Origin of the sequence: Citrobacter sp. Cpo090, assembly GCF_030332665.1 — a bacterium.
GTDB classification, from domain to species: domain Bacteria; phylum Pseudomonadota; class Gammaproteobacteria; order Enterobacterales; family Enterobacteriaceae; genus Citrobacter; species Citrobacter portucalensis.
The window spans coordinates 345,286-402,956 of record NZ_JAOWHK010000025.1; the positions used below are offsets into that span (position 1 = coordinate 345,286).

52 protein-coding genes and 1 pseudogene (2 of these 53 only partly in view) are annotated in these 57,671 nt (G+C 49.5%); 28 read left to right on the top strand and 25 right to left on the bottom strand.

The genetic code is table 11. The features are described from left to right. Window positions 1-21, top strand: partial view of a DUF2534 family protein gene (locus tag OGY83_RS04235; RefSeq protein WP_003020403.1) — the final stretch only. The gene continues 240 nt to the left of window position 1, outside the view; 21 of the gene's 261 nt are visible here — the last part of the coding sequence; its start codon lies off the left edge, out of view; its stop codon occupies window positions 19-21. 48 nt (window positions 22-69) lie between these two features. On the opposite strand, the gene uspE is transcribed toward OGY83_RS04235, so the two are convergent. From uspE to ogt, 4 genes are all read right to left on the bottom strand, one after another. Continuing rightward, a complete protein-coding gene (gene uspE, locus OGY83_RS04240; protein WP_008784897.1) occupies window positions 70-1,020 on the bottom strand; it encodes a universal stress protein UspE in 951 nt (316 codons plus the stop codon). A gap of 217 nt (window positions 1,021-1,237) precedes the next feature. Further along, the gene (locus OGY83_RS04245) at window positions 1,238-2,053 is read right to left on the bottom strand and encodes an APH(3')-I family aminoglycoside O-phosphotransferase (protein ID WP_194210866.1); all 816 of its coding nucleotides are present in this window, start codon (window positions 2,051-2,053) and stop codon (window positions 1,238-1,240) included. A gap of 146 nt (window positions 2,054-2,199) precedes the next feature. Further along, window positions 2,200-2,952 (bottom strand): fumarate/nitrate reduction transcriptional regulator Fnr, encoded by a 753-nt coding sequence (gene fnr / locus OGY83_RS04250; RefSeq protein WP_003020397.1) that lies wholly within the window; start codon window positions 2,950-2,952, stop codon window positions 2,200-2,202. A gap of 194 nt (window positions 2,953-3,146) precedes the next feature. Beyond that, on the bottom strand, window positions 3,147-3,662 hold the full coding sequence (gene ogt, locus OGY83_RS04255; protein ID WP_123267272.1) for a methylated-DNA--[protein]-cysteine S-methyltransferase: 516 nt from the start codon (window positions 3,660-3,662) through the stop codon (window positions 3,147-3,149). Between the two features lie 225 nt (window positions 3,663-3,887). Between ogt and smrA the strand changes: the two genes are divergently transcribed. Continuing rightward, complete coding sequence (gene smrA, locus OGY83_RS04260) at window positions 3,888-4,451, top strand: DNA endonuclease SmrA (RefSeq protein WP_194210867.1); 564 nt, start codon at window positions 3,888-3,890, stop codon at window positions 4,449-4,451. Between the two features lie 12 nt (window positions 4,452-4,463). On the opposite strand, the gene OGY83_RS04265 is transcribed toward smrA, so the two are convergent. After that, window positions 4,464-5,696 carry a GGDEF domain-containing protein gene (locus OGY83_RS04265; protein ID WP_079937346.1) on the bottom strand — a complete coding sequence of 411 codons (1,233 nt, stop codon included), beginning with the start codon at window positions 5,694-5,696 and terminating at the stop codon, window positions 4,464-4,466. Between the two features lie 67 nt (window positions 5,697-5,763). Beyond that, complete coding sequence (locus OGY83_RS04270; protein ID WP_194210947.1) at window positions 5,764-7,878, bottom strand: putative bifunctional diguanylate cyclase/phosphodiesterase; 2,115 nt, start codon at window positions 7,876-7,878, stop codon at window positions 5,764-5,766. 411 nt (window positions 7,879-8,289) lie between these two features. Between OGY83_RS04270 and OGY83_RS04275 the strand changes: the two genes are divergently transcribed. The 4 genes from OGY83_RS04275 (at window position 8,290) to dbpA (ending at window position 12,385) form a co-directional block, all read left to right on the top strand. Further along, the gene (locus tag OGY83_RS04275) at window positions 8,290-9,399 is read left to right on the top strand and encodes a methyl-accepting chemotaxis protein (protein WP_194210868.1); all 1,110 of its coding nucleotides are present in this window, start codon (window positions 8,290-8,292) and stop codon (window positions 9,397-9,399) included. A gap of 157 nt (window positions 9,400-9,556) precedes the next feature. Further along, entirely contained in the window at window positions 9,557-10,540 is a 984-nt protein-coding gene (gene zntB, locus OGY83_RS04280; RefSeq protein WP_286635331.1) for a zinc transporter ZntB, read from the top strand. 275 nt (window positions 10,541-10,815) lie between these two features. Further along, window positions 10,816-10,983: a proline-rich small protein YnaL gene (ynaL, locus tag OGY83_RS04285; RefSeq protein WP_003833213.1), complete on the top strand. Its 168-nt coding sequence runs from the start codon at window positions 10,816-10,818 to the stop codon at window positions 10,981-10,983. Between the two features lie 28 nt (window positions 10,984-11,011). After that, window positions 11,012-12,385 carry an ATP-dependent RNA helicase DbpA gene (gene dbpA, locus OGY83_RS04290; protein WP_194210869.1) on the top strand — a complete coding sequence of 458 codons (1,374 nt, stop codon included), beginning with the start codon at window positions 11,012-11,014 and terminating at the stop codon, window positions 12,383-12,385. Between the two features lie 78 nt (window positions 12,386-12,463). Here dbpA and ttcA read toward each other — a convergent pair whose 3' ends face one another. The 3 genes and pseudogenes from ttcA to OGY83_RS04305 form a co-directional block, all read right to left on the bottom strand. Continuing rightward, entirely contained in the window at window positions 12,464-13,399 is a 936-nt protein-coding gene (gene ttcA, locus OGY83_RS04295) for a tRNA 2-thiocytidine(32) synthetase TtcA (protein WP_123267266.1), read from the bottom strand. A gap of 49 nt (window positions 13,400-13,448) precedes the next feature. After that, window positions 13,449-13,712, bottom strand: a pseudogene (locus OGY83_RS04300) (tyrosine-type recombinase/integrase); the annotation flags it as partial. Window positions 13,713-14,022: 310 nt separating this feature from the next. Further along, entirely contained in the window at window positions 14,023-14,265 is a 243-nt protein-coding gene (locus tag OGY83_RS04305) for a DinI family protein (RefSeq protein ID WP_123267265.1), read from the bottom strand. A gap of 395 nt (window positions 14,266-14,660) precedes the next feature. On the opposite strand from OGY83_RS04305, the gene OGY83_RS04310 reads away from it, so the two are divergent. Further along, window positions 14,661-14,822: a hypothetical protein gene (locus OGY83_RS04310; RefSeq protein WP_167493775.1), complete on the top strand. Its 162-nt coding sequence runs from the start codon at window positions 14,661-14,663 to the stop codon at window positions 14,820-14,822. A 68-nt stretch (window positions 14,823-14,890) separates the two neighbouring features. Here OGY83_RS04310 and OGY83_RS04315 read toward each other — a convergent pair whose 3' ends face one another. The 5 genes from OGY83_RS04315 to nifJ all read right to left on the bottom strand — a co-directional run bounded on the left by OGY83_RS04315 (window position 14,891) and on the right by nifJ (window position 21,221). Further along, window positions 14,891-15,148: a hypothetical protein gene (locus tag OGY83_RS04315; protein ID WP_186413346.1), complete on the bottom strand. Its 258-nt coding sequence runs from the start codon at window positions 15,146-15,148 to the stop codon at window positions 14,891-14,893. Between the two features lie 163 nt (window positions 15,149-15,311). Then, entirely contained in the window at window positions 15,312-15,746 is a 435-nt protein-coding gene (gene uspF, locus OGY83_RS04320; RefSeq protein WP_003833207.1) for a universal stress protein UspF, read from the bottom strand. Window positions 15,747-15,827: 81 nt separating this feature from the next. After that, window positions 15,828-16,040 carry a KTSC domain-containing protein gene (locus OGY83_RS04325; protein WP_286635333.1) on the bottom strand — a complete coding sequence of 71 codons (213 nt, stop codon included), beginning with the start codon at window positions 16,038-16,040 and terminating at the stop codon, window positions 15,828-15,830. A 145-nt stretch (window positions 16,041-16,185) separates the two neighbouring features. Beyond that, on the bottom strand, window positions 16,186-17,331 hold the full coding sequence (gene ompC / locus OGY83_RS04330) for a porin OmpC (protein ID WP_123267263.1): 1,146 nt from the start codon (window positions 17,329-17,331) through the stop codon (window positions 16,186-16,188). A 365-nt stretch (window positions 17,332-17,696) separates the two neighbouring features. Beyond that, complete coding sequence (nifJ, locus tag OGY83_RS04335; RefSeq protein ID WP_286635334.1) at window positions 17,697-21,221, bottom strand: pyruvate:ferredoxin (flavodoxin) oxidoreductase; 3,525 nt, start codon at window positions 21,219-21,221, stop codon at window positions 17,697-17,699. Between the two features lie 275 nt (window positions 21,222-21,496). On the opposite strand from nifJ, the gene OGY83_RS04340 reads away from it, so the two are divergent. After that, complete coding sequence (locus tag OGY83_RS04340; RefSeq protein ID WP_003833199.1) at window positions 21,497-21,763, top strand: putative hemolysin; 267 nt, start codon at window positions 21,497-21,499, stop codon at window positions 21,761-21,763. 13 nt (window positions 21,764-21,776) lie between these two features. Here OGY83_RS04340 and hslJ read toward each other — a convergent pair whose 3' ends face one another. Beyond that, window positions 21,777-22,196, bottom strand: a complete 420-nt coding sequence (gene hslJ, locus OGY83_RS04345) for a heat shock protein HslJ (RefSeq protein WP_048216300.1) — start codon at window positions 22,194-22,196, stop codon at window positions 21,777-21,779. A 112-nt stretch (window positions 22,197-22,308) separates the two neighbouring features. After that, the gene (locus OGY83_RS04350) at window positions 22,309-23,298 is read right to left on the bottom strand and encodes a 2-hydroxyacid dehydrogenase (protein ID WP_003833196.1); all 990 of its coding nucleotides are present in this window, start codon (window positions 23,296-23,298) and stop codon (window positions 22,309-22,311) included. 615 nt (window positions 23,299-23,913) lie between these two features. Between OGY83_RS04350 and OGY83_RS04355 the strand changes: the two genes are divergently transcribed. The 4 genes from OGY83_RS04355 to OGY83_RS04370 all read left to right on the top strand — a co-directional run bounded on the left by OGY83_RS04355 (window position 23,914) and on the right by OGY83_RS04370 (window position 27,391). Then, the gene (locus tag OGY83_RS04355; RefSeq protein WP_286635335.1) at window positions 23,914-26,553 is read left to right on the top strand and encodes a YdbH family protein; all 2,640 of its coding nucleotides are present in this window, start codon (window positions 23,914-23,916) and stop codon (window positions 26,551-26,553) included. After that, a complete protein-coding gene (locus OGY83_RS04360; RefSeq protein ID WP_008784882.1) occupies window positions 26,550-26,741 on the top strand; it encodes a YnbE family lipoprotein in 192 nt (63 codons plus the stop codon). Before OGY83_RS04355 ends, OGY83_RS04360 begins: the two co-directional genes overlap by 4 nt. Window positions 26,742-26,748: 7 nt before the next feature. Continuing rightward, window positions 26,749-27,075: a YdbL family probable chaperone protein gene (locus OGY83_RS04365; RefSeq protein ID WP_123267259.1), complete on the top strand. Its 327-nt coding sequence runs from the start codon at window positions 26,749-26,751 to the stop codon at window positions 27,073-27,075. 124 nt (window positions 27,076-27,199) lie between these two features. Further along, window positions 27,200-27,391, top strand: a complete 192-nt coding sequence (locus OGY83_RS04370; RefSeq protein WP_043016219.1) for a hypothetical protein — start codon at window positions 27,200-27,202, stop codon at window positions 27,389-27,391. A gap of 43 nt (window positions 27,392-27,434) precedes the next feature. On the opposite strand, the gene azoR is transcribed toward OGY83_RS04370, so the two are convergent. Then, window positions 27,435-28,040 (bottom strand): FMN-dependent NADH-azoreductase, encoded by a 606-nt coding sequence (gene azoR, locus OGY83_RS04375; RefSeq protein ID WP_079937336.1) that lies wholly within the window; start codon window positions 28,038-28,040, stop codon window positions 27,435-27,437. Window positions 28,041-28,241: 201 nt separating this feature from the next. Here azoR and hrpA point away from each other — a divergent pair, with 201 nt between their 5' ends. From hrpA to aldA, 3 genes are all read left to right on the top strand, one after another. Further along, window positions 28,242-32,144, top strand: a complete 3,903-nt coding sequence (gene hrpA / locus OGY83_RS04380) for an ATP-dependent RNA helicase HrpA (protein WP_191235313.1) — start codon at window positions 28,242-28,244, stop codon at window positions 32,142-32,144. 85 nt (window positions 32,145-32,229) lie between these two features. Further along, the gene (locus tag OGY83_RS04385; RefSeq protein WP_286635336.1) at window positions 32,230-33,021 is read left to right on the top strand and encodes a YdcF family protein; all 792 of its coding nucleotides are present in this window, start codon (window positions 32,230-32,232) and stop codon (window positions 33,019-33,021) included. Between the two features lie 199 nt (window positions 33,022-33,220). Continuing rightward, window positions 33,221-34,660, top strand: a complete 1,440-nt coding sequence (gene aldA, locus OGY83_RS04390; protein ID WP_191214508.1) for an aldehyde dehydrogenase — start codon at window positions 33,221-33,223, stop codon at window positions 34,658-34,660. 41 nt (window positions 34,661-34,701) lie between these two features. On the opposite strand, the gene OGY83_RS04395 is transcribed toward aldA, so the two are convergent. Continuing rightward, window positions 34,702-35,628 (bottom strand): alpha/beta hydrolase, encoded by a 927-nt coding sequence (locus tag OGY83_RS04395; RefSeq protein WP_286635337.1) that lies wholly within the window; start codon window positions 35,626-35,628, stop codon window positions 34,702-34,704. Between the two features lie 126 nt (window positions 35,629-35,754). Further along, window positions 35,755-36,756: a type I glyceraldehyde-3-phosphate dehydrogenase gene (gap, locus tag OGY83_RS04400; protein WP_123267254.1), complete on the bottom strand. Its 1,002-nt coding sequence runs from the start codon at window positions 36,754-36,756 to the stop codon at window positions 35,755-35,757. A 189-nt stretch (window positions 36,757-36,945) separates the two neighbouring features. Between gap and cybB the strand changes: the two genes are divergently transcribed. From cybB to OGY83_RS04440, 8 genes are all read left to right on the top strand, one after another. Continuing rightward, window positions 36,946-37,476, top strand: coding sequence for a cytochrome b561 (cybB, locus tag OGY83_RS04405; RefSeq protein WP_286635338.1), 531 nt, complete (start codon window positions 36,946-36,948; stop codon window positions 37,474-37,476). A 244-nt stretch (window positions 37,477-37,720) separates the two neighbouring features. Next, window positions 37,721-38,140: a translesion error-prone DNA polymerase V autoproteolytic subunit gene (locus OGY83_RS04410; protein ID WP_191228709.1), complete on the top strand. Its 420-nt coding sequence runs from the start codon at window positions 37,721-37,723 to the stop codon at window positions 38,138-38,140. Window positions 38,141-38,142: 2 nt separating this feature from the next. Further along, on the top strand, window positions 38,143-39,411 hold the full coding sequence (locus tag OGY83_RS04415; protein ID WP_286635339.1) for a Y-family DNA polymerase: 1,269 nt from the start codon (window positions 38,143-38,145) through the stop codon (window positions 39,409-39,411). A 148-nt stretch (window positions 39,412-39,559) separates the two neighbouring features. Next, window positions 39,560-40,606, top strand: a complete 1,047-nt coding sequence (gene ompA / locus OGY83_RS04420; RefSeq protein WP_191214511.1) for a porin OmpA — start codon at window positions 39,560-39,562, stop codon at window positions 40,604-40,606. A 186-nt stretch (window positions 40,607-40,792) separates the two neighbouring features. Then, window positions 40,793-41,581, top strand: coding sequence for a hypothetical protein (locus OGY83_RS04425; RefSeq protein WP_286635340.1), 789 nt, complete (start codon window positions 40,793-40,795; stop codon window positions 41,579-41,581). Window positions 41,582-41,675: 94 nt separating this feature from the next. Further along, on the top strand, window positions 41,676-41,951 hold the full coding sequence (locus OGY83_RS04430; RefSeq protein ID WP_003833178.1) for a metal/formaldehyde-sensitive transcriptional repressor: 276 nt from the start codon (window positions 41,676-41,678) through the stop codon (window positions 41,949-41,951). Window positions 41,952-41,983: 32 nt separating this feature from the next. Further along, window positions 41,984-43,102 carry an S-(hydroxymethyl)glutathione dehydrogenase/class III alcohol dehydrogenase gene (locus tag OGY83_RS04435; RefSeq protein WP_008784862.1) on the top strand — a complete coding sequence of 373 codons (1,119 nt, stop codon included), beginning with the start codon at window positions 41,984-41,986 and terminating at the stop codon, window positions 43,100-43,102. A 169-nt stretch (window positions 43,103-43,271) separates the two neighbouring features. After that, window positions 43,272-44,960, top strand: a complete 1,689-nt coding sequence (locus OGY83_RS04440; protein ID WP_079937326.1) for a methyl-accepting chemotaxis protein — start codon at window positions 43,272-43,274, stop codon at window positions 44,958-44,960. A gap of 40 nt (window positions 44,961-45,000) precedes the next feature. On the opposite strand, the gene OGY83_RS04445 is transcribed toward OGY83_RS04440, so the two are convergent. After that, window positions 45,001-45,924, bottom strand: coding sequence for a LysR substrate-binding domain-containing protein (locus OGY83_RS04445; RefSeq protein WP_079937520.1), 924 nt, complete (start codon window positions 45,922-45,924; stop codon window positions 45,001-45,003). Between the two features lie 231 nt (window positions 45,925-46,155). Here OGY83_RS04445 and OGY83_RS04450 point away from each other — a divergent pair, with 231 nt between their 5' ends. From OGY83_RS04450 to OGY83_RS04465, 4 genes are all read left to right on the top strand, one after another. Beyond that, window positions 46,156-47,058: a manganese-dependent inorganic pyrophosphatase gene (locus OGY83_RS04450; protein ID WP_286635341.1), complete on the top strand. Its 903-nt coding sequence runs from the start codon at window positions 46,156-46,158 to the stop codon at window positions 47,056-47,058. A gap of 120 nt (window positions 47,059-47,178) precedes the next feature. Continuing rightward, complete coding sequence (gene hglS, locus OGY83_RS04455; protein ID WP_286635342.1) at window positions 47,179-48,522, top strand: 2-oxoadipate dioxygenase/decarboxylase HglS; 1,344 nt, start codon at window positions 47,179-47,181, stop codon at window positions 48,520-48,522. A gap of 193 nt (window positions 48,523-48,715) precedes the next feature. Then, window positions 48,716-50,371 carry a glucan biosynthesis protein D gene (locus tag OGY83_RS04460; RefSeq protein ID WP_286635343.1) on the top strand — a complete coding sequence of 552 codons (1,656 nt, stop codon included), beginning with the start codon at window positions 48,716-48,718 and terminating at the stop codon, window positions 50,369-50,371. 166 nt (window positions 50,372-50,537) lie between these two features. Then, on the top strand, window positions 50,538-50,762 hold the full coding sequence (locus OGY83_RS04465) for an HP1242/YdcH family protein (protein ID WP_003833168.1): 225 nt from the start codon (window positions 50,538-50,540) through the stop codon (window positions 50,760-50,762). A gap of 103 nt (window positions 50,763-50,865) precedes the next feature. Here the strand turns inward: OGY83_RS04465 and OGY83_RS04470 are convergent, their stop codons facing one another. From OGY83_RS04470 to OGY83_RS04485, 4 genes are all read right to left on the bottom strand, one after another. Then, window positions 50,866-51,921 (bottom strand): fimbrial protein, encoded by a 1,056-nt coding sequence (locus OGY83_RS04470; protein ID WP_286635344.1) that lies wholly within the window; start codon window positions 51,919-51,921, stop codon window positions 50,866-50,868. Window positions 51,922-51,925: 4 nt separating this feature from the next. Continuing rightward, a complete protein-coding gene (locus tag OGY83_RS04475) occupies window positions 51,926-54,412 on the bottom strand; it encodes a fimbria/pilus outer membrane usher protein (RefSeq protein ID WP_286635345.1) in 2,487 nt (828 codons plus the stop codon). Window positions 54,413-54,478: 66 nt separating this feature from the next. Next, entirely contained in the window at window positions 54,479-55,183 is a 705-nt protein-coding gene (locus OGY83_RS04480) for a fimbrial biogenesis chaperone (protein ID WP_286635346.1), read from the bottom strand. Between the two features lie 61 nt (window positions 55,184-55,244). After that, entirely contained in the window at window positions 55,245-55,835 is a 591-nt protein-coding gene (locus OGY83_RS04485) for a fimbrial protein (RefSeq protein WP_286635347.1), read from the bottom strand. 484 nt (window positions 55,836-56,319) lie between these two features. On the opposite strand from OGY83_RS04485, the gene rimL reads away from it, so the two are divergent. Continuing rightward, entirely contained in the window at window positions 56,320-56,865 is a 546-nt protein-coding gene (gene rimL, locus OGY83_RS04490; protein WP_286635348.1) for a 50S ribosomal protein L7/L12-serine acetyltransferase, read from the top strand. Here rimL and ydcK read toward each other — a convergent pair. Next, window positions 56,857-57,671: the 3' portion of a YdcK family protein gene (ydcK, locus tag OGY83_RS04495; protein ID WP_194210888.1), read on the bottom strand. Its footprint extends 166 nt past the window's final position; 815 of the gene's 981 nt are visible here — the last part of the coding sequence; its start codon lies off the right edge, out of view; the stop codon is at window positions 56,857-56,859. The two genes, rimL and ydcK, sit on opposite strands and share 9 nt — an antisense overlap.

Consider the following 57,671-nt stretch of genomic DNA (forward strand, 5'->3'; position numbering starts at 1 on the left):
GGCGGCGAAGAGCAACACTAAGCGTTTAAAATGCCGGATGATATCGCCATCCGGCATTTTATTGTGTGGTTAATCGTCTTCTTCGTCGTCCAGTTCAACCGGTGTCTGATATTCATCTGGCTTGATGACCAGCAGGTCACAGCGTAGATGATCGATAACCTGTTCCGCGGTATTACCAAGGAACGCAGCAGAAATACCGGTACGTCCGACGGTCCCCAATACTACAATACCTGCCTGCAAGTGCTCGGCTAAATCAGGAATGACCTCTTCAGGTAAGCCTTTTTCAACATGCGTCACTTTCTCATCAATACTGAATTTCTGGCGTAGCGCCTTCATGGCCAGCAGATGCTGTCCACGGATTGCGTCGTTATAAACGCTGGGATCAAATTCAGGCAGTTCAATCGCGATGTTGATTGGCGTAACAGGGTAGGCGCCTACCAGATGCACTTCGGTATGGTTAACCTGTTCTGCAAGCTGTAGCGTCTCTTTGACCAGTTTTTCATTGAGCGCGTTGTGATAAGCCTCTTCACTGGCGAGGTTTACGGCAACCAGTGCTTTACCCCCTTCAGGCCATGGCTGGTCTTTCACCATCCATACCGGACTTGGGCATTTACGCAATAAATGCCAGTCGGTTGGCGTAAATATCACGGCTTCGAGGCGGTCGTGTTGGTGCGCCATCTTGAGGACCAGATCATGCCTGGCGCTGATGACTTCCTGGATGATGGCTTCAAAGGGTCGGTTATGCCAGACCACTTTAATATCCAAAGGGATCCCTGCTTCGATGTAGTATTTCGCTTGTTCACGTATCCATGCAGTTCGCTGGCTGATGACCCCCTGACGCATTGCCGTACGCTCATCTGGCGACAGCAGGGTAGTCATCTCATAGGAAAAGTCATAGATCGGCAAAAAGGCTTTAATTTTGCCACCAATCCGTTGATGCAAATAAACAGCTCGCCGTAATGCTGGTTGATCGTCCTGGTTTGGGTCGATGACGACCAGCATATTTTTATACATAGCCATACAGGGTCTCCTTACAACTGTCATCGCAGTTTGTAACTAAAAGAGTAACCCAATAATGTGGTTTGAAACAGGGGAGAACCTCTAGCCAGATCAATAAATTGGGGAAATCTCCAGCTTTTAACTACATCCTGCTCAATTTAAACAATTTTTCTCAGTAGATGCGGCACCTGTAGTACAGCGACTCTTCCGCCCCCTTTGGCAGTGATGCCCTGTAAATTTAAAAAAACTCATCAAGCATCAAGTGAAACTGCATTTTTTTCTCGTCAGGTTGAGGAATGCCATATTGTTGAAAAAGCCTGTTTTGCAATGAATGTGAAAATTCACCGAGGCAGTTCCAGAGAATAGCGAGATCCTGGTATTGATCGGCGATGCCCACTCGTCCCACATCAAGACACCCTACGATTTCATCATTACAAAAAATAATGTTATCCAGCGAAAAGTCGCCGTGAGTAACAAAAGGAACGGATGAGAAGGGCAAAAAGGTATGCATCTTTTCCCAGACCTGTTCGACAGACCAGCCATTGCGTTCATCATCAAAATCTTCGGCATCAACAAGATTATTTTTCATGCGAGTTTGTGCCAGTGTGAGACGAAATTGGTGATTGCTGTTAAAAGGACAGCTATTTACTGGAATGGCATGTAACCGACGCAGAAATGTTGCCAAAGCATCGACAATATCATTACTCTTATCAGGGTGTTCTTCTAACATCTGGAAGGCAGTTTTCCCCGGTATTGCCGTGGTGAGTAGCAATGCTTCATCAGGCGTTCGGGAATAATGCTTAACGCTTGGCAGCGGGATGTAATCTTTCAACCAGATGAGCCTGACCATTTCATCCGTAATATCATCAGCAACGCTACCGTTACCTTGCTTCAGATATAATTCCGGGGCATCCACTTTGTCGTACAGTCGGTAGATTGCAGCACCAGATTGACCGACATGATCACGTGCCCATTTATAGCCATCAAGCTCATGGTCCAGACTTGAGTTTAATTGCAAACGCGCGCAGGTGCTTTCCCTGTGGATATGATTCATAACATTCCTTTGTCTGAGTATGGATAAATGGCGGGTGCACACATTACAAGTTGATTATTAAAACAGGGGAGAGCCTCCTGCCAGAACGATAAATTGGGATAATTTAACGATTTGACAGAAGGATAACAGAGATGATTGCGGAAAGATTACGCAACGTTACGCGTGTGGCCGGCAAGAACTGCCAGCGCGTCGCTGTTCTCAATAGTGATGTATTTGCCTTTCACCGCCAGCATGCCGCTTTTCTGGAAACGACCCAGCAGGCGGCTGATGGTTTCAACCGTCAGACCTAGGTAGTTACCGATGTCGCCACGGGTCATGGTCAGGCGGAATTCGCGAGGCGAGAATCCACGCTGGGCGAAGCGACGAGACAGATTGTAGATAAAGGCCGCCAGGCGCTCTTCAGCGTTTTTCTTCGACAACAACAGGATCATATCCTGGTCGCCTTTGATTTCGCCACTCATCAGACGCATCATCTGCTGACGCAGGTTCGGCATCTTACCGGACAGGTCATCCAGTGTTTCAAAAGGAATTTCGCATACCATTGAGGTTTCCAGCGCCTGAGCAAAGCTCGGGTGATGGCCGCTGCCAATGGCGTCAAAACCTACCAGGTCACCCGCCAGATGGAAACCGGTAATTTGCTCATCGCCTTGTTCGGTAATGGTATAGCTTTTTATCGTTCCGGAGCGGATAGCGTAGAGTGATTTAAGCTCATCACCTGCTTTAAAGAGCGTCTGCCCTTTTTGGATAGGCTTTTTACGCTCGATGATGTTATCGAGCTGGTCAAGCTCATGCTCGTTAAGTGTGAACGGGATGCAAAGCTGGCTGATGCTGCAATCCTGGCAATGGATAGCACAACCGCCAGACTGAATGCGCCGTATAATTCGCTTTTCCGGGATCATAGGTCTGCTCAAGCCGTAATTGATATTTGTCAATTTTAACATCTTTTTGGTGAGCACGTAAGCCTGAGCTACTCCCAATAGAGAATAATTCAGGCATAACTGGAGTGAATGTTTGTATCTGCTTGATTAACCATACTTAATTTAGGGTCGCATTATGCGGAAGTGTGATGAATAAGGCATTAATTGCCTGGAATCTAGAGTAGCAAATAACCTTCGTGGCGCAATAACCACTCTTTTCGTTGTACGCCGCCGGCATATCCGGTCATGGTGCCGTTACGTCCAATGACGCGATGACAGGGGACCACAATGCTTACTGGATTGGAGCCATTAGCAGCGCCGACGGCTCTTGCAGCGCCGGGGCGTCCCAGTTGTTCGGCCAACTGACCATAATGCATGACCTGCCCGCAGGGAATAGTGCGTAATGCTTGCCAGACTTCACGCTGGAAAGGCGTCCCAGCGGTTGCCGTTTCCAGCGTGTCAATGATGCTGAGGTTTCCGGCAAAATACTCAGAGAGTTTGTCGCTTAATCCACCTGGGTTTTTGGCGGTAATGCGCTGATAACCTTCTGTACGGTAATGAATATTCAGCAATTGTTCCATGCGATCGCTGTGCTGATCCCATTCCACTGCGCGCAGGCGAAATTGCTCATCACAAATAACCCACAGCGGGCCCAGCGGCGTGTCGATGGTGTCTTCCAGTAAGTTAAGCATCCGTTTCTCTCATTACAGCATTCAGGCGAGGCTACACATTATCACGCCAGCGACCGTCGCAGCTATACCCCTAAAAATGGATATCAACCTGTCGTGAGTAGATCGGTTAAGCGCGGTGGATCCGGTTAATTATTGGAAATAACTGTAAACCGGTATCGGTATAGTTGTCGGTATAATAGTGCGCGGTTATGATAATGCCCGTCGCAATACGCTGGAGGATGAAACATGAACCTTGATGATGCATCGCTGTTTCTTGACGCAATGGGGGATGTTCAACCGCTGAAAAGCCATGCCGATGTACACTGGCAGCCCATGCGCAATCTTCGCACTCCGGCGCGTATCGATACGCTTCAACTGGATAATTTTCTCTCGACGGGTTTTCTCGATATTGTCCCGTTGAATGTGCCGCTCGAGTTTCGTCGCGAAGGTTTACAGAACGGCGTGATTGACAAGCTGCGAAACGGAAAATACCCGCAGCAGGCGAGTCTTAATCTTATTCGCCAGCCTGTTGAAACATGTCGTCAGATGCTTTTTAGCTTTATTCTGCAGGCGCAGCAGGAAGGATTGCGTAACGTGCTGGTGATACACGGCAAGGGGCGTGACGATAACTCCCATGCCAATATTATTCGCAGCTACGTAGCGCGCTGGTTGACGGAATTGGACGACGTTCAAGCATACTGCGCCGCACTGCCGCATCACGGCGGCAGCGGGGCATGTTATGTGGCATTGCGTAAAACCGCACAGGCAAAACAGGACAACTGGGAGCGTCACGCTAAACGTAGTCGCTGAACGACGTAAACATCAGGCGGCCAGCACTCTGTTTCTGCCTTCGTTCTTGGCTTTGTATAACGCGTCGTCAACGCGTTTGAATAACTCATCGATGCTTTCATTTGTTTCGTGCCGTGCTACACCAATGCTGACGGTAAAGCGGGGAAGGCCGGGGAGAGTCACTTTGGCCACCGTCGCCCGTATCACTTCTGCGAGATTGAGGGCAATGTCCAACGAGGTTCGCGGCAGCAGCAGCACAAATTCTTCACCTCCCCAGCGAAAAATCAGATCGTCCTTTCTTGCACAGGATTCAAGTGTGCGTGCCAGAGCGCAAAGTACCTCATCACCTTTTAAATGACCAAAAAGATCGTTAATGCTTTTAAAGCGATCGGTGTCGATCAACAGCAGGCTGTAATCCTGTGTCAATGACATCGCGTGGGTCTGCTCCGGCTCGGTTACCTGATAAAAATGTCGACGGTTAAGCAATCCGGTTAAGGCGTCACGCAGGGCCGCACGCTCAAGCTCCTGTTCCAGCCGCTTTTGCTCGGTAATATCATGAATAATGCACAGCATGAGCTTATTACCGTAGATTTCGATTGGCCCGGCGTAGGTTTGTACATGACGGGATGTGCCGTCTGCAAGTTTATGCACAAAATGCAAAGGTTTATGGCCACCGGGAAGATGGGCGATTTCATGCATCACCGGGAGTATATGGCGACCCAGCGTATTGATTTCCCATGTATGTTTCTGACACATCGTATCATGGCTATAGCCATAAAAATTTAGCGCACTGAGATTTGCATCAACGATCAGCCCATCACGCGACGGATCGATAAGTAACATTGGGGCCGAGTTGGTCTGGAAAAAACGCGCGTAAAATCCCTGTTTTTTTCGCTGATAATTTGCTGAACGGCTCGCTTTCAGACCATGCGAAGTCGGTGTTTCAATGCCTTCGAAAAGAATAACGTCACCTGATTCCGGCAGAGAGCGGATGGACAGGCGGCTGGCCATTGCGACGTCCTCACCTTCGCGGTAGACCGTAAGGATTTCCACAATATCGTGATGATTTCTCAAATCGCTGAGATACATGGTTAAATCATTCTGGGCATGTGTTGAAAATATGCCCTTGCGGAGTAGAGAAAAGCAGGGGGCCTGCATCAGTTCCCGTGCAACGGTATTAGCGAACACCAGTTCTTCGGTATGCGGCGAAACAATCCACACCGGCAGGGTTAATAAATCCAGTGAATGCAGCTCGGTTGTGCTCATCGATAATCCCGTTATCTTTATCTGCTGTGTTGCCCGTTTAATGGCATCTGTTTTTTATATTACAGTCTCATAAAGTTATTGATTGTTGAGGAGACAAAGACTGTACGATTCGCTGTTGCTTAATATTGCTTTCCGTTGGAATCAATTCATGGATCTGATGTGCAGGCAACGGTTTTGCAAACAAGAAACCTTGCAGCACGCCACATCCCATCTGGGTCAGGAGTATTTCCTGCTCCTGGGTCTCTATTCCTTCAGCCACCACTTGCATATTCATGGAGTGGGCTATGTCAATAATAGTAGACACAATCTTTGTATTTTTGCTGTTCTCGCTGATATCTTTGACAAATACTCTGTCAATTTTTAATTCTCGTGCCGGAAGAGACTTCAACATCAATATATTTGAATAACCGGTGCCGAAATCATCAATAGAAACGGTGATCCCTAAAGATGAAAATGCATTCAAGACTTCAGCGCTACGTTTTAAATTTTTAAGTGCTGTACTTTCAGTCAATTCCAGCGTGAGATATGCAGGTGATAGTTGATATTGTGCAAGGGCGCTGCACACCACATCAACGATATCATGTTGTTCAAACTGGGAAGGGGAAAGATTAACGGCGAGGGTCCATTCCGCATGGCCCTGTAACTTCCATTGATGTAACTGCTGGCATGCCTGCTGAATAACCCATTTTCCGACCGGGATGATAAGGCCTGTTTCTTCCAGTGCAGGCAGAAACTCAGCAGGTAACAGCATGCCGCGTTCCGGGTGATGCCAGCGTAATAACGCTTCAAAACCGGTCAGGGAATGATCTCCGGCGGTGTATTTGGGTTGATACCAAAGCTCAAATTGATCGTGTTCCAGTGCTTGTGACAGTTCCTGTAAAAATGTCGGCGGTGTATCGGCGATGGCTTCCATTTCCGGGCTATAAATAGCCCAACCGTTTCTGCCAGCCTGTTTGACATGATACATCGCCATATCAGCCTTTACTTTTAACTCATGCAACGTGGAGCCATGCTCAGGATAAATACAGCTTCCTGCACTTAACGAAACCCGAATGGTGTACCCGAACAGCGTGAAAGGATCACCAATCGCAGCCGCAATTCGGGTCAGCAGAGCGGGGATATCCTCTTTATTGCAGTCAGGAATCAGGAGAATAAACTCATCTCCCCCCAGCCTCGCCAGCGTCATGGTATCATCAAGGCAGCTGTAGATTCGCTGCGTACTGGCGATCAGCAACTGATCGCCGATGTGATGTCCCCAGGTATCGTTAACGACTTTGAAGCGATCGAGGTCGATGAATACCAGAGCAAATTGATGCTGGTGCAGTTTGGAATGCTGCAGACAGGCCTGCAAGCAGGCATCTATTTGTGTGCGATTGGCAAGCCCTGTTAGTGCGTCGAAGTGGACCTGATGCTCAAGCTGGCTGTTAAGTTGATGTAAGTTGTCAGCCAGTCGGGAGGTACGCAGTTGCGAATCCACCATTGAGACCACCAACATGATACCCAAAATAACCAGTGTGACGGCGCAGACCCAGACAGAGAGTTCCAGCGTGCTGAGTCCATCGTGTGCAGTGTGTCCAAAATGGGTGAACGTTGCTGCTCCCATCCCGGTGTAATGCATAGAGGCAATCGCCAGCGCCATAATAAGGGCGGCGATAAGTCGATTGATCAGGGCTCGACGGGTATTTTGGCGCAAATGAAAGGCCAGCCACAAACCCACACCAGATGCAACGATGGCAATCATCACTGAGAGCAGTATCAGCGAACGATTCCATAGAATGGCAACATGCTCAATGATGGCATACATGCCAACGTAGTGCATGGTGACGACACCGGCGCTTAATATTCCTGTGGCTAAGACTAATCGTTTTGTTGAAAGCGTATTACCTGAAATGGCGATATTAATGGCGAGAGTTGCAGAAATGAGCGCAATAAAGAAAGAAAATGCCGTGAGCGAAAAATGGTAATTGATCGGCATACTCATTTTCATGGACAGCATACCGATAAAATGCATCGACCAAATGCCCATCCCTAGCGTAGCCCCGCCAGACAGCCGCCAGAAGGTAGATTCTCGTCGGTTGGATATCGCCACCTTGCCCGCACTATCGAGAGCAATAAAAGAGGCAATAAACGCGACAACAAAGGAAATCCCAATCAATACAGGGTCCCACGACACGTTCAACATCATACTACCTATCGGAAAAAAGCCGTGCTAATAAATCTAGCAGGTTTTGTCCAGTTAACATGATAAAACCAGGAATGTTCTTGTGTTTTTACACAGGTATTAGAGGGGGCCGGGAGATAGTGAAATTAACAAGCCATTACTTATATAAACATTCACCAAATTTATAGTTCTGTGCGTTTTATGCTCTCCATGTGCTTGTCATCACAATAACCTGATGCCTGGCGCCATTACAGCCATTTGATGGGATAAAACACTGAACTAATAGAAATAAAAGGTGTAATTTCCTGCCTTAAGTAAAAGGACTGCAGACTCTCATTGAAAGTTCAGCTTTCGTCGCAGAGCAATGGCATTCTGCATTGCAGGTGCTATAAAAAATAATATCTACATAATTTCTTTGTGCACAGGACTAAAATGTTAAATGATATTAGCGTCAGAACCTTTATTATTTTATTTCTACTCATTACGGCAGTTGCTCTCAATATTGTTGAGATAACTTTTTCAGCCGCTCCAGAAATTATAATTAGTACAAATGTGGTAAGCATTATTTCTATATTATGCTTATGGTGGTACATGACGAAATACCTGGTCATGCCGATCAATACGGTTAAAAGGAGCATTGAGGAAGTGACGTCTGGGAATCTGGCGATCAGTATTCCAGAGTTTGGTAATAATTGTGCGGGTAGACTAATACCGGGCATCAATAGTTTATCGAGTAATATTTCAACACTCGTTAATGAGATCAGAACATCCTCGCAAACGGCGATGGCGCTCTCTGAACAGCTTGCGGAACGCAGCGCCGAGCTTTCAGTGAAAACGGAACAACAATCCGGAGCATTGATGCAGACGGCGGCTAATATGGATGAAATAGCCGTTAATACGCGAAATAATGCTGACAACACGCAAATCGCCAGCGTCCAGGCAACAGTTGCCACGCAATGCGCCATTCAGGGTGGAGAATTAATGGTACAGGTTGCGACAAATATGCGTTCAATCACCGAGTGTGCACAGCAGATGACGGAAATTATTACGCTAATCGATGGTATCGCATTCCAGACAAATATTCTGGCATTGAATGCTGCCGTGGAAGCGGCGAGGGCCGGTGAGCATGGCAAAGGTTTTTCCGTGGTGGCCGGTGAAGTAAGAATGCTTGCACACCGTAGTGCAGATGCTGCTAAGAATATTAAGCAACTGATTGCCCAAACCCATCAAAATGTTCAGCAAGGCGCAGCTATTGTGCGTGAAGCAGAAAAAAATATGCATGATATTGTCGGTGGTGCCGGTCAATTAAACCAACTGATGGGCGAGATATTAACCACTACACAGGAACAGGAGAAAGGAATTATCAGAATTACTCATGCACTGGCCGAACTGGAGAATGTAACCCAAAGTAATGCCATTATGGTTGATGAGCTTTCTGATTCCTCAGGCATCCTGAAAAACCAGGTGATTGATCTCCAGTCACGAACACATAAATTTCGCTTAAGTAACGCTCTTGAGTCAGAGAGATGGCAGCGGGCTTAACTGGGTTCTCGAAACTAGCGCCGCATTCGTCGGCGCTTTTCTTATGTATTATCAGATACTTTTATGAATCATTTCAGCACAATGGGACAATGAGATATTGCTTAACATATTCTGACAGCTAGACTAACGAAAAAAGCTGAATGTTTGTGGAGGCGCTGTGGAAGCCATTAAGGGAACGGATGTTAATGTGCCGGATGCCGTGTTTGCCTGGCTGTTGGATGGCCGGGGTGGGGTCAAACCCTTGGAAGATAACGATATTATCGACAGTCAGCATCCCTGTTGGCTACATCTTAATTATACCCATCCTGAAAGCGCACAATGGCTGGCGACAACGCCTTTACTTCCCAATAATGTGCGTGATGCGCTGGCAGGCGAAAGTACGCGCCCGCGCGTCAGTAGAGTCGGGGAAGGTACGCTGATTACACTGCGCTGTATTAACGGCAGCACCGATGAGCGACCTGACCAACTGGTGGCGATGCGCTTATATATGGATGAACGTCTGATTGTCTCAACCCGCCAGCGCAAAGTGCTGGCGCTGGATGATGTGGTCAGCGATCTCCAGGAAGGGACAGGACCGGCTGATTGTGGTAGTTGGCTGGTGGATGTTTGTGATGCGCTAACCGACCATGCCAGCGAATTTATCGAACAGCTGCACGACAAGATTATTGATCTGGAAGATAACCTGCTCGATCAGCAGATCCCACCGCGTGGTTTTCTGGCTTTACTGCGTAAGCAGTTAATTGTGATGCGCCGTTATATGGCGCCACAGCGTGATGTCTATGCCCGTCTGGCGAGTGAACGGTTGTCCTGGATGACCGACGACCATCGGAGACGGATGCAGGATATCGCTGACAGGCTGGGGAGAGGGCTGGATGAAATAGACGCCTGTATTGCCCGGACCGGTATTATGGCGGATGAAATTGCGCAGGTGATGCAGGAGTCTCTGGCTCGCCGAACGTATACAATGTCATTGATGGCAATGGTTTTTCTTCCCAGCACATTTTTAACCGGGCTTTTCGGCGTTAACCTCGGCGGTATCCCCGGCGGTGGTTGGCAGTTTGGTTTCTCACTTTTTTGTATTCTGTTAGTGGTCCTGATTGGTGGTGTTACTTTATGGTTGCATCGTAGTAAATGGTTGTAACAACAACGTTTTTTAGTGACTTTTGCGCATGAAAACGTCCTGAATTTTGAGCAAGGTCAATAAACCATCTACCTATTCGGGGCAATATCTCTCTCGCAGGTGAATGCAACGTCAAGCGATGGGCGTTGCGCTCCATATTGTCTTACTTCCTTTTTTGAATTACTGCATAGCACAATTGATTCGTACGACGCCGACTTAGATTAGTCGGCTTTTTTTTGCCTGCAGGAAATCAGCGTCTACCCTAAAAGGGTCAACCTGAATGACTGGAGGGGCATATGACCTGTCTGATTGCAACGTCGCACACTGATTCGCTACCGACTGACCCGGTTCCCATTCCCGATCCCATTCCTCGTCCGCAGCCCATGCCGGATCCTCCGCCGGATGAAGAACCGATTAAATTGTCGCATCACGGGCACAGATCTGCGAGGATACGCGCCTGCTGAATGTGAGTTTTTACCGCGAGATTAAATTGTGACCGCTTTTTCAACCCTGAATGTTTTACCTGCTGCTCAACTCGAGAACCTTAACGAGCTGGGTTATCTTGAAATGACGCCTGTTCAGGCTGCTGCATTACCGGCAATCCTGGCGGGTAAAGATGTTCGCGTGCAGGCTAAAACCGGCAGTGGCAAAACGGCTGCTTTTGGTCTTGGGCTATTACAGCATATTGATGCCGCGCTGTTTCAGACGCAGTCTCTGGTGCTGTGCCCAACGCGAGAGCTTGCCGACCAGGTGGCGGGTGAACTGCGTCGTTTAGCGCGCTTTCTGCCAAACACTAAAATCTTAACGCTGTGCGGTGGGCAACCCTTTGGCGCACAGCGCGACTCCCTGCAACATGCACCACATATTATTGTTGCCACTCCGGGTCGTTTACTTGACCACCTGCAAAAGGGCACCGTTTCTCTGGATGCCCTGAATACGCTGGTTATGGATGAAGCTGACCGCATGCTGGATATGGGCTTTAGCGATGCGATTGATGATGTGATCCGCTTTGCGCCTGCGTCACGTCAGACCTTGCTGTTTTCCGCAACCTGGCCGCAAGCCATTGCTGCTATCAGTGGTCGGGTACAGCAAAATCCATTAACGATTGAAATAGATACGGTCGATGCGCTGCCGGCGATTGAACAGCAGTTTTTCGAAATTTCCAGCCACGGAAAAATTCCGCTGCTGCAAAAGCTACTCAGCCAGCATCAGCCCGCATCGTGTGTGGTTTTTTGTAACACCAAAAAAGATTGTCAGGCCGTTTGTGATGCACTGAATGCGGCAGGGCAAAGCGCACTGTCATTACATGGCGACCTGGAACAGCGCGATCGCGATCAGACGCTGGTTCGTTTTGCCAACGGTAGCGCGCGCGTCCTGGTCGCAACCGATGTGGCCGCACGTGGCCTGGATATCAAATCGCTTGAGCTGGTAGTTAACTTCGAACTGGCGTGGGATCCGGAAGTCCACGTCCATCGTATCGGACGTACCGCGCGTGCCGGCAATAGCGGTCTGGCGATTAGCTTCTGTGCGCCGGAAGAAGCGCAGCGTGCCAACATTCTTTCTGAAATGCTGCAACTGAAGCTGAACTGGTTGCCAGCGCCAACTAACGTCTCAATCCTGCCGCTGGAAGCAGAGATGGCGACGTTATGCATTGATGGTGGTAAAAAGGCTAAAATGCGTCCTGGCGATGTTCTGGGGGCTCTGACCGGTGACATTGGCCTGGATGGCGCTGATATCGGCAAAATTGCCGTTCACCCGGCGCACGTCTATGTCGCCATTCGCCAGACTGAAGCGCATAAGGCGTGGAAGCAATTACAAAACGGGAAGATTAAAGGCAAGACTTGCCGGGTCCGTTTATTGAAATAAATGCCCGCTGGAGTGCCTGATGGCGCTCCGCTTATCAGGCCTACAGGCGCTTATGCACGTTGTAGGCCTGACAGATGCTTACTTCACTTCCACCACGTTCAGGCGTAATTCATCCAGTTGAGCATCATCTTCTTCTGGCTGCCAGCCCGCAGGTTGCAGCGGGATCTCTTCACGATCGAACGCTAAATCACCGCCGTCCACAACCTCTGAACCGTGCTTAATGCCTTTAAAATCGAACAGATTGATATCGCTCAGATGTGAAGGCACAACGTTCTGCATTGCGCTGAACATGGTTTCAATACGGCCTGGATAGCGTTTGTCCCAGTCACGCAGCATGTCAGCAATGACCTGGCGCTGTAGGTTAGGCTGTGAGCCGCACAGGTTGCACGGAATAATTGGGAAGCCTTTCGCCTCGGAGAAACGCTCGATATCTTTCTCACGGCAGTAAGCCAGCGGGCGGATCACGATGTGCTTACCGTCATCACTCATCAGCTTCGGCGGCATACCTTTCATTTTCCCGCCGTAGAACATGTTTAAAAACAGCGTTTGCAGGATGTCGTCGCGATGGTGGCCGAGCGCAATCTTGGTGGCACCTAACTCGGTTGCCGTACGGTACAGAATGCCGCGACGCAGGCGAGAGCAAAGCGAGCAGGTCGTTTTGCCTTCAGGGATTTTATCTTTGACGATCCCGTAAGTGTTTTCTTCGACAATCTTGTACTCAACGCCCAGCTTTTCCAGATACTCCGGCAGAATGTGCTCCGGGAAACCGGGTTGTTTTTGATCGAGGTTAACCGCAACTAAGGAAAAACTGATCGGGGCGCTTTGCTGCAAATTACGTAGGATCTCCAGCATGGTATAGCTGTCTTTCCCGCCGGAAAGGCACACCATAATGCGATCGCCGTCTTCGATCATATTGAAGTCGGCAATGGCTTCGCCCACGTTACGACGCAGACGTTTTTGCAATTTGTTCAGGTTGTATTGTTCTTTCTTTGTAACTTGTTGATTATCTTGCATTCTTACCATTCTCAAAAACCAAAAGGGGCATATAATGGGCAAACTTCAATCACATGGCTAGTTGGTTATTCAACATTGCAACCCGATCGCCATTCATTTCTTCAATCCATGTACTGTAGACGTCGTATACCATTTGCGCGTTTTCATGCCCCATCTGATCAGCTATAAATGATGGATTCGCTCCAGCCGATAACAGCCAGCAGGCAAAAGTATGCCGCGTATGGTACGGATTACGGCGACGAATACCAGCACGTTTTACAGCTGAGTTCTATCTGGCACCGATGCTACTCATAGAGTAGTAAGATTTTTGCTCTTCGTGACCAGACCAGAATAAACTGCGAACCGCATGATTGAATAAAGGTACATGGTCCCGGACAGGAAGAAATTAATCAGCTGAAAGCAGATATTGAAGCGCTGAAGAAAATTGTGGAGCAGCTCACCGCCAGATAATTCAGTTCTGAACTATCAACGAGCAATGTCAGGGCAAGGTGTAACGAACTGCCGCAACCATGCCGTATGCAAGAGCATGACTGCGGCCGACCGGCAAACGTCCGATAGTGCGAGTATTGAATGATTGCCAGTCACAGCGGATGGTACTTAAACAATATGACGGTTCAAGGTGTTTAATCTGAAACCAGCCACATATCAGCTTCTTCAAACATTTCCTGAACAGTACGGCTTATCTGTTCTTTTTCATGCTTGCTGGCGTCAGTGTTGATCGCCGGAAGTGTCATCATCGGTTTAACCCGAACTTCAGCATCGGGGAAGATCCGATGAACCCTCCTGGTCAATTCGCCCAGAATAATATCTTTTGCGCCGGGCAGACCATCAAAATTCCTTTTGTCATAAACGAGTTCCACGAACATTGCTCATCGCTCTTTTTACTGGATTTATATACAGTGCTTATACTCTGTTTTTACCTGGGTTTCAAGAGAGGACGTAATGTTGTCGTGACGTAGCGATACATCAACGTAGGAAAGCGAGAACCGTATAATCGATATTATCTGTGCATCGATCTGTCATTTAGGATAGATGCGTAGAAACATAGGGTTCATTATGTAATATATCTTTTTGCGGACCTATTTATTCTTTTTGAATATCCTCATTTAAAAAATGGTAATGATACCCTCACTGCTTAACGGGTTGTTTAAATGACTCCTTGCCAGGATTGGGGTTATTCGTTAAATTGTCTGCATAATCGTTAAATACATTAAGTATTACACGGACGTTATTTGTACGAAAAATAAATGATGGAGTTAAAATGAAGTGTGTGTTAGCACTAATGTTGAGCATGGTATTGTCAGGATGCACAACAAATGATTGGTTGGATGCCGCAAGTGGGATAATGCAAGCTAAAGACAAAAATGAAAAAGACGCAAGAAATAAGCGCATAAAAGCAGCAAATAAGGCTGCAGGTTACTAATTCATAAGCAATTAATCTATTCCTCTATTATCTTAGTTGATATAAGAGGAATGGTATTCTAATCTTCCTTATTGGCTAAATATCCCCCTATCTCTCGCCTGTTGGCAGGAGATATAGCCAAAATGTTTTTTATTCCCATTCTTATCGAATGCCACATAAAAAGGCATTGTTTCTGCATCTTTTCTTAAGGTGTAGTTGATGCAAGTCCCATTGATTTCCGGAATATTTATCTCACTATCTGGTTTTCCACCTGCGGCAAAAACTGTAGATTTTGTCGCATTAGGGGCGTAGGTTGCTTGCACAAGTGGATCATTATCAAATTTCATAAAACTGAAACTACAGGCGCTTAATAAAGGAACAAATAAGTTTGCCTTTAGCGGTAACGTGCTGAATGTTCTGGCGGGAAAAATGTCAGCACATTTAGGACAGGAATCGAGGGGGATAAGGGGTAGAAGCAAAAAGCCCGCAACGATGTGCGGGCCAGACAGCTTAGCGGACTACCAGTACCGAACACTCTGCATGACGCACCACAGCTGCAGCGTTAGAGCCCAGCAGGTAGGTGGTGATGTCAGGTCGGTGTGAGGCGATAATGACCATATCGGCCGGTAATTTTTTAGCGATCTCCAGAATCTTGTCTTTCGGCGCACCTTCTGCGACATGAACGTGCACTCTGTCCGTTGGGATATTGAACTTCTTGATAATCTCTTCCAGTTGAGATTTCGCTTCGGCTTTCAGATCGTCCATGGCCGGTAACTCTGCCGAGTAGGCCAGTCCCAGAGAAGCATAATAGGGCAGTGACGGAATGACGGTCAAAAAATGGACCTGCGCATCGTCAATCTTTGCTTCTGCTTCAACATGGGCAATAACGCGTTGAGTTAATTCTGAGTCTGAAATATCGATGGGTACAAGAATCGTTCTGTTCATAAAACCTCCTGTTTAAGCATCCTCCTAAAGCTTACCGCGTAATGGCACTTTATGTACAATGACAACGATCACATTTTGGCATCACTTTATTTTAATTTCAGGAAACTTTCCTTTTATTACTCCATCGTAAAATCGACCTTTAGAAACGACGAGCAGGAAATCACGAAAAATACGGGCAGGGACCTGCTGATATTGTAGCGTAGCCAACTGATGGAAGCGAATTTCTAGCGTGCGGGAGGATTCGTCATAGCCGACGGATGCAATACGGGATGATTTTACAGGATGATGATTCATTGCAGGTATCCTCTACTGCAGACCTTAATGCAAGATATCATCTATCAGAGATGTGTTTTAGCGCAACAGATATAATGTTTTGATCTGGATAAAACAGAATTGTTAGAACATAAAGAGAGCCCGCTGTTGCCAGCGGGCTAACGGATTAGAACTGGTAAACCAGACCTAATGCAACTACGTCATCAGTAGAGATGTTGTTACGAGTGTAGAAGCTGTCGTCTTCGTCCAGCAGGTTGATTTTGTAATCAACATAGGTGGACATGTTTTTGTTGAAGTAGTAGGTAGCGCCGATATCAGCATATTTAACCAGGTCTTTGTCGCCATCGGTAGTGTTCAGGTCTTTACCTTTAGACATCAGGAAAGACACTGCCGGACGCAGACCGAAGTCGAACTGGTACTGTGCAGTTACTTCGAAGTTCTGAGTTTTGTTGGCTACGCCGCTGTCGCCGTACGGAGTCATGTTACGGGTTTCAGAGTACATAGTTGCCAGGTAGATGTTGTTGGCGTCGTATTTCAGGCCGGTAGTCCATGCGTCAGCTGTATCACCACCGGCGTTGCTATGGATGATTTGGTCATTCGTGCGGTCAGATGATGTATATGCAGCACCTGCGCTGAAACCCATTCCGAAGTCATAAGTGGAGGAAATACCCCAACCATCACCGTTATCATAACGATAATCGTTACCTGTGCTTTGACCCGTAATTGGGTTGAAGATGTTATCGTTGCGGTTTCCAGTGCCTTCTTCGTTATTACTGCCGCCTTCATTCGCACCCTGATACTGCAGAGCAAAGTTCAAACCGTTAACCAGACCGAAGAAGTCGGTGTTACGGTAGGTGGCCACACCGTTCGCACGGCCGGTCATGAAGTTATCTGCCTGAGTGTAAGAGTCACCGCCGAATTCTGGCAGCATATCGGTCCAGCCTTCAACGTCGTACATGACGCCGTAGTTACGACCGTAGTCGAATGAGCCGTAGTCGCCAAACTTCAGACCCGCGAAAGCCAGACGAGTGAAGCTGTTGCCGTGGTCGCTTTCGGTAGTGTTGGCGTTAACCTGATATTCCCACTGGCCATAACCGGTGATCATGTCGTTAACCTGGGTTTCACCTTTGAAGCCCATACGCATATAAGTCTGATCGCCATCTTTAGAAGAATCATCAGAGAAATAATGCAGGCCGTCTACTTTGCCATAGAGATCTAATTTGTTGCCGTCTTTATTATAAACTTCAGCAGCGTGAGCAGCGCCTGCAGCCAGCAGGGCAGGAATTACGAGAGCCAGTACTTTTCTGTTCATTGAAATAATCCTTTAGTTTTTTTATTAACCTGTGACTACCCATGTAGGGAGTAAAAGCATGCTAAAGGAGAAGTTCCGTAAAGAGATAAATATGAATTGTTACGTCTTAAGTAAAACCTTAAATAAATAATTCTACGGAAATGATGATAATTTTCGTGAATGTGTATGTCGAATATATATAAAATAAAAATTATACAAGTGAATTGTGTTGGGCTATTCTGCGCGTGTTATATGCCTTTATTGTCACGTTTTATTTTTCGTTGATATATTGATGGAAATTATTAATTAGCCAACGAATAAATTGACAAGCCCGAACAACTGTTCGGGCTTTTTTTTGATTCCAGCTTAATGCTGAACGAAAGGTGTTACTCGGTACCGCTCTTTTCTGCTTTACCCGCCAGTTGGGCCAGGAAGTCATAGCGTTTTTGCAAATCAGCTGCGGCGTCTTTCCACAGCTGTTCTGCAACTTCTGGCTGTTGGGCATTCAGGCGGCGGAAGCGCTGCTCGTTAAGCAATGTTTCAGCCAGCGCGTCTGAAGGTGGGCGAGAGTCCAGCGCCAGCGGCAATTTACCTTCGTCTGCACGACGCGGGTCAAAGCGGTATAGCGGCCAGAATCCGGTTGCCGTCAGCTGACGCATCTGATCGTGGCTTAGCGCGAGATCATAGCCATGCTCTTCACATGGGCTATAGGCGATAATCAGCGACGGACCCGGATAGGCTTCCGCTTCCTGGATAGCTTTTACCGTCTGGTTCAACTGGGCGCCCAGGGAAATCTGCGCGACATAAACATGTCCGTACATCATCATACTGACGCCCAGATCTTTGCGTGCCTTGCGCTTGCCATGTTCACCAAATTTGGTAACCGCCCCGAGCGGCGTGGCTTTCGACGCTTGTCCGCCCGTGTTGGAGTAACACTGAGTATCCAGTACCAGAATATTGACGTTCTCGGTCAGACTCAGGACGTGATCCAGCCCGCCAAAACCAATATCGTAAGCCCAGCCATCGCCGCCAATCAGCCAGATGGACTTCTCAACTAACGCGTCGGCATCGGTTAACAATTGCTGTGCACCTTCAACATCTTTCAGGTGCTGGCGCAGCGCTGCAACTTGTTCACGACGTACTTCTGGCGTTGCTTCAGCATGCAGGGCATCGTTCAATTCAGCCGGAATATTATCGGCAAACTGTTCCAGTAACCGCATGACGCGCACACGGTGTTGATCCACCGTCAGACGGAAGCCCAGACCAAACTCTGCGTTATCTTCGAACAGAGAGTTTGCCCACGCAGGTCCACGGCCATTGGCATCGGTGGTATACGGCGTTGAGGGGAGGTTACCGCCATAAATTGATGAACAGCCGGTCGCGTTAGCGATCAGCATGCGGTCGCCATACAGCTGCGTAAGCAGTTTGATATACGGCGTTTCACCACAGCCAGAACAGGCGCCAGAATATTCAAACAGCGGAGTGATTAACTGCGAGGTACGGATATCAATGCGTTCAAGCTTGCTGCGGTCGATCTCCGGCAGATTGAGGAAGAAGTTATAGTTAACTTTTTCTTCTTCAACATGCTCAAGGCGCGACATCATATTGATAGCCTTGATTTCCGGGTTCTGGCGATCTTTCGCCGGGCAAACTTCGACGCACAGATTACAGCCGGTGCAATCCTCAGGCGCTACCTGCAGGACATACTTCTGACCGCGCATATCGCGAGATTTCACATCCAGAGAATGCAGGCTGGCAGGAGCGTTTTCCATCGCTTCAGGTGAAACCACTTTGGCGCGGATTGCCGAGTGCGGGCAAGCGGCAACGCAGTGGTTACACTGGGTACACAGCTCTTCCTTCCAGATGGGGATCTCTTCGGCGATATTGCGTTTTTCCCAACGCGTGGTGCCCATTGGCCAGGTGCCGTCTGGCGGCAGCGCGGATACGGGAAGGGCATCACCCAGACCGGCGAGCATTGCCGCGGTGACAGTTTTCACGAAATCGGGCGCGGCATCAGAAACCACCGGTGGGCGGTTTGCGCTGTGCGGATCAACCGGCTGGAGTGCCACTTCGGCGACGGATTCGCGCGCCAGGGCCAGAGCCTGCCAGTTACGTTCAACCAGGTCCTGTCCCTTACTGCTGTAACTTTTCGCAATCGCTCCCTGCAATTCAGCCAACGCGCTGTCGCCGGGTAAGATTTGCGTCAAATGGAAGAAGGCCATTTGCATAACGGTGTTAATACGCGCTGCCAGACCGCATTCGCGGGCGATTTTGGCTGCATTAATCACGTAGAAACGGGCTTTCTTCTGATTCAGTACCGCCTGAACTTCCTGCGGCAAACGCGCCCAGACTTCATCCACACTGTACGGGGTATTGAGCAGGAAGATACCGCCTGGTTTCAGGCGCTCGACCATCTGATACTTATCGATAAATTGCAGTTGGTGACAGCCAACGAAATCGGCTTGCGATACCAGATAAGCAGAGCGAATAGGTTGCTCGCTGACGCGCAGGTGGGAAACCGTCAGACCGCCTGCTTTTTTCGAGTCATAAACGAAATAACCCTGCGCATACCATGGCGTAGAGTTACCAATAATCTTGATATTGTTTTTGGTGGCGGACACGCTACCGTCGCTGCCCAACCCATAAAACAGCGCTTCGAGCTTAGCCGTACCGGGCAGGGTGTTTTCCGGTAACGGTAGCGACAAGTTGGTGACATCATCATAAATGCCGACCGTAAAGCGAGGTTTCGGTTTTGAGCTATTCAGCTCATTAAAGACCGCCATGACGCAGTCTGGACCAAACTCTTTGGAAGAAAGACCATAACGTCCGCCAATCACGCGCGGTAGCGTTTCTCGCTCGCCACAGTTGAAGGCTTCCGCTAACGCGGTCATCACGTCCAGATACAACGGTTCTGCCTGTGCGCCTGGCTCTTTGGTGCGATCCAGGACGGCGATGCTGCGTACGGTTTCCGGCAGCGCGCGCAGTAAATGTCTGGCAGAGAATGGACGGAACAGACGTACTTTCAGAACGCCAACTTTCTCGCCACGTGCCAGCAGATCTTCAACGACTTCCTCACAGGTTCCAATCGCCGAGCCCATTAAGATAATGACGCGCTCAGCCTGAGGATGGCCGTAATATTCAAATGGCTGATACTGGCGACCTGTCGCTGCGGCGAAATCGTTCATCGCCTGTTCTACATGATCGTAAACCGCGTTGTACCACGGGTTTGTTGCCTCGCGTGACTGGAAATAGGTGTCCGGGTTCGCAGACGTACCGCGAATAACCGGATGCTCTGGATTAAGCGCCCGAGCGCGATGAGCATCGATTTCCGCCTGCGGCATCAGTCCGAGGATCGTGTCGTCGGCCAGTGGCACAATTTTATTGATTTCATGGGATGTACGGAAACCATCAAAGAAATGAATAAACGGAACCCGGCTTTTCAGGGTGGCTATTTGCGAAATCAGCGCAAAGTCCTGTGCCTCCTGAACGCTGCTGGCACACAGCATCGCACATCCTGTCTGGCGCACCGCCATCACGTCGGAATGATCGCCAAAGATCGATAATGCGTGAGTAGCAATTGTACGAGCCGCAACGTGCAGTACAAACGGGGTCAACTGACCGGCCAGTTTGTACAGCGTTGGGATCATCAGCAACAGGCCCTGCGATGAGGTAAACGACGTAGAGAGCGCACCTGTCTGCAACGCGCCATGAACGGTTGCGATCGCGCCGCCTTCTGACTGCATTTCTACGACGCGAGGGGTATCCCCCCACACGTTCTTAAGCCCGTTCCCGGCCCAGGCATCCGCCTGCTCAGCCATCGTCGAACTGGGCGTAATCGGGTAGATGGCGATAACCTCGCTGGTACGAAATGCGACTGAAGCAACCGCACCATTACCGTCAATTGTGATCATACTGACACCCTTACATTGCGCAAAAAGAGGGACTCGCATAACGGCGGCGAATCCTGGTTGTTATCTTTCTATTTTAGCAAAAGCGCTAAAGAGAGATTTTCGCTTTTGTGTCCTTGGAATAAACAGAATGAATGGTTTGATCAAAGGAGCAGGCAAAAAATTGCCAGAAAATGTAAACAGTACGCATAAATGCGTATTTTGCCTCTCGACGGCGCTGTTTTCGCTGCCTATTATTTATGGCTGTGTCGTTTGGTTAATATTCAGAGGGGAGTAAGATGCGCGCAGCGTTTTGGGTAGGATGTGCCGCGTTATTATTATCGGCTTGTAGCAGCGAACCTGTTCAGCAGGCAACTGCCGCGCATGTCGCGCCGGGCATGAAGGCAGCAATGTCCAGTTCTGGAGAAGCTAATTGCGCCATGATTGGCGGTTCACTCTCTGTTGCTCGTCAACTGGATGGTTCAGCCATCGGGATGTGTGCGCTACCCAACGGCAAACGCTGTAGTGAGCAGTCGCTTGCCGCCGGAAGTTGTGGTAGCTATTAAGCTCCCGCGTTTCCTACATTAAATCCGCGAGTTTATACGTCAGCGTTTGTTCTGCTGTCGCCAGCGTTAACTGGTCAGCAGTTAGATCGACCTGTGCGCCTTGCTTAAACATTTCGCTGACGATCCCGTCGAGCGCGTTAAGCTGTGGATCGGCGCACATCATACGCGTCATCGCCATATCTTTTACCTTCAACTCACCGTCAGACAGCTTGCCCTGGCCGTGGAATTGATTACACATCTTTCCTGATACCGTCATGTTTTCACCAAAACTTAACTCAGGTGGGTTGTTGGTGGCGGTGACGGCTTTACCATTCACGCTTTGCAAAACGAAGCGATGATGCTGCAACTGTTCGCGATTGACGGAAACTTTTCCATTGCTCACACAGCCAGCCATCAGCATGCTGAGCGCAATCAACGTGACAACTTTCTTCATTAAATTTCTCTACGTTTGTGACGGGGATACATTCAATATAATAATGATACTGAATGTTTTATCATCGGTGATTGTCTGAAAATGCCCCCCTGACGCCAGGGGAGCACAGAGATTAGAAGAGGGCGTTTGGACAGGTCTCGCCTTTGGAAATTTGTGCCAGATTCTGCAGCGTGGTCTCAGAAATGCTGGTTAACGCTTCGGCGGTCAGGAATGCCTGATGACCGGTAAACAGCACGTTATGGCAGGCCGACAGACGACGGAACACATCATCCTGAATCACGTCATTGGATTTATCTTCAAAGAACAGATCGCGTTCGTTTTCATACACGTCCATACCCAGAGAACCAATTTTCTGGTTTTTCAGCGCATCGATAGCGGCTTGCGAGTCGATTAATGCACCACGACTGGTGTTAATGACCATCACGCCGTTTTTCATTTGCTCAAAGGCTTCGTGATTGAGCAGATGATAATTCTCCGGTGTTAACGGGCAGTGCAGAGAGATGACATCGGACTCGGCAAACAGCGTTTTAAGATCAACATACTCAACGCCTAACTCCAGCGCAGCAGCGCTCGGGTAAGGATCGAACGCCAGCAGACGCATACCAAAACCCTTCAGGATCCGCAGTGCAGCAATACCGATTTTACCCGTACCGATCACCCCAGCGGTTTTGCCATACATAGTAAAACCGGTCAGCCCCTCAAGAGAGAAGTTGGCATCACGGGTACGCTGATAGGCGCGGTGAATACGGCGATTCAGCGTCATCATCATGCCAATCGCATGTTCAGCAACGGCCTCTGGTGAATAAGCTGGAACACGCACCACCTGCAGACCCAGCTCTTTTGCTGCGTCGAGATCGACGTTATTGAACCCGGCACAACGCAGCGCGATGTATTTCACGCCATGCTTTTTCAGCTCTTCCAGAACAGGGCGGCTACCATCGTCGTTGACGAAAATGCACACGGCTTCGCAGCCATGGGCGGTTTTGGCTGTTTTTTCAGTCAACAGAAAGTCAAAGAATTCAAGTTCAAAACCAAAAGCCTCGTTAACCTGCTGCAGATACTTCTTGTCGTACTGTTTTGTACTATAGATGGCGAGTTTCATAAGACTTTCTCCAGTGATTTTGACGTCACATTAATCCAATTCAAATTATTTTACAAAATCTAAAAAGTTATTGATAGTCATAGGCGTAATGAATAATTCAGCGTATCTGTTGTTAGTGTGGGCAGGTTACACAATTTCAACAACTGGATATTTTTCTATCCAACTCAACGCCTGGATATCGCGGCAGGTAAAAAGCCAGCCGAATCACATCCGGAAGGCTACGCTTATACAGGTAGCAAATATCGGGAGGGGTCATGTTAACTCACTCTGAAGCAAAACGATGGGCCACCCTAATGCTCAAGGCGGCATTATGCGATGGTATGAAACCTGATGAGATTTCCCGGCAGGTACATCTGGTCTGCGATCATCATGGTAGGGAGTGCCTCGAAGAACTCATCGAGGAAATTCTGATAGAAGCAGGTCGTATAGGACCTAAACATAGCGATGGACAACTGAGGCCTCATTGAGTCTGAATCTTAATATCCCCGACGGCACGTGTAACAGCGTGCCTATAAATCGGTTATCTATCCTTAATGTGGGCATATCCAGCTAAACATGCCACAATACAGGCCTAAACCGGCTTAAATTTTTGCTAAATCAGGATATTAACTACCCATGAAGGGTAAATATAAAGCCGTTCTGGCACTCCTCTTATTATTGATTCTCGTGCCGCTGACGCTAGTGATGACGCTTGGTCTTTGGGTGCCTACGTTGGTGGGTATCTGGTTACCCGTTGGAACTCGCATCGCGCTGGATGAGAGCCCGCGCCTGACACGGCATGGGTTGCATATACCTGAACTCCGCTATCTGGTTGAAGATTGCCCGCTAGCGCGCATTACTCAAGCGGATCTGTCTCACCCCAGCCGCTGGTTGCTGAATGTCGGGACCATCGAGTTGGATTCAGCTTGCCTGGCCAAATTGCCGCAGACAGAGCCGTCGCCAGTGGCGCCCAAAACGCTGGCTGAATGGCAGTCAATGCTGCCCAATACCTGGATTAACATCGACAAACTTATCCTCTCTCCATGGCAGGAATGGCAGGGGAAACTGTCACTCTCGCTCACTCCTTCCACTCAACAGCTGCGTTACCAGGGTGAAAAAGTTAAATTCCAGGGGCGTTTACACGGGCAAAACCTCACGGTAACGGAGCTGGATGTTGCGGCATTTGAAGGCCAGCCGCCGGTAAAACTGGTCGGTGAATTTACTATGCCACTGGTTCCCGATGGGCTACCGGTAAGCGGTCATGCGGTTGCGACGTTAAGCTTGCCGCAAGAGCCTACGCTTGTGGACGCCGAACTGGAGTGGCAAGAAAACAGCGGACAATTGATCGTCATGGCGCGGGATAATGCCGATCCGCTGCTTGACCTTCCGTGGGAAATAACACGTCAGCAACTGACCATCAGCGACGGCCGCTGGAACTGGCCTTATCAGGGATTCCCGTTAAGTGGCCGGATGGGCATAAAAGTTGAAAACTGGCAGGCCGGACTGGAAAACGCGGTGGTGAGCGGGCGTCTGAACGTTCTGACGCATGGCGATGCCGGTAAAGGAAATGCCGTATTAACGCTGGGGCCAGGTAAGCTTGGCATGGATAGTAGCGATATGCCGCTACAGTTGACTGGTGAAGCGAAACAGGGCGATCTGATCTTCTACGCGAAATTACCCGCCAGACTTACCGGAAGTCTGAATGATCCACAATTAGCTTTCGAGCCTGGGGCGCTGCTGCGCTCACGTGGGCGGGTGATTGATTCGCTGGATATTGACGAGATTCGCTGGCCGTTGGCAGGTGTAAAAGTCACACAACGCGGTGTGGATGGACGTCTGCAGGCTATTTTACGTGCGCATGAAAACCAGATGGGAGGCTTTGAACTACATCTGGATGGCCTGGCAAATGATTTTCTTCCTGATGCCGGTCGTTGGCAGTGGCGATATTGGGGGGAAGGCAGCTTTACGCCGATGCATGCCCGTTGGGACGTAGCGGGTAAGGGAGAATGGCATGACAACACCCTGCGGCTATTTGATCTTTCCACCGGATTTGATCATCTGCAATACGGCACGATGAAGGTGGAAAAACCACGTCTGGTGATGGACGAACCAATCGTCTGGGTACGGGATGCAACCAAACCGACATTTAGCGGCGCGCTGTCGCTGGATGCAGGGAACACCACCTTCACCGGGGGAAGCGTGTTACCGCCGTCGACGCTGAAGTTCAGCGTGGAAGGTAGCGATCCGACAATTTTCCAGTTCAAAGGTCAGCTTCACGCGGGGGCGATTGGCCCCGTACAACTGAATGGTCGTTGGGACGGGATCCGCCTGCGCGGACAGGCCTGGTGGCCAAAACAATCGCTCACCGTATTCCAGCCTCTGATCCCACCTGACTGGAAAATGAAGCTACGTGAAGGTGATCTGTATGCGCAGGTCGCGTTTTCGGCAGCTCCGGAGCAGGGCTTTGAAGCGGGCGGTCATGGGGTGTTAAAAGGCGGTAGCGCCTGGATGCCCGATAACCAAATCAACGGTGTCGATTTTGTCTTGCCTTTCCGGTTCAGTGAAGGTGCGTGGCAACTGGGAACGCGTGGGCCTATTTCACTGCGTATTGCGGAAGTGGTGAATCAGGTGACGGTGAAGAATATCGCCGCCGATCTGCAGGGGGCGTACCCCTGGAGTGAAAACAACCCATTACTGTTGAGCGATGTCAGTGCCGACCTGCTGGGGGGCAAAATCATCATGCAGCAGCTGCGGATGCCGCAGCACGACCCGGCCTTATTGCGGGTGCAGAATATCTCCTCCAGCGAGCTTATCAGTGCGGTTAACCCCAAACAGTTCGCCATGTCTGGCCCGGTCAGTGGCGCGTTGCCATTATGGCTGGATAACGAAAAATGGATCATTAAAGACGGCTGGTTGACTAATCCAGGGCCGATGACGTTGCGTATTGATAAGGACACGGCGGATGCGGTTGTCAAAGATAACATGGCGGCGGGGGCGGCCATTAACTGGCTGCGTTATATGGAAATAAGCCATTCGTGGACGAAAATAAATCTGGATAACCTCGGTGTCTTAACCATGCAGTCAACCGTGACAGGCAATAGTCGGGTGGATGGCAAAGTAGGGACGGTTAATTTGAATTATACCCACGAGGAAAACGTCTTTACGCTATGGCGCAGTTTGCGTTTTGGCGACAATTTACAGGCATGGCTTGAACAAAATGCAGCGCTGCCGGAAACCCATTGCCCGGAAGGCAAGGAATGTGAGGAACAACAATGAAAACGATAGCTGCCATGCTGGGCCTGCTGACTTCATCTCTGCTGGTAGGGTGCACTCCCAGAATCGAAGTGGCTGCGCCAAAAGAGCCCATCACCATTAATATGAACGTCAAAATCGAGCATGAGATCCATATCAAAGTTGATAAAGACGTCGAAAGTTTATTGAAATCGCGCAGCGATTTGTTCTGAGGTCATGATGAGAAAACAGTTTGCAGTGGCGCTGGTCGTCCTGAGTTTACTCAGTAGCAATGCGTGGGCATTGACCCTGAATGAAGCCAGAACGCAGGGTCGAGTAGGGGAAACGCTCAATGGCTATCTGGTTGCATTGCAAACCGATGCCGAAACGCAGGCACTGGTGAGTGAGATTAATAAAGCGCGCCACGCCAGCTATCAGCAACTGGCAGAGAGCAATAAGATTCCGCCAGATGAAGTGGCGAAAATGGCCGGGCAAAAGCTGGTTGCTCGCGCTAAACCGGGAGAGTATGTGCAGGGTATTAATGGTAAGTGGTTGAGAAAAGAGTAAATCGCTTTTTCACACAGCCAGAGGGACACGACGCTGAATTATTCATCGACATCGCAATAGTTGCCACACGGCATCAAATTGAGGCTGATATAGTTCTACACCGGTCGCGTTGCGGAGTGAAATCATGTGGCTTCTCAAGTGGTATGTCTGGAATCGTTGGGTATTCAAGCTGTTAAGCCGGGATGTCGCGGAGCCTGAACAATTTTTGCTGCATTGCTGGGAAGAGAATCTGGCGAAATGCAGGGATTATGCAACCATCTGGCGTGATATTAATCGCATTCACGGCAAACAGGTTCGGGTACAGGTCAAGAAGTAAATACTGGAGAAACCCTCCCACCGGATGGTGAGAGGGGGAATTATCAGGCAGCGACGACGCTGTCGATAGCGGCTTTCGCATCGGACTGTGCTTTGGTCGCCACTTCCGGGCCGTAAGCAATACCTTCAGCAAAGACGACATTCACGTCGGTGATGCCGATAAAGCCCAGGAATACGTTCAGGTACGGCGTGATCAGGTCGGTCGGTGTATCTTTGTGAATACCACCACGGCTGGTCAGCACCACAGCGCGTTTACCCGTCACCAGACCTTCCGGGCCTTTCTCGGTATAACGGAAAGTCACACCAGCACGGGCAATCAGGTCAAAGTAGTTTTTCAGCTGCGTTGGGATGTTGAAGTTATACATCGGCGCGGCGATAACAATCACATCATGCGCTTTCAGCTCAGCAATCAGCTCATCGGACAGCGCCAGCGCTTCTTGCTGACGCGGCGTCAGCGGTGTATCGCTCGGGCGCATCGCACCCACCAGTTCGCCATCCAGTACCGGTACAGGATTTGCAGCCAGGTCACGGACAGTGATTTCATCAGCAGAGTGCTTTTCACGCCACTGTTCAACAAAATAATCAGACAACTGACCAGACTGAGAGTACCCTGCCAGAATACTGGATTTAAGAACTAATACCTTGCTCATGGGTGTTTCCTTTTATGTGTTTGAAGGGGGAGTGCCCCGTTGCTTGTTGACACTTTATTCACAATCCTGTCGCAGTGATAGCGCAATATATCGAATCCTATGTTCGAAATTATTGAACAACACATGAAAAGCGCCGATGTGGTACTCTATACCCATCATCTAAAAGAGATTTAACCCGGCAGAGCACTGCCTTTTAACGCTATGACAGAACAACAAAAATTAACCTTCAACATGTTGCAGCAACAGCTGGACTCACTGATGCTGCGTGACAGACAGCGTTTTGCCCGCCGCCTGCACGGTGTGAAGAAGGTTAAAAATCCTGATGCACAACAGGCCATTTACCAGGAGATGGCGAAAGAGATTGAGCAGGCAGCCGGTAAAGTTGTGCTGCGTGAAGCGGCGCGTCCGGAAATCAGCTACCCGGAAAACCTGCCCGTCAGCCAGAAAAAACAGGATATTCTGGACGCTATTCGCGACCATCAGGTGGTGATTGTCGCCGGTGAGACCGGTTCGGGGAAAACTACCCAGTTACCCAAAATTTGTATGGAACTGGGGCGCGGGGTAAAAGGGCTGATCGGCCATACCCAGCCGCGTCGTCTGGCGGCGCGCACCGTGGCGAACCGTATTGCGGAAGAGCTGCAAACGGAGCCGGGCGGCTGTATCGGTTATAAGGTTCGTTTTAGCGATCATGTCAGTGATAACACCATGGTCAAGCTGATGACGGACGGTATCCTGCTGGCGGAAATCCAACAGGATCGGCTGCTTATGCAGTACGACACCATCATCATCGATGAAGCGCATGAACGCAGTCTGAATATCGATTTTCTGCTCGGCTATCTAAAAGAGCTTCTGCCGCGCCGTCCGGATCTAAAAATTATCATCACTTCGGCGACCATCGATCCTGAACGTTTTTCAAAGCATTTCAATAACGCGCCGATTATCGAAGTCTCTGGCCGGACGTATCCGGTGGAAGTTCGCTATCGTCCGATTGTTGAAGATGCAGATGACACCGAACGTGACCAGTTGCAGGCGATTTTTGATGCCGTAGATGAACTGGGACGTGAAGGGCCTGGCGACATTCTGATCTTCATGAGCGGTGAACGTGAAATTCGCGATACCGCCGATGCGCTGAATAAGCTGGATTTACGCCATACCGAAGTGCTACCGCTGTATGCACGCCTTTCCAACAGCGAACAGAATCGCGTGTTCCAGTCGCACAGCGGTCGCCGTATCGTGCTGGCGACCAACGTGGCGGAAACCTCGCTCACCGTGCCGGGAATTAAGTATGTAATTGATCCGGGCACCGCGCGTATCAGTCGCTACAGTTACCGCACTAAAGTTCAGCGTTTGCCGATTGAACCGGTGTCGCAGGCCTCTGCTAACCAGCGTAAAGGCCGCTGCGGTCGTGTTTCGGAAGGGATCTGTATTCGTCTGTATTCCGAAGACGATTTCCTGTCGCGTCCGGAGTTTACCGACCCGGAGATCCTGCGTACCAACCTGGCATCCGTTATTTTGCAGATGACCGCATTGGGACTGGGCGATATCGCGGCGTTCCCGTTTGTTGAAGCGCCTGATAAGCGCAATATTCAGGACGGTGTACGCCTGCTCGAAGAGCTGGGGGCGATAACCACCGACGAACAGGCAACCGCATACAAGTTAACGCCGTTGGGCCGTCAGCTGTCGCAACTTCCGGTGGACCCACGGCTGGCGCGCATGGTGCTGGAAGCGCAAAAACATGGCTGTGTGCGCGAAGCGATGATCATTACCTCAGCGTTATCCATTCAGGATCCGCGCGAGCGTCCGATGGACAAGCAGCAGGCTTCCGACGAGAAACATCGCCGCTTCCACGACAAAGAGTCTGATTTTCTTGCATTTGTGAACCTGTGGAACTATCTCGGCGAACAGCAAAAAGCACTGTCGTCAAACCAGTTCCGTCGCCAGTGCAAAGTCGATTTCCTGAATTATCTGCGCGTGCGCGAGTGGCAGGATATCTACACGCAACTGAGGCAGGTAGTGAAAGAGCTGGGTATTCCGGTCAACAGCGAACCTGCTGAATATCGGGAGATCCACGTCGCGTTGCTGACTGGTTTACTGTCGCATATCGGCATGAAGGATGCAGATAAACAGGAGTTTACCGGGGCGCGTAACGCTCGCTTCTCGATCTTCCCGGGTTCGGGTTTATTCAAAAAGCCGCCGAAGTGGACGATGGTAGCGGAGCTGGTGGAAACCAGCCGTCTGTGGGGACGTATTGCCGCGCGTATCGATCCTGAATGGGTGGAACCGGTAGCCCAGCATCTGATCAAACGTTCATACAGTGAGCCGCACTGGGAACGCGCGCAGGGTGCTGTGATGGCGACAGAAAAAGTCACCGTCTACGGCTTACCGATTGTTGCGGCCCGTAAGGTGAACTACAGCCAGATCGATCCCGCACTGTCGCGTGAGTTGTTCATCCGCCATGCGCTGGTGGAAGGCGACTGGCAAACGCGCCATGCGTTTTTCCGTGACAATCTGAAGTTGCGGGCCGAGGTGGAAGAGTTAGAGCACAAATCACGCCGTCGCGACATTCTGGTCGATGATGAGACGTTATTTGAGTTTTACGACCAACGTATCAGTCATGACGTGGTTTCTGCTCGTCACTTTGATAGCTGGTGGAAAAAGGTCAGCCGTGAAACGCCGGATCTGCTCAACTTTGAAAAGAGCATGCTCATCAAAGAGGGCGCGGAGAAAATCAGCAAGCTGGATTATCCGAACTTCTGGCATCAGGGCAACCTTAAGCTACGCCTGAGTTATCAGTTCGAACCGGGAGCCGATGCGGACGGTGTTACCGTACATATTCCACTCCCGCTGCTCAATCAGATCGAAGAGAGCGGTTTTGAATGGCAAATTCCAGGACTGCGCCGCGAACTGGTGATCGCCCTGATTAAGTCGTTGCCGAAACCGGTACGCCGCAACTTTGTGCCCGCGCCGAACTATGCGGAAGCGTTTTTAGGCCGCGTCACGCCGCTGGAACTGCCGCTGCTGGACGCGCTGGAGCGTGAACTGCGCCGTATGACCGGTGTCACAGTTGACCGTGAAGACTGGCACTGGGATCAGGTGCCCGATCACCTAAAAATCACCTTCCGGGTGGTGGATGATAAGAACAAGAGGCTACAGGAAGGGCGTTCGCTACAGGATTTAAAAGACGCGCTGAAGGGCAAAGTTCAGGAAACATTGTCTGCGGTGGCCGATGACGGTATCGAACAGAGCGGATTGCACATCTGGAGCTTTGGCCAGCTTCCGGAAAGTTACGAGCAAAAACGCGGTAACTATAAGGTAAAAGCGTGGCCAGCGCTGGTCGATGAGCGTGATAGCGTTGCCATCAAACTGTTTGATAATCCGCTGGAGCAACAGCAGGCGATGTGGTGCGGTTTACGCCGCCTGTTACTGCTGAATATTCCTTCGCCAATCAAATATTTGCACGAGAAGCTGCCCAATAAAGCCAAGCTGGGGCTGTACTTTAACCCATACGGTAAAGTGCTGGATTTGATTGACGACTGTATCTCCTGCGGTGTGGATCAGTTAATTGACGCCAACGGTGGTCCGGTGTGGACCGAAGAAGGCTTTGCGGCGTTGCATGAAAAAGTGCGGGCTGAACTGAACGATACGGTGGTGGAGATTGCGAAGCAGGTCGAACAGATCCTGACCGCAGTGTTTAATATCAACAAACGTCTGAAAGGGCGCGTGGATATGACCATGGCGCTGGGTCTTGCGGATATCAAATCGCAAATGGGCGGACTGGTGTACCGTGGGTTTGTTACCGGCAACGGTTTCAAACGTCTGGGCGATACGTTGCGTTATTTGCAGGCTATTGAAAAACGTCTGGAAAAACTGGCTATCGACCCGCACCGTGACCGTGCGCAGATGTTGAAAGTCGACAGTGTGCAGCAGGCCTGGCAGCAGTGGTTCAATAAACTGCCTCCCGCGCGCCGTCAAGATGCCGATGTTAAAGAGATCCGCTGGATGATAGAAGAGCTGCGCGTCAGCTATTTTGCCCAGCAGCTTGGTACGCCGTATCCGATCTCCGATAAACGTATTCTGCAGGCGATGGAGCAGATTTCGGGATAAATCGGTGCAGGACTGTAGGCCGGATGAAGCGTAGCCGCCATCCGGCATCTGTACCCGATAAAGATAAACACCAGGAGTCATCAATATGAGTCAGTTTCCGACACTTTCCGCAACCACTCTTGTGGCTATCAATACCGTAGGGCGATGGCTGGCGCAGAATGATTTTACGGGGAATATCACCGTTCAGTCAGATTGCGTGATTCTGGCAGGGAACGCAGTTATTCCAACCATCGACGCTGCTTGTCGGATCGCGAAAGAGCAACAGGTTCCCTTGCTGATTAGCGGTGGTATCGGTCATTCCACGCGCTTTCTGTACGATGCGATTGCCCAGCATCCGCGTTATAACATCATTCGTACTACCGGACGCGCGGAAGCGGCGATCCTTGCCGATATTGCTCACCAGTTCTGGCAAATTCCAGGTGAGAAAATTTGGGTGGAAGATCAGTCGACAAACTGCGGTGAGAATGCCCGATTTAGCTGTGCGTTACTGAATCAGGCGGCAGAAAGCATTCATACCGTCATTGTGGTGCAGGATCCCACTATGCAACGCCGCACAATGGCCACGTTTCAGCGCGTAACCCGCGATGAGCAACATGCGCCGCGCTGGTTGAGTTTCCCTGGTTTCATTCCTGAACTGGCCCAACAGCACAACGGCGTGGATTTTGTGCCCGCCGCAGAAGGTCTGTGGTCGGTAGAACGCTATCTTTCTCTCATTACCGGTGAACTTCCGCGCTTGCGGGATGATGCTGCCGGGTATGGACCCTGTGGACACGATTTTATCGTACATGTCGATATTCCCCAGGACGTCGAGCAAGCCTGGCAGCAGCTAAAAAATGATACCGCGCTGACCGACTTACTGGAGAGCCGTTCTCTGTAATTCTTGCTGCCCGTTTGTCGGCGTTTTATGGCAAACGGGCAGAAAGCCCACCCGTTTTTTCTCTTCATCATCACTTTTCCAGACGCTTTTATGAAGCAGTTCACAGAACCGCCACTCCAGCGATAATGCGTCATGCATGATTGATATTAATTAACAATAGTTTTACTTGTTAAAAACAAATCAATCACAGGAGAGCCGCATGTCAGTACCCGTACAACATCCTATGTATATCGATGGGCAGTTTGTGACCTGGCACGATGACGCCTGGATTGATGTCATCAATCCGGCCACGGAAGAGATTATCTCGCGTATTCCCGATGGACGTGCCGAAGATGCGCGTAAAGCGATCGATGCTGCGGATCGCGCTCAGCCGCAATGGGAAGCGTTGCCTGCCATTGAACGGGCAAACTGGTTACGCAAAATTTCTGCGGGTATCCGCCAGCGAGCCGATGAAATCAGCGCGTTGATTGTGGCGGAAGGTGGAAAAATTCAACAACTGGCCGACGTTGAAGTCGCGTTTACCGCCGACTATATCGATTACATGGCAGAGTGGGCGCGTCGCTATGAAGGCGAGATCCTGCAAAGCGATCGCCCGGGTGAGAATATCCTGCTGTTTAAGCGCGCACTGGGCGTGACGACGGGCATTCTGCCGTGGAACTTCCCGTTTTTCCTGATTGCCCGCAAACTGGCTCCCGCCTTGCTGACGGGGAATACCATCGTCATTAAGCCGAGTGAATTCACACCGAATAACGCCATCGCTTTTGCCAAAATTGTTGATGACATTGGTTTACCGCGCGGGGTCTTTAACCTGGTGCTGGGACGCGGTGAAACGGTCGGTCAGGAGCTGGCCGGAAACCCGAAGGTCGCCATGGTGAGCATGACCGGTAGCGTCGGTGCAGGTGAGAAAATTATGGCCGCAGCGGCCAAAAACATCACCAAAGTTTGTCTGGAGTTGGGTGGAAAAGCCCCGGCTATCGTGATGGACGATGCTGACCTTGAGCTGGCGGTGAAGGCCATTGTTGATTCGCGGGTGATTAATACCGGACAGGTATGCAACTGTGCCGAGCGCGTATACGTTCAGAAAGGTATCTATGACCAGTTCGTTAATCGTCTGGGTGAGGCGATGAAAGCCGTGCAGTTTGGCAATCCGGCCGAACGCAATGACATTGCGATGGGACCGCTGATTAACGCCGCTGCGCTGGATCGTGTGGAGCAGAAAGTCGCACGAGCTGTGCAGGAAGGGGCCAGAGTGGTGTTGGGCGGTAAGGCTGTTGTCGGCAAAGGTTATTATTATCCGCCGACGTTACTGTTAGACGTGCGTCAGGAAATGGCGATTATGCACGAGGAGACGTTTGGTCCAGTGCTGCCGGTGGTGGCGTTTGATACGCTGGAACAGGCGCTGACGATGGCGAATGACAGCGACTACGGTCTGACCTCATCGATCTATACGCAGAATCTGAATACGGCAATGAAGGCGATTAAGGGGCTGAAGTTTGGCGAAACCTATATTAATCGTGAAAACTTCGAGGCGATGCAGGGCTTCCACGCTGGCTGGCGCAAGTCCGGGATTGGCGGGGCAGATGGTAAACACGGTCTGAACGAATACCTGCAAACGCAGGTAGTGTATTTGCAGTCTTAAGTTTTTCGCCGGGTGAGCCTGTAGGTCACCCGGCGCCATTCTCACACTTTGGTGGCGATCCAGTTCATCATCATTTCCGGCCAGATGGCCAGCGGTAACCCTTGCGCATCGCGAATACCAAATCCGTGCTTACCGCGTTCAAACAGATGCATTTCGACCGAAACTCCCTGCTCACGTAGCGCATTAAAGAAGACCAGGCTGTTTTCTACTTTCACAGCCGGATCGTCGATGGCGTGTAGCAGGAACGTCGGCGGCGTTGTGCTATCCACACGTTCTTCCAGAGAATAGTGGTGCAGATCTTCCTTTTCAGGCGTAGCGCCAACCAGCTCAAGACGAGATCCCGTGTGACCGATGTCTTCGCGCAGGGTGATCACCGGGTACACCAGCGCCATAAACGCAGGGCGCGCAGGTTGTTCGTCTACGCTATCAATTGGTGTATAAACCGGTTCGGCAAACCGGGTTCCCAGACTGGCTGCTACGTGACCACCAGAAGAGAAGCCTAATACGCCAATACGATCAGGGTTAATTTTCCATTCATGGGCGTTGGCGCGAATGTAGCGCATGGCGCGTTGGGCATCGGCCAGCGGCGCGTTTGCACCTTCCTCATGGCCATCACCCGGCATGCGGTAGGTCATCACAAACAGGGTATAACCGCGAGCGTTAAAGAATGGTGCCAGTACGCTGCCTTCTTTATCCATCACCACGCGACGATAAGAGCCGCCTGGCGTGACAAGGATCCCTATGCCGTTAGGTTTTGCGGGGGCATAAACGGTAATTTCCGGGGCGCGAATCCCGGTGACCGCGCGATCATACTGAGATGTTCCTGTATGTCGGGGTTCAGGCGTACACACCGCATCGCTGTTTTTTGCTCCGGGAGCTTCACCCTGCGGCCAGAATGAGACGATGGCGGCCTTAGCAACGGCTTGCTCCATCATGTTTTCTAATGTTTCACGACTCAGTGCTTCCATTACTATGCTCCCTCAGTGGCAAAGGTTAGCTATAGCACAGTCAGTGAATCGAAAACGGGGAGAGACTCACAACGTATTGAATTCGCGGGAAATGAAAGAGGGCGGAGGCGGGCCTCCGCCAGAACATTAGAGCTTGATAAATTTATCCAGCGTACGAATAAGTTGGGTGACAAAACCGTATTCGTTATCGTACCAGGCGACGGTTTTTACCAGTTGCAGGTCACCTACCTCGGTAATCTCAGTTTGTGTTGCATCAAATACCGAACCGAAATGCGAGCCAATGACATCTGACGAGACAATCTCCTCATCGGTATAACCAAATGACTCATTATCTTGCGTGGCTTTTTTCAGCGCGTTGTTGACCTCTTCAGCAGTGACTTTTTTCCCCAATATCGAAACCAGTTCCGTAACGGATCCGGTTTTTACCGGAACACGCTGGGCGTGGCCTTTTAATTTTCCGCTCAACGCCGGAATAACCAGACCAATGGCTTTGGCGGCTCCGGTGGTATGGGGAATGATATTCTCCGCCGCTGCCCGTGAGGCGCGCAGATCTTTCCCGCGTGGGCCATCAACCAGCGACTGCGTTCCCGTGTAGGCGTGGATGGTGGTCATGGTGCCAAGCTGAATACCGAAGCTGTCATGCAGGGCTTTCGCCATCGGTGCCAGGCAGTTGGTAGTGCACGATGCGACTGAGATAATCCGATCGTTCGCATCCATTGTGTCGTCGTTGACGTTAAAGACGATGGTTTTCATATCGCCAGCCGGGGCGGATATCAGCACTTTTTTGGCCCCTGCATCCAGGTGCGCGTTGGCTTTTTCTGTCGAGGTATAAAAACCGGTGCATTCGATGATTATCTCTGCACCAGTGGTTTTCCACGGGATATTTTTAGCCTCTTTTTCTGCGTAAACCGCGATTTTTTTACCGTCGACAATCAGCGCGTCTTCGGTAAAGTCGATGCTCCAGGGAAACGGGCCGTAGTTTGAATCGTGCTTTAACAGATAGGCGAGAATTTTGGGCGAGGTGAGGTCATTAATGGCCACAACCTCCACGTTGCTTTTGACTTCCAGTAGTCGACGCAATACCAGACGACCGATACGACCAAAACCGTTAATGCCAATTTTACTCATGGTTTTCTCCTGTCAGGATGAGGCGGTACGACATATTTTCCCTACCAGGCTTAGTCCAGACAGGCATCCTCGGCAATAGCGGTTCTTGCGGTTAAGCGTAAGCGACTGAAAATGGGTGAACAAAAGTTAATGAATTTTTAATAAAAGCCCGTTATGTTGACGCATTATTGTTTTTATTCAGGAAGTGTTATGGGGAATAAGTATTCTGGCCTGCAAATTGGTATTCACTGGCTGGTCTTTTTGTTGGTTATTGCGGCCTACAGCGCCATGGAGTTTCGCGGATTTTTCCCGCGCAGCTATCGCCCCTTGTTCAACATGGTGCACGTCTCCTGCGGTATCACTATTTTAACGCTGATGGTGGCGCGTCTGCTGGTCAGGCTGAAATACCCGGCGCCGCCGATTGTGCCAAAACCGAAGCCGATGATGACCGGCATGGCGCATCTGGGGCATCTGGTTATCTATCTGTTGTTTATTGTCCTGCCGATTATTGGGCTGGTGATGATGTACAACCGGGGTAACCCGTGGATTGCATTCGGCATCGTTATGCCACATGCGGCAGAAGCTAACTTTGATTTAGTGGATATGCTGAAGTCCTGGCACGTGACGCTGGCAAACCTGGGGTATTTTGTTATTGGTCTGCATGCCGTTGCGGCCCTGATGCATCACTATTTCTGGAAGGATAATACGCTGCTGCGCATGATGCCGCGTAAACGCTCCTGAGGTAACGCCCCGCAAATGCGGGGCGTTTTTTTAGGCCGCTGCAATGGCGACAATCCACCATGCCGCGAGTTTGCCGTAAGGCGATCGCTAACATGGAATAAAATCGTAAATTATTTTCCCAGACATCATAAAAGCTTACCGACGAGATGGTTAAACAACGCTCAGTTCATCACTCCTGTCACTTGATCACTGTCCTCATTAAAACTACTGTATATAAATACAGTTATATGCGAGGCAGATTATTATGTTGTTTTTCCAGCCAGTTGAACACCGCGAAACCAAACGCTTCCCGCTATTTAGCGATCTCGTACCCTGTGGTTTTCCTTCTCCTGCGCAGGATTACGTTGAGAAACGTATCGATCTTAACGACCTGTTGGTGCAGCATCCCAGCGCCACCTATTTTGTTAAATCGTCTGGCGACTCCATGATGGGGGCAGGGATCGGTGCTGGCGACTTGCTGGTAGTCGACAGTGCCAGAAAAGCGGCCCACGGAGACATTGTGATTGCTGCAATTGAAGGCGAATTCACCGTTAAGCGCCTGCAATTGCATCCGGTGGTGATGCTGAAGCCAGAGAACAGCGCCTACGCGCCGATCATGATCGGCAGCGAGGACACGCTGGATATATTTGGCGTGGTGACATTTATCATCAAAGCCGCGGGCTGATTATGTTTGCGCTGGTGGATGTTAATTCGTTTTATGCCAGTTGTGAATCGGCATTCCGACCGGACCTGAAAGGTAAACCCGTTGTTGTTCTTTCAAATAACGATGGCTGTGTCATTGCCAGCAGTGCGGAAGCGAAGGCGCTTGGCGTCAATATGGGCGCGCCATACTTCAAACAGAAAGATCTGTTCAGGCGCTGTGGTGTGTTCTGCTTTAGTTCGAACTACGAACTGTATGCGGATATGAGCAGCAGGGTGATGTCGATTCTGGAGGAGCTGTCTCCGCGCGTGGAAATGTACAGTATCGATGAAGCCTTTTGTGATTTAACCGGCGTGCGAAACTGCAGGGATCTTACGGATTTTGGTCGTGAAATCAGAGAAACCATTTTACGGAAAACACGCCTCACGGTTGGGGTCGGTATCGCCCAGACCAAAACCCTGGCCAAGCTGGCTAACCATGCTGCCAAAAAGTGGCAGGAGCAGACTGGCGGGGTGGTGGATCTCTCGAATATTGAGCGCCAGCGTAAGCTGATGGCTGCGCTTCCGGTTGATGAAGTCTGGGGTGTCGGACGCCGTATCAGTAAAAAACTGGATGCTATGGGCATTAAAACGGTCTGCGACCTGGCGGATACCGATATTCGCTTTATCCGCAAACATTTCAACGTGGTGCTTGAGCGCACGGTGCGGGAATTGCGCGGTGAACCTTGCCTGGCGCTGGAGGAGTTTGCGCCAGTTAAGCAGGAGATCATTTGTTCAAGATCGTTTGGTGAAAAACTTACGGATTACAATGCGATGAGAGAGGCTATTTGTACCTATGCTGCACGTGCTGCGGAAAAGCTACGCAGAGAACACCAGTTTTGTCGGTTTATCTCCACGTTTATCAAAACCAGCCCATTTTCCATGAATGAGCCGTATTACGGTAACAGCGCATCGATAAAACTGCTGACACCAACCCAGGATAGTCGGGAAATTATAAGGGCGGCCACACGTAGCCTGGACGCAATATGGCGAGAGGGGCTACGTTATCAAAAAGCAGGGGTCATGCTGGGCGATTTTTTTAGCTCAGGCGTTGCACAGTTGAATCTTTTTGATGACAACGCGCCACGGCATAACAGCGATAGGCTGATGGCCGTTCTGGATACGCTCAATGCTGAAAAGGGTAAAGGAACGCTCTATTTTGCCGGACAAGGTATACAACAACCGTGGGCGATGAAGCGAGATATGCTCTCACCGCGTTATACAACGAGATACAGTGACTTACTGCAAGTTGGGTAGGGGGGTATCGTAAATAAGTCTTTGGAGCGATTCTAAAACTGTCCAGAAATAAATAAAAAAACGATTATCAGCCGCCATTAAAAATTTTATTGTAGCGCCGACTAACAGATAACTAACTGACAAACGGCAAGTCTATAATAGGAAATTTATGAAAAAGACGCTTATTACACTCATTATTGCAAATGCGCTGACCGCGACTACGGCATTTGCCGCAGCGGATGCGGGAACCTGGTATGCTGGTGGAAAATTTGGTTGGTCGCATTACTTTGATACCAGCGCAAGCCAGCAAACGGGGGCCAATGGTAATAAATATGGTGATGTTGGTTTTGATAGCGATAACGTTGGTGGTGGTGTATTTACAGGCTACCAGATTACTCCATGGCTGGCTGTTGAAGGTGGTTATGATTATTTAGGTAATATGCAATTCAACGGTAAAAATGGCTCATCTGGTTCTCAAATGAAAAGTCAGGGCCTGCAATTATCTCTGAAGGCAAATTACGGTCTGACTGATAATTGGGATCTCTACGGCCGTGCAGGGGCAATGGGATATCGCGCGGAGTCAGATATTAAAGGCAATAACCGCTTTGATACCGGTGTGCGTCCGGTTGTGGCTGTTGGTACGGAATATGCCTTTAACAAGAACTGGGCTGGTCGCGTGGAATACCAATGGGTGAGCAACGTGGGTAATGAAAACCAGATTGGCGTATCAAGCGATGTTAGTTCCGTTACCGCTGGGTTGTCATATCGCTTTGGTCAGCATGACGACGCGGAGGTTACGCCTGCTCCGGCAGTTGCCGCCACTCCTGCGCCTGAACCTCAGCGTTTTAACTTAAAATCTGATGTGATGTTTGGTTATGATTCAGCAGCACTAACCCCAGAAGGGAAAGCAGCGATTGCGCAGCTATACCGAAACCCCGGTCTGCAACCGGCCAAAGACAAAGCGACCGTTGTTATTGGCTATAGCGATCGCACCGGAGCCGCAGATTATAACCAGCAACTGTCAGCCCAGCGCGCGCAGGCTGTTGCCGATGAATTAGTCGCGTTAGGTATGCCGGCTGCAAATATTACTGCACAAGGACACGGTTCGAGTGATTCTGTCACGGGATCCAGTTGTGATGGGCAGACCGGACAGCAGCTGATTAATTGTCTTGCTCCTGATCGCCATGTCGTTGTTGAGATCACTGATAAGCACTAAGCAGGTGTACAAAAAGCCCTCCTCATTATCGAATGGGGAGGGCTTTTTTATTCGCACAGTGAACTATCATTAACTGTGACAAATTAAAAATTTTAGAGCGTAATCATGTTCATAGAATCGTTAGTTTCGAGAGCTAAAGATAAATTATGGCGTTATTTTCTGCCACGGTTTACTCTGAAAAATCATGTGGATGATCGAGTATATAATTACTATGGTATTTATTTTTCGGATGTAAAACAAGAAAAATATCAGTTAGTGAGTCTAAGCGGCAAAAATGTTGTGCTTGAAAAATGGCATGCTGAGCAGCACGCCTATGTGGAGAAAATAAACCTTCCACTCAATGACCTTGAAAAGATGAATGTTGAGATCATTCATTGGAGAAAACAAGGGCCATTAAGATTTGACTCAATTTTCCTTTTTACAATAAGTTATTTTACTCGTATAGCTTATGTGAAAAATATGCTCGCGAGAGCAAAGAGTAGAGTTTTTTCTACCTTCTCCAGCACCAGAGAATTGACCGGACTTGATCGTATTATGTTATTACAGGTGTTAGTTAATGAATATGTGCATCAATCACCGCAGAAAACTCACACCGGAGTAACGTGTGAAGAAGTGATCGATCTATTGTACGGTACCCTTTGGTACAAACATATCAAGAACGAAGATTTCAGAAGAAAGGTTTTTCTGCTATTACAATCTCTTGTCATTACAGAGGAGATTAAATTTAACGATGAAAAATATTATATTCAGGGTAAGGCTATTTCAACAATTGTTTCATGGGAATCTGAAGATAAACGGGAAAAGCAGCAGATCAGGATCCAGAGAAATATTAGTCGTTTGATGCTTGTGATTACCGCGTCCACATTGATGATCACCCTGGCGATACTTGCTCAGGCAGGCCTTATTAATCTACATAATCTTTGGGAGCATCTGACACAGTTAAAGCCAATCAGGGTGTTGTTCAAGCTAATATAATAAAAATCAATGCATTAACATAAATAGTAATCATATATTTTACAGCCAAATAACAAATCTGATAGTATACCCCCCTATAGTATTTGGAGGGCGTATGCCGCATTCACCCGAAGATAAAAAACGCATTCTCACCCGTGTACGCCGTATTCGCGGTCAGGTTGATGCGCTTGAGCGCGCACTGGAGTCCGGCGAACCGTGTCTGGCTATCCTGCAACAAATTGCCGCCGTGCGCGGTGCATCCAATGGCCTGATGGGCGAAATGGTTGAGATCCATCTGAAAGACGAGCTGGTCAGCGGGGAAACTACGCCAGACCAGCGTGCCGTGCGCATGGCTGAAATCGGCCATCTTCTGCGTGCTTATCTAAAATAACACCATCACCTCGCAATAATGGGAAGAGACAAATGAAATCACGTGCAGCAGTTGCATTCGGCCCCGGCCAACCGTTAAAAATTGTCGAAATCGACGTCGCACCGCCAAAGAAAGGCGAAGTGCTGGTTAAAATTACCCATACCGGCGTGTGCCACACCGACGCCTTTACGCTCTCTGGCGATGATCCGGAAGGCGTATTCCCGGCGGTACTTGGGCACGAAGGTGGCGGCATTGTGGTTGAAGTAGGTGAAGGCGTCACCAGTCTGAAACCGGGTGACCATGTGATCCCGCTGTACACCGCAGAGTGCGGCGAGTGTAAGTTCTGTAAATCGGGTAAAACCAACCTGTGTCAGGCCGTACGTGCGACCCAGGGCAAAGGTCTGATGCCGGATGGCACAACGCGCTTCTCGTATAACGGTGAGCCGATTTATCACTATATGGGCACCAGCACCTTCAGCGAATACACCGTTTGCGCGGAGATCTCTCTGGCGAAGGTTAACCCGCAGGCCCCGCTGGACAAAGTGTGTCTGCTGGGTTGTGGCGTGACCACCGGTATTGGAGCAGTCCATAACACCGCAAAAGTGAAAGAAGGCGACACCGTAGCCGTATTTGGCCTGGGCGGTATTGGTCTGGCGGTAATTCAGGGCGCGGTGCAGGCGAAAGCCGGGCGTATTCTGGCTGTTGATACCAATCCGGAAAAATTTAAGCTGGCAGGTGAAATGGGCGCGACCGATTTCATCAACCCGAAGGATTACGACAAACCGATTCAGGATGTAATCGTCGAACTGACTGACGGCGGCGTGGATTTTAGCTTTGAATGTATCGGTAATGTTAACGTGATGCGCGCAGCGCTGGAATGTTGCCATAAAGGATGGGGCGAAAGCATCATTATTGGCGTGGCGGGAGCAGGGCAAGAGATCAAAACGCGTCCGTTCCAGCTGGTTACTGGGCGTGTCTGGCGCGGCTCCGCGTTTGGCGGCGTGAAAGGGCGCACTCAGCTTCCTGGCATGGTTGAAGAAGCAATGAGCGGGAAAATTCAGTTGGATCCCTTTATTACCCACCGTTTACCGCTGGAGCAGATTAACGAAGCGTTCGATTTAATGCATCAGGGTAAGTCCATCCGTACCGTTATCCACTTTGGCGATAACTGATTCATTGGCCAGCGGATTTCACCGCTGGCACTTTCCTGAATTTTTAAGAATTATGTTGTGAAAGTGTGACGAATCCGGCGCTTTTCACGGTAAGTAAACTTCCCGGATTGCCGATGACTATCTAACGGGCGTGTTTTCACGCATAAACCCTACAAGAGAGTCGACGGTCATGGACAACACTACATCGATGCAAGCCCAGCATAAACTGGGCTTTTTGCATCAAATCCGGCTGGTTCCGCTGTTTTCCTCCATTCTCGGTGGCATCCTTCTGCTATTCGCCTTAAGTTCCGGGCTGGCAGGCTATTTTCTTATGCAGGCCGATCGCGATCAGCGCGACGTGACCGATGAGATTCAGGTCAGGATGGGGTTATCTAACAGCTCTAACCACTTACGCACCGCGCGTATCAATATGATCCACGCCGGCGCGGCGAGCCGTATCGCCGAAATGGATGACATGAAGGCCAATATTGCCGAGGCGGAAAAACGGATTAAGCAGTCGCAGGACGGTTTTAACGCGTATATGTCGCGTGCGGTAAAGACGTCTGCTGATGAAGCGCTAGATGCTGAACTGAGCGCCAGCTTCAAAGCCTATACCGACGGCTTACAGCCCATGCTGAAGTACGCTAAAAACGGCATGTTTGAAGCGATCATCAACCATGAAAATGAACAGGCCCGACCGCTGGACTCTGCTTACAATAAGGTATTGTTAAAAGCGATCGACATTCGTACCGCAAGGGCGAACCAGTTAAGCGAACAGGCGCATCAGCGTACACAACTCGGCATGGCTTTTATGCTGGGTGCATTCGTTCTTGCGCTGGCGCTGACCGTAATGACGTTCATTGTTCTGCGCCGCACGGTCATTCATCCTCTGTTACGCGCGGCCAAGCGTATTGAGCAAATTTCCGCGGGGGATCTGACCATGCAAGATGAAGCAACCGGGCGTAGCGAAATTGGTCGCCTGAGCCGTCATCTGCAGACAATGCAGCGATCATTGGGGAAAACGGTGGGCACGGTACGACAGGGCGCGGAAGAAATATATCGCGGTACCAGTGAGATTTCGGCGGGTAATACCGATTTGTCTTCACGTACCGAACAACAGGCAGCGGCGATTGAACAAACGGCGGCCAGCATGGAAGAGCTGACGGCCACGGTGAAGCAAAACGCCGACAATGCGCATCACGCAAGCAAGCTGGCGGAAGATGCGTCCGGCAAGGCCAGCCGGGGCGGTCAGATGGTTTCTGGCGTGGTGAAAACCATGGGTAATATCTCAACGAGTTCGAAGAAAATCTCCGAAATCACCGCTGTTATTAATAGCATTGCTTTCCAGACTAATATCCTGGCGCTGAACGCGGCGGTTGAGGCGGCGCGGGCAGGAGAGCAGGGGCGTGGATTTGCAGTGGTGGCCAGTGAGGTCCGTACGCTGGCAAGCCGCAGCGCTCAGGCGGCAAAAGAGATTGAAGGATTGATCAGCGAATCGGTCCGACTGATTGACCAGGGCTCCGGAGAAGTCGTCGCGGCGGGCAATACGATGACGGATATTGTCGACGCGGTAAAACGCGTGACCGATATCATGCTGGAAATCGCGGCGGCCTCTGATGAGCAGAGCCGAGGTATCGTCCAGGTGAGCCAGGCGATATCAGAAATGGATAAGGTTACGCAGCAAAATGCCTCTCTGGTTGAAGAAGCATCGGCTGCAGCGGCCTCTCTCGAAGAGCAGGCGGCACGCTTAACGGAAGCTGTAGGAACATTCCGCTTAACAGGAACAAGCGCTATTAAACGCGCTCCCGTGACCACTACGCCTGACCAGTCGCGTCCGCAGACAGCAACGGCCAGTGGCGATAACTGGGAAACGTTTTAACAATAAATTAAGGGACCTGATGGTCCCTTAATATTTGGCATCAAAACGGTACGGTTTTGCGTATTGCGGCGATAAGGATCTGCGCGGCCTGAGAGAGTTGCACATCAACACGGGTAAGAATACCGATGGGTTCACCCGCACCGTGGGTAGGTATCGGCAACGACACCAGCGTCGCCTGGCGTAAATCCTCTCTAACCGCGCCTGAAGGGACAAACCACACATAGTCGTAATCAACCGTCAGCTGGCGGGAAAGCGATGCTGACAGCGTTTCAATGCAGCCTGGCGGCAGTTTACAACCCTGACTTTGCAACAATGCTTCTGCGTGCTGGCGAGGCGCGGTTCCTTTTGGCGAGACCACCACCGGCCACTCCATTACACGACTTAACGTGATGGTTTCCTGCAACAACGGGTGGTTAGGGCGTACAACCAGTTTAAGTGATTCCAGAAACAACAATTCATAATTCAGACCGACCATCAATTCTGGATCGGCCATGCGACCAATGCCAAGGTCGATTTCCCCGGATTTTAAACCCGCCAAAATCATCGGATTGCTCATGGTGGCGACCTGTAGCGTGGTCTCCATTTGCTGTTTGTGGAAAGGACCAATTACCGCAGGCAGAATGCCCAGTGCCGCGGTGGGTAAGGCCCCAATCCGTACGACATCAGTCTGCGATTCTTCGCGCTGATTTAACGCTTGTCCGGCGGTGTTGAGCGCATCCAGCACTCTTACAGCGTGGGTAAGAAACTGTTCTCCGGGCAGCGTTAACTGCGCGCCAAGGCGGCCACGCTCAAAGAGTCGGGTACCGGTCAGTTGCTCCAGCTCATTTAGCGTTTTGGAGAGAGCCGGTTGGCTCAGGTTAAGGGTCTCAGCCGCGCGCCCCAACGTTCCCTGCTGTGCAACGGCGACAAAAGTATGAAGGTGGCGCAAGCGAATGCGCTGATTGAACAGAACATTTTTTTCCATAAGCGATGTTAAAAACAGAGCCGTATCGGTGACAAGTAAAGTTGTTTGTTTTTGATAACCTGATAGCAAAATATTATTAACATTTATCATGTTTTACTTACAACTGATTTATTTTGCTTATGTTTTGTACAGCGTTGCTGGGTGGCGGGATCATGGAAGGGAGTATGTTCAGTCGTTATACTTTGGTTATTGTTTACTTTTGAACGATTTCTCTTCACAAGGCACTGATGAATGATACATGTAATAGGGCACCTTAATCCCGATAGCGATGCCATCTGCACCGCAGCAATGACGGCGCGTTGGCTTAGTTTACGTGGCCAGCAGGCGACAGCATGGCGTTTGGGCGAGCCTAACCGCGAAACGCAGTTTATCTTTGAGCATGCGGGGCTGACGATGCCTGAACGGTTGACGTTTGAACTGACAGATCGTGATGTCTGGCTGGTTGATTTTACCGAACCTGCCCAGGGGCCGGAATCGCTGGCAGAAAGTAACGTGGTGGGAATTATCGATCATCACCGACTCGGTGGGTTAGTCACCCGTCTGCCACCGGAAGTGTGGGTGAAGCCCGTCGGTAGTAGCGCAACCCTGCTGTGGCAACTGATGACGGAAGATGAACGCAACCAGTTATCTCCCGCTGAGGCTGTTTTACTGCTCGGTGCGGTATTGAGTGACACTGTCACGCTTCGTTCACCTACGACCACCTCTGACGATCGCCAGGCGGTTGATGCGCTGGCCCAAAAAAACGGAGTGGATCTTGACGCTTTCAGTCGCGACCTGCTGTCAGCCAAAACAAGCGTGGAAGGGATGAGCGCCCGCGAACTTTTGCAGAAAGACATTAAAACCTTCACCATCCATGGACATTCAGTCTGTGTAGCGCAGCTTGAACTGTATGCGCTGCAACAGGTGGATGCGGTGCTGGACGATCTCCGTCAGGAAATGGCGCGCTATGCAGAAGAAAAGAATGCTGCGTTGGTCGTGCTGATGCTCACTGACATCAATCTGGGTGACACCAGCCTTTGGTTTGCTGGAGCAGAACTTTCAGACATCCCGCAGCCTTGCAAGGTAGAAGGTATGCTTAGCCGTAAAAAACAGATGCTGCCCTGGCTGGAAAGTCATTTGAAACCACGCCAGTAGGTACTGTTCATCGTTTGTATGGGTGGGAAGTTTACGCGGGGTCACACTTTGTAAATTCTTCCCACCGGAGTCAGCGGTGTTTTCTACACTCCAGGTAATATTCACTGGAGGCATGACATTATGGCGAACACCATCACGGCAGATGAGATTCGGGAACAATTTTCGCAGGCAATGTCAGCAATGTACCAGCAGGAAGTCCCGCAATACGGCACATTGCTGGAACTTGTCGCTGATGTGAATCTGGCGGTACTGGAAAATAATCCGACGCTGCATGAAAAACTGGCGAATGCGGATGAACTGGCCCGGCTAAACGTTGAACGTCATGGCGCCATTCGAGTGGGTACCGCGCAGGAGCTTTCTACGCTGCGCCGAATGTTTGCCGTTATGGGCATGTATCCGGTGAGTTACTACGATCTCTCCCAGGCCGGCGTCCCCGTACATTCCACTGCCTTTCGTCCCATCGACGATGCCTCGCTATCGCGCAACCCGTTTCGGGTATTCACCTCGTTATTACGGCTCGAACTCATCGAAAACGCCGCGCTGCGGCAAAAAGCCGCTGAGATCCTCGCGAAACGCGATATTTTCACTCGCCGTTGCCACGAGCTGCTGGATGAATTTGATGCGCAGGGCAGTTTTACATCTGAACAAGCGCAAGAATTTGTGCATGAAGCGCTGGAAACATTCCGCTGGCATCAGCACGCCACGGTCGATGAAGAGACCTATCACGCATTACATAACGAACACAGGCTGATTGCTGATGTAGTGTGCTTCCCCGGTTGTCATATCAACCATCTGACGCCGCGAACGCTGGATATTGACCGGGTGCAGTCGATGATGCCGGAATGCGGTATTGAACCGAAAATACTGATTGAAGGGCCGCCGCGCCGTGAGGTGCCGATTTTATTACGTCAGACCAGTTTCAAAGCGCTGGAAGAACCTGTGATGTTTGCCGGTGAAATGCGTGGCACTCACACGGCGCGTTTTGGTGAAATCGAACAGCGCGGCGTGGCCCTGACGCCGAAAGGCAGAGCGTTGTACGACGAATTGCTGAATAAAGCGGGAACGGGGAAAGACAATCTGACGCACCAGCTACACCTTCAGGAAGTATTCAAGGCCTTCCCGGACAGCGAATTTCTGCTGCGCCAGCAGGGGCTAGCCTGGTTCCGCTATCGTCTGACACCATCGGGTGAAGCGCATCGGCAGGCTATTCGCCCGGATGACGACCCGCAACCGCTCATTGAACGGGGCTGGCTGGTTGCACAACCCATCACCTACGAAGATTTTTTACCGGTGAGCGCCGCAGGAATTTTCCAGTCCAATTTGGGCAATGAAACACAGGCCCGCAGCCACGGAAACTCCAGCCGCGACGCGTTTGAACAGGCGCTGGGTTGCGCGGTTTATGATGAGTTTGCGCTGTATCAGGAGGCTCAAGAGCGAAGTAAACGTCGGTGTGGTTTACTTTAATGGAATTTACATGGGATTCGGTCTGTTCCCATCGACATAAAATATTTTCGATTTTGTACAGATAATCGGCGACCAACAATTGGATTATTAATGAATTTTGTCTAGAGTGAGCGGTCAGAAATGTGCACTCTCTTGCCGCTGATTTTGACCGGCGCGGGACCATTTACACGACCAGAAGGACTCACTTTCAGGCATGAATCGCAGACGATTTATTAAAGGTTCAATGGCAGTGGCCGCCGTGTGCGGAACCAGTGGTATTGCATCACTCTTTTCCCGCGCCGCCTTTGCGGCAGAGTCTGACATTGCAGACGGAAAAACCGTACGTTTTGATTTTTCCGTTCTGCAATCGATGGCCCATGACTTAGCACAGAAACCCTGGGGCGGCGCACCGCGCGCGTTACCGGATACGCTGGCAAAACTGACGCCGCAGGCCTACAACAGTATTCAATATGACGCAGAACAGTCTCTGTGGAACAACGTTGAAAATCGTCAGCTTGATGCGCAGTTCTTCCACGTGGGAATGGGGTTTCGTCGCCGTGTACGTATGTTCTCGGTTGATGGCAGTACGCATATGGCACGTGAAATCCACTTCCGTCCGGAGCTGTTTAAATACAACGATGCGGGCGTGGATACCAAACAATTGGAAGGTCAGACTGACCTTGGGTTTGCCGGATTCCGCGTGTTTAAAGCGCCAGAACTGGCCCGCCGCGATGTCGTTTCTTTCCTGGGCGCCAGCTATTTCCGCGCCGTGGATGACACCTATCAGTATGGTTTATCGGCCCGTGGTCTGGCGGTAGATACCTACACCGACAGCAAAGAAGAGTTTCCTGATTTCACCTCTTTCTGGTTTGAAACGGTCAAACCGGGCGCGACTTCCTTTACCGTGTATGCGCTTCTCGACAGCCCAAGCGTAACCGGCGCATTCAAGTTCGTGATCCACTGTGAGAAAACGCAGGTGATTATGGATGTACAAAACCACATCTATGCGCGCAAAGACATTAAACAGCTCGGCATTGCGCCGATGACCAGCATGTTCAGCTGCGGCAACAATGAGCGTCGGATGTGCGACACTATTCACCCGCAAATTCATGACTCCGATCGTCTGGCGATGTGGAGGGGCAATGGCGAGTGGATCTGCCGCCCGCTGAATAACCCGCAGAAGCTGCAGTTCAACGCCTATACCGATAACAACCCGAAAGGGTTTGGCTTGCTGCAACTCGATCGTGACTTCTCCCATTATCAGGACATCATGGGCTGGTACAACAAGCGCCCAAGCCTGTGGGTCGAACCGCGCAACCAGTGGGGCAAGGGGACCATCGGCCTGATGGAGATCCCGACGACCGGCGAAACGCTGGATAACGTGGTCTGCTTCTGGCAGCCGGACAAGAAGATCAAAGCCGGCGATGAGCTGGAATTCAAATATCGCCTGTACTGGAGCGCTCAGCCGCCGGTGCGTTCACCGCTGGCTCGTGTGATGGCGACCCGGACAGGCATGGGCGGTTTCCCGGAAGGATGGGCTCCGGGCGAGCATTACCCGGAAAAATGGGCGCGTCGTTTTGCCGTTGACTTCGTCGGTGGTGATCTGAAAGCGGCTGCACCGAAAGGCATTGAACCGGTGATTACGCTCTCCAGCGGTGAAGCGAAACAGATTGAGATCCTCTACGTGGAACCTATCGACGGTTATCGCATTCAGTTTGACTGGTATCCGACCTCTGACTCAACCGATCCGGTAGATATGCGTATGTTCCTGCGTTGTCAGGGTGACGCCATCAGCGAAACCTGGCTGTATCAGTATTTCCCGCCAGCGCCGGATAAACGTAAGTACGTTGACGACCGCGAGATGCGTTAATCACTCCCTTTACGGCTCTCCTGATGGGGAGCCGTTTCTGCAATCCTCCTCATAACGACTCTGTACACTATTTACTCGATCCTGCTCGCATTTTTCTGTATGGCAAATGGGTACTCTGTGGATGTGTATTTCTTATACACGTCTTGTCCACTAACAGGGAGAAAGTATGTTTCCAGAATACAGAGACCTTATTTCCCGACTGAAATCCGAGAACCCTCGCTTTCTGTCCTTATTCGAAAAACACAACAGCCTTGATCATGAGATCTCCAGACTGGAAGGTTCGGATGGTCGGGGGTATAGTTTGGACATTGTTCGCCTTAAGAAACAGAAACTTCACCTGAAGGAAGATCTGCTCAAAATATTGCAAAAAGAGAGTGTCAGTGAGAGCTAAGTAGAACGGCACTTGCTGTGTAAAAGGGCTTCCTGCGAGAAACGGAAGCCCTTCCTGTTTTAGTATTAATTATGACTATGCGTAAATTTAACGCTTATCTATTTTATGGAAATGACAGATAAAAGGTAGCTTCAGCGTCGGCTTTACCTGCCGTAACCTGGCTATCTGTTTGAATGTATTGAGCGCTGAATGGCAATGATATTTGAGTTTGCTGAACGTTACTCGCCTGCAAAACGAAATCAGGTTGGTTAAAAGTCATGGCATTTTTATTTTTATCGAGAATCTGAACCCCGATACCTGTTGCGGTATTATCCTGATCGGTTAGCTTTAAAATTGAATCATTGCTACCTGTTTTGGTCTGGCCTTCAAAACGGATTGCAACGCTGGTTCCCTGAGCGCAGGTCAGGTCAATGTTAAAATCAACAGGCACAGAGGTTGAATTAACTCCTTTAAAGGTTGTATCAGCATTAATCCCACCTGCCGGAGCAAGTGAGACGGGAATATCTGGAGTATTTACATCGCAGGTTAATGTTTTTAAATCAATTAAAACGTCACTGAAGATAAGTTCGAAACCTTGAACATTGTTCCACCAAATACCACTACCGCTAAAGGCTGACAGGTCGATTGCTCCCCCTTTCAATTTCCCTACAACTTGTAAGATAAGACGGAAATTCCCTTGAAGTTGATTGACATCAGTGACATTCACTGAATTAGTCAGCTTAGGAAACTCCATGCAGTATGTAGAAGGCGTAACGGAAGTTTTTTTATTGAGCTCGTAGTAAATTTTTAGTCCCAGCCCTGAGTTCTCACCACTAGTTAATGGAATGTTGAACAGACAAGGATCGCTGCCCACTAATGTAGCTGGAAGTGTTGGAAATCCTTCACTGTAATTTACCGCGCCACCTGAACAGGTGAAATGACCCGATTGCGTTGAGCGATTATTTTGATCAAATAAAATAGTACCAACAGGCGTATCTTGGTTGAGGCCTGTCTCCAGATGGATGTTTTGAAAAGTAACAGTTGCAGCGTCTCCACTAACATAGTGACACTCTGATGCAGAAAAGCAAAATGTAGGGTAAATACCGGCTAACACTATTGCCAGCAAAAGATATTTAGATATGCTGATATTAAATTTTTTGGAGCAAAATTTACTGTTCATAGTATTAACCGCAATGGAGAGACGTAATTAAAAGGTGCGAAGCGTTATCGGAAAAAAGGTCAGGGGATAAAACAATTCGGCAGGATTGATTAGCGGATTTACCCCATTTTACCAGCCAGGTTTGATTAGCCTGTGTACCTGAGAGATAAGTCTGCCCATTTTGCCCTACCAGCGTAGAGAATTGACCATCGTCGGAGGTGACAACCGCCCCAAAGGGGACGGCTTTACCCGCATGTGTTAGCGTCAGTAGCATTCTTTGACCGAGGCGAGGGGAAAAATTAGCGACGACCATAGCACCTTCGGTGGGTATGACTTCCTGGACGGGATCCTGAACTTCAGCGTCTGGCGGTAGTGTCTGTGAATTGATCGCAACCCGGTTGCGTTGAAATGCGGAAGCATAAGGTACGATGGAATAACCCCGCCAGTCGGTGTAAATAGCGGTGCCGCGGTTTACACCAAGGCCTTCAGTATTGGGAGCGCGAACCAGAATTGAAGCATCGCCTAGCGATTGCGCAAGCGTCACCCCGTAAGGGTGAAGAACCACAGCTCCCTGAAGACCATAATTCAATCGTTGACGGTCATTATCATAACTCCACCCCCCATTGACTGTTCCTTTGCTGGAGCGGTAACTCATAGAGGCATTTCCACCATAACCTTGCCCCTGATTACCGTGACTTTGTTGCAGGCTGTAGCTGAGATTATTATCTTTCAGAGCCGTACCATTAAGCGCCACGCTATTCAGGGAGCGGCCATCATTACTGCTGTTATTGCTATAACTGATATGTGCCCCAGGTAACCATTTGTCCAGGGGGATACTCATAGACAGTGAAAATTGTTGATCGCTACCCGCGTTATCGGGCATTTTTGTCAGCAGATAGCTGGCATTAAAACTAATGCTGTTCCAGGTATAGCTATATCCGACACTCAGGCTACGCTCTTTCCCCCCAAGTCCCCAGTAATCCTGTTGATATCCTGATAGATAGAGTTGACCAAAAGAGGGTATGGCCTGACTGACGGTAATTTGCAAACGACGATGGCGTGCATAGCTGTAACGATAAGAAAAAGGATCATCATCGTCGTACTGCTGTTGATTCAATGCTTCGTTGAATGTGTAGTAGTTGCGTGTTGAATAGCGGTAACCAGCAAGAGTCAAGTTGGTGTCTGTCGGGGTAAAGTTTTTAGAATATTGCACCCGATATGACTGACCAGATTGATTTTCCTGATCGACCAAATTGGTTTGTGACCAGGTGATGTCGGCGGAGAGAGAACCTAGCTGTTGCAGATCCAACCCGGTGCCTAAAGCACCCGAACGATAGTTCTGTGCTCCTATTGTCCCCCCGTATAACGTAATCCCCCACGGTAAGCCGTAGATAAGCGTTCCTTGAATAAACTTTGGTTCATCCGCGTTGCTATCTGAGGAGCGATATTTGCCGCCAACAAGACTGTAGGACATTGATCCCTGGCGACGCATGATAGGTACAGAAGCCGATGCCTGAATATAGGTTTGTTCGCTACCGTCAGATTCTTTGACAGTGACCTCCATATCACCTCCAGAGGTGATTGGGCTGACATCATGTAGCTCAAACGGTCCAGGTGAAACATAACTCTGATAGATGACATAATTATTCTGGCGAATCGTAACCTGCGCGTTTGTCCGGGCGACACCGCGAATAACAGGAGCAAAGCCACGCATGCTATAAGGCAGCATATTGTCGTTACTTTCCAGTTTTATGCCGCGAAACTGAAAACTATCAAATACATCAGAACCTGTCCAACTATCACCCATGGTGAGCTTGCTGGTTAACGCGCTGATATTACGCCACAGATAAGTGTCTACATTTTGCCAGTGTCCGTCACTGTAGTTGAGGTCATTGCGTAGACGCCAGGGTCCCAGGTTCGCACCATTGCTCAGGCTGAGATACTTGTCATTTTCGTTATTATCGTCTTGCCAGTTTTGGGCACCATTAAAATAATAGTTTGTAAATATCATGGGCAAGCCGTTATCCCATAATTGTGGATCAATAAACCCCGCAGCAGATGAGTTCATTGCAATTTGTGGTACTGATAGCGAAAGACGTAGTGAATCCTGTTGAAACTGCACTGAAGAAGATGGAATAAAATTTTCAATATTTTCAACGGTAGCATCGTCACTAAGTGCGAGGAAAGTGGCCGAAGCTTTACTGTTGACTCCCATTGAAACATAATCCTTTTTAGTCAACAGAGGGAGCAGTTTCTGGCTTTTAGTATCGAAGACAAAAGTGATGTCTCTACGCGCAATATGTTGATTATTCATGTAAACATCAACGCGATATTTACCCGGTACTAATCCGTTGTTGTCGCTAAAATGTTTAAGCGCCTCAAGTTCGCTCTCAGACGCGCCTGATTCAAGTAAACGATAATTAAAAACTTCACGGGCTGAACTGTTTTGTACCCAGGTTAACAGGATTACACTTGCGATGATGTTAAGTGTAAATGTGCGCGTAGCTCCCATATTTTTATCACTTTTCCTTGTGCGACATATTGATAATCACGATGCGTATGCTTTGATCGTTGTCGGCTATTTTTTCATTGAAAGAGTAGTGCCACCATAATCATTAATTGCAGACCATTCTATTTTACTGTTCTGGGAGACTGAACCCGTCAATGAATAAATTTGTTCGCCAAATGGCGGGAGCATCATTTTAACGACGCCATTGCCTTTAAATGATACCGGTTTACCATCTACAGATAACGTACGAAAGGTAACAAAATAGGGAGTTGGGTTAGTGGCGATGAGTTGACTGTTTTTAATCTGAAATGTTAATTTTGTATATGCCGAATTAGCATTGCCCGCAAGGTTATCCGGGCGGTAAAAAATCTTCAATTGATTCTGAACGGCAAACTGAAGTTGATTAGGTGCTTGTGCCGATTCTTCCTCCATACCCGGAATAGATTTAACATTCAGCCAAAAAATAGACTCCCGATCGTCTGGTAATTTTTGTGTAGCCGTAAAGATTAAACGAAAAAGACTGTTTCGCTGCGCATCAAGCTTGACCAGTGGAGGCGTGACAACAAACGGAGTCTGCTTTTTAGCATCATTGCCAAAATCGCTGACCCAGGACTGGACGAGATATGCACGGTTTTTGTCTTGATTGCTGACTTCAATGGGAATCTCACGTGCAGATGAAGGATAAATAATTCGTGTACCACGAACGACAACACCAGCATAAGCAGTGTTAATAAACAGTAAGCAAGAGAGTAAGAAAAGGGACAGTCTTTTCATGAGAATCACTTGAAAGATAATAAAAAGAGGTGAACAAGCGTTCACCTCCATCAGGGATAGATTAGTAATAAGCCACGCGGTAATCCGCAGTGGCCTTACCATAACCTTCAGTAATATCCGCGGCGGTTCTCACGTATACCGCTTTGTAGTTAAAGCTGTGATTGCCATCGCCGGTCGTTGGGCTGATGGAAGACAGTGCGACTGCGCTGCTGCTCGCATCAGTACGATCGGTGGTGAAGTTGATTGGTGAACTTGCGTTCTCGCGGTAAATACGGATTCCAACACCACTGGCGGCGTCGCTAGCAGCATCAATCGCCAGGGCAGTTTTATCTGTGGCGTCAGTATTGTTTCCACTGAATTCCAGATTGACGCTACCTAACTGAGTAGTACAACCGGTGAGATCAATATGGAAATTCGTCGCAGAATTTGCTGCTTCATCACCGACGTTAGTCCCGAAATCAGCAACGTCGACAGTCTGCAGGGTTACCGTTTGATCATTTTGCCCTTCACTTGAACCCTGAACCAAATCACAGGTAGAAGCCGTAATTAAACCCGTAAAATGTACTTTACCAGCAGGAGTATCCGCATAACTTACAGAGGAAACCCCTGCCAGCAGTACAGAAAGTGCAGGGATAATGAAATTAGCTTTCATTTAATAAAGTTCCTTTTTATATCTAAAATATGAATGATTAGATGTGAGCAATTAGCCCGTATTATTAAATACATTGCTTAGTATATCTCGCAATATAACTGGTATTTATATATAAAAAATTAATTGTGATTTTAGAAAAATTAAATTGAATCTTTATAAGATTTGAGTTTTTGTCTGTTTATTGCCACGATAATGTCGCAATTAGTAATGGTGGTATTTATGTTAAGTTATTTTAATTTTCAAAGATACTTTTAATAAAACAGAATGTTAACTCCATGGCTGACTGTTATGCTATATAAAATAATATTTTATTTGTGAGGATTTTATACAACATAGAAATTAAGCTTGGTTAAATTAAGGATAACTTGTCCAGCTGTCTTCTGGTGAAGTTATAGCATACTATACGCTGTACGCCAGAACCCTACACGAGTTGGTGTGCATCGCAGTCTGTCGGGATGAGTGAACGATCGCAAAGGAGATAAACATGTCAGAAATAATTATCGTTAGTGACGCGCTGGAACTTCGGGCGGTAGAAGAACACCACGTCGCGCCTTTGCATCAATTGGTGCTCAAGAATAAAATCTGGCTCCAGCAGTCACTGAACTGGCCGCAGTTTGTCGAATCCGAGGACGACACGCGCAAAAATGTGCAGGGGAATATGATGTTGCACCAGCGCGGCTACGCCAAAATGTTCCTTATTTTCGAACAGGGGGAGGTGGCTGGCGTTATCTCGTTTAACCAGATAGAGCCGCTGAACAAAGCCGCTTATATTGGTTACTGGTTGGACGAAGAGCACCAGGGCAAAGGTATTCTCTCTCAGGCGCTACAGGCAATGATTCATCATTATGCGCAGCGCCAGGAGATTCGCCGCTTCGTGATTAAATGTCGTGTAGATAACGCCAGGAGCAATCAGGTTGCGCTGCGCAATGGCTTTCAGCTGGAAGGATGTTTACGACAGGCGGAGTTCCTCAATGGCGATTACTATGATGTGAATCTCTACGCCCGCATCATTGATGGCTCTTCAGAATAAACCGGCGAGGGGGGTGCGCGTAATACGCTGTTCGCCGTTGATCACTTTTGGTCCGCGCAGATGGATCGCATCGCCATCAAAGGCTTCAACCTGGGCCTGACCGGTTATCTCAATATGATGCTCGATCAGCACTTCACCCAGAATACAGGCGTGGCCTTCAATCAGGATGTGACCATCCAGCAGAATAGGACCGCCACGTAATTGCGCATGCCCTCCAACCAGCACGTGGTGCTTCAGCACACAGTTACCTTCAACCACCGCGTGCTCCGCCACCTGCGAGCTGTAGCGCAGGGTAGGAATGGCATCTTCATCAGTTCCGGCGATGACGCGCGCATGCCCATAGACTTTAGCGCAATCGCAGATCCAGACATTATTCTCTTCGTTGCCTTCTATCCGTGCAAAATCAAAAACTTCAGCCCGATGTTCTATAAAGGCATAGTTGATCATCGCATCACCATAGATCTGCACCTGATGCACCACGCGTGAATTGCAGACTGTCGCCCGATCGTAAATTTGCAGAAGCTGGTCGCTTTCACGGGTTAACCCTCTGGCAGCAATGATTTCAGAGCCACACATAACACGCGCATCACCGCAGAGAAGGCATTCGCCGCGAACAACAGAATTCTGAATGGTGACGTTGTCACGTATTTGTGCGTTATGGCTGATTTCTGCCTGGTCAATCCATACGGCATCACCAATATGCGCGCCATCTCTGACCACGCTTGCCTGTGTAATACGGGCGTTTCCGGATATCGTCGCGCCGGAAAAGGCGAGCGCATTCTCATCGTAAATCCAGCAATCGCCAC

Excerpts from the sequence above, each read along its gene's own strand:
- OGY83_RS04470 (WP_286635344.1), bottom strand. The coding sequence starts at position 51,921 with ATGAACAGTAAATTTTGCTCCAAAAAATTTAATATCAGCATATCTAAA.
- OGY83_RS04365 (WP_123267259.1), top strand. The coding sequence starts at position 26,749 with ATGAGAAAACAGTTTGCAGTGGCGCTGGTCGTCCTGAGTTTACTCAGT.
- OGY83_RS04385 (WP_286635336.1), top strand. The coding sequence starts at position 32,230 with ATGAGTCAGTTTCCGACACTTTCCGCAACCACTCTTGTGGCTATCAAT.
- OGY83_RS04310 (WP_167493775.1), top strand. The coding sequence starts at position 14,661 with ATGAAGTGTGTGTTAGCACTAATGTTGAGCATGGTATTGTCAGGATGC.
- OGY83_RS04325 (WP_286635333.1), bottom strand. The coding sequence starts at position 16,040 with ATGAATCATCATCCTGTAAAATCATCCCGTATTGCATCCGTCGGCTAT.
- OGY83_RS04355 (WP_286635335.1), top strand. The coding sequence starts at position 23,914 with ATGAAGGGTAAATATAAAGCCGTTCTGGCACTCCTCTTATTATTGATT.
- OGY83_RS04465 (WP_003833168.1), top strand. The coding sequence starts at position 50,538 with ATGTTTCCAGAATACAGAGACCTTATTTCCCGACTGAAATCCGAGAAC.
- OGY83_RS04450 (WP_286635341.1), top strand. The coding sequence starts at position 46,156 with ATGATACATGTAATAGGGCACCTTAATCCCGATAGCGATGCCATCTGC.
- uspF (WP_003833207.1), bottom strand. The coding sequence starts at position 15,746 with ATGAACAGAACGATTCTTGTACCCATCGATATTTCAGACTCAGAATTA.
- hslJ (WP_048216300.1), bottom strand. The coding sequence starts at position 22,196 with ATGAAGAAAGTTGTCACGTTGATTGCGCTCAGCATGCTGATGGCTGGC.
- OGY83_RS04480 (WP_286635346.1), bottom strand. The coding sequence starts at position 55,183 with ATGAAAAGACTGTCCCTTTTCTTACTCTCTTGCTTACTGTTTATTAAC.
- ompA (WP_191214511.1), top strand. The coding sequence starts at position 39,560 with ATGAAAAAGACGCTTATTACACTCATTATTGCAAATGCGCTGACCGCG.
- OGY83_RS04360 (WP_008784882.1), top strand. The coding sequence starts at position 26,550 with ATGAAAACGATAGCTGCCATGCTGGGCCTGCTGACTTCATCTCTGCTG.
- ynaL (WP_003833213.1), top strand. The coding sequence starts at position 10,816 with ATGACCTGTCTGATTGCAACGTCGCACACTGATTCGCTACCGACTGAC.
- hrpA (WP_191235313.1), top strand. The coding sequence starts at position 28,242 with ATGACAGAACAACAAAAATTAACCTTCAACATGTTGCAGCAACAGCTG.
- cybB (WP_286635338.1), top strand. The coding sequence starts at position 36,946 with ATGGGGAATAAGTATTCTGGCCTGCAAATTGGTATTCACTGGCTGGTC.
- OGY83_RS04410 (WP_191228709.1), top strand. The coding sequence starts at position 37,721 with ATGTTGTTTTTCCAGCCAGTTGAACACCGCGAAACCAAACGCTTCCCG.
- OGY83_RS04435 (WP_008784862.1), top strand. The coding sequence starts at position 41,984 with ATGAAATCACGTGCAGCAGTTGCATTCGGCCCCGGCCAACCGTTAAAA.
- OGY83_RS04440 (WP_079937326.1), top strand. The coding sequence starts at position 43,272 with ATGGACAACACTACATCGATGCAAGCCCAGCATAAACTGGGCTTTTTG.
- OGY83_RS04270 (WP_194210947.1), bottom strand. The coding sequence starts at position 7,878 with ATGTTGAACGTGTCGTGGGACCCTGTATTGATTGGGATTTCCTTTGTT.
- OGY83_RS04445 (WP_079937520.1), bottom strand. The coding sequence starts at position 45,924 with ATGGAAAAAAATGTTCTGTTCAATCAGCGCATTCGCTTGCGCCACCTT.
- rimL (WP_286635348.1), top strand. The coding sequence starts at position 56,320 with ATGTCAGAAATAATTATCGTTAGTGACGCGCTGGAACTTCGGGCGGTA.
- aldA (WP_191214508.1), top strand. The coding sequence starts at position 33,221 with ATGTCAGTACCCGTACAACATCCTATGTATATCGATGGGCAGTTTGTG.
- OGY83_RS04265 (WP_079937346.1), bottom strand. The coding sequence starts at position 5,696 with ATGAGCACAACCGAGCTGCATTCACTGGATTTATTAACCCTGCCGGTG.
- OGY83_RS04430 (WP_003833178.1), top strand. The coding sequence starts at position 41,676 with ATGCCGCATTCACCCGAAGATAAAAAACGCATTCTCACCCGTGTACGC.
- OGY83_RS04350 (WP_003833196.1), bottom strand. The coding sequence starts at position 23,298 with ATGAAACTCGCCATCTATAGTACAAAACAGTACGACAAGAAGTATCTG.
- OGY83_RS04315 (WP_186413346.1), bottom strand. The coding sequence starts at position 15,148 with ATGAAATTTGATAATGATCCACTTGTGCAAGCAACCTACGCCCCTAAT.
- ogt (WP_123267272.1), bottom strand. The coding sequence starts at position 3,662 with ATGCTTAACTTACTGGAAGACACCATCGACACGCCGCTGGGCCCGCTG.
- OGY83_RS04460 (WP_286635343.1), top strand. The coding sequence starts at position 48,716 with ATGAATCGCAGACGATTTATTAAAGGTTCAATGGCAGTGGCCGCCGTG.
- OGY83_RS04370 (WP_043016219.1), top strand. The coding sequence starts at position 27,200 with ATGTGGCTTCTCAAGTGGTATGTCTGGAATCGTTGGGTATTCAAGCTG.
- fnr (WP_003020397.1), bottom strand. The coding sequence starts at position 2,952 with ATGATCCCGGAAAAGCGAATTATACGGCGCATTCAGTCTGGCGGTTGT.
- ttcA (WP_123267266.1), bottom strand. The coding sequence starts at position 13,399 with ATGCAAGATAATCAACAAGTTACAAAGAAAGAACAATACAACCTGAAC.
- OGY83_RS04485 (WP_286635347.1), bottom strand. The coding sequence starts at position 55,835 with ATGAAAGCTAATTTCATTATCCCTGCACTTTCTGTACTGCTGGCAGGG.
- OGY83_RS04475 (WP_286635345.1), bottom strand. The coding sequence starts at position 54,412 with ATGGGAGCTACGCGCACATTTACACTTAACATCATCGCAAGTGTAATC.
- smrA (WP_194210867.1), top strand. The coding sequence starts at position 3,888 with ATGAACCTTGATGATGCATCGCTGTTTCTTGACGCAATGGGGGATGTT.
- hglS (WP_286635342.1), top strand. The coding sequence starts at position 47,179 with ATGGCGAACACCATCACGGCAGATGAGATTCGGGAACAATTTTCGCAG.
- OGY83_RS04305 (WP_123267265.1), bottom strand. The coding sequence starts at position 14,265 with ATGTTCGTGGAACTCGTTTATGACAAAAGGAATTTTGATGGTCTGCCC.
- gap (WP_123267254.1), bottom strand. The coding sequence starts at position 36,756 with ATGAGTAAAATTGGCATTAACGGTTTTGGTCGTATCGGTCGTCTGGTA.
- ompC (WP_123267263.1), bottom strand. The coding sequence starts at position 17,331 with ATGAACAGAAAAGTACTGGCTCTCGTAATTCCTGCCCTGCTGGCTGCA.
- OGY83_RS04340 (WP_003833199.1), top strand. The coding sequence starts at position 21,497 with ATGCGCGCAGCGTTTTGGGTAGGATGTGCCGCGTTATTATTATCGGCT.
- OGY83_RS04395 (WP_286635337.1), bottom strand. The coding sequence starts at position 35,628 with ATGGAAGCACTGAGTCGTGAAACATTAGAAAACATGATGGAGCAAGCC.
- OGY83_RS04275 (WP_194210868.1), top strand. The coding sequence starts at position 8,290 with ATGTTAAATGATATTAGCGTCAGAACCTTTATTATTTTATTTCTACTC.
- OGY83_RS04245 (WP_194210866.1), bottom strand. The coding sequence starts at position 2,053 with ATGAATCATATCCACAGGGAAAGCACCTGCGCGCGTTTGCAATTAAAC.
- nifJ (WP_286635334.1), bottom strand. The coding sequence starts at position 21,221 with ATGATCACAATTGACGGTAATGGTGCGGTTGCTTCAGTCGCATTTCGT.
- uspE (WP_008784897.1), bottom strand. The coding sequence starts at position 1,020 with ATGGCTATGTATAAAAATATGCTGGTCGTCATCGACCCAAACCAGGAC.
- azoR (WP_079937336.1), bottom strand. The coding sequence starts at position 28,040 with ATGAGCAAGGTATTAGTTCTTAAATCCAGTATTCTGGCAGGGTACTCT.
- OGY83_RS04415 (WP_286635339.1), top strand. The coding sequence starts at position 38,143 with ATGTTTGCGCTGGTGGATGTTAATTCGTTTTATGCCAGTTGTGAATCG.